We start from the raw sequence: 57,671 nt of genomic DNA, 5'->3' as shown, positions 1-57,671 counted from the left end.
CTGGGTGCTGACGACTATCTTACAAAGCCTTTCAATCCACGTGAGCTGCTGGCGCGTGTGCGTGCCGTTCTACGCAGGGTGTCCAGCCTCCCGCCTCAACGCGGCGAACTTACCGCCAAAACAATCAGGTTCGGAAGCTGGCAATTGGACATGGGACGCCGGGAACTTCAAGGCGCCGATCGTGTGGGTGTCGCACTCAGCACAGCAGAGTTCCGTCTGCTGAAAGCCTTCCTCGCTCATCCCGGACTCGTCCTCAGCCGGGACCAGCTTCTCGATCTTACAGTTGGGCGGGCAGCCGATCCGTTTGATCGCAGCATTGATAATCAGGTTAGCCGCCTGCGAAAGAAAATCGAGCCGGACCCAAAGAACCCATCAATGATAAAAACTCACTGGGGTGGAGGTTACAGTCTTTCATCAGAGGTTGAACTCCTATGATGAACTGGTGGAAAACGAGCCTTGCGGGGCAGTTTATTACCTTCATGCTGATCGCGCTTTTTACTGCGCAGGCAATAAGCTTTGCTATTTTCTGGAGCGACAAGCAGCGCGCATTAAGAGAATCGATCCAGAGCGAGTTCCTCAGCCGTGCAGCGACGCTGGCACAGGTTGTAGATGCCCAACCAACAGATCTTCGCCGCGATGTGCTCCTGGCCAGTGCAACGAGCTATGCCCGCTTTTGGATTTCAGCGGACGAGCCGGTAGATACGAATGCCTGGTTCAAACAGGCGACGGCGCAACTTCAGGAACCATTGCCTAATCTTATCAGCCTGTTTTCCAAGCGCGATGAGGACAAAGATGTGGAAGGCCATTCTCTCGAACGCGAGTGGCGTGGCAAGGAGCTGGCGCGGGCCGCCGGTGGTGTCAGCGCATGGGGTACGCTTCCAGCCGGTTCCTGGCCACTTTCCACGCCTGCCAGGTATTTGCGGTTTTCAAACGATGACGGCATCGGAATGGCTGTCCGGTTGAAAGATGGCACCTGGTTGAATGCGGCATCCTATAAGGCTATCGTACCGGACTTCTGGAAAACGCAAACGTTGCTCTCCATCGTTCTCACAATCACGATTATCGCCGGTATCGGCATATTTATTGCCAATCGTATTGCAAAACCGTTGCGGGCGTTGTCTGTATCGGCAGAAGCCCTGGGGCGGGGTGAAACTATCGCAATATTACCTGAAACGGGGCCTGATGATATTCGCAATATGTGCGCAGCGTTCAACCGTATGCAGCTGAGACTTCGCCGTTTCGTTGAAGACCGAACCCGCATGCTGGCGGCAATCAGCCATGATCTGCGCACACCGCTGACGACGTTACGGCTTCGTGCCGAGTTTGTAGCTGACGAAGAACTGCAACAAAAAATGTTGAGCACCATCGACGAGATTCAGGCAATGACCGAAGCGTCTTTGGTCTTTGCAAAAGGCCAAGCCACTGTAGAGCACACGCGGCCCGTTGATCTGAACGCTTTGGTCGAGAGCCTCTGTTCCGATCTTGTCGAACTGGGACATCGCGTCGAATTCATAGAAGGTATAAAAATCATCTATCGTTGCCGTCCTGATGGTTTACGCAGAGCCGTACGCAATTTGATTGAAAACGCAGTGCGATATGGCGGAGAGGCGTTTGTCCGCTTGCAACTCACGCCTGCGACAGTTGATATTATTGTCAATGATTCAGGCCCGGGCATCCCGCAGGAAGAGATCGAGCAGGTCTTTGCTCCGTTCTACAGGCTTGAAGGATCGCGAAACCGCGAGACTGGCGGAGTCGGACTGGGTTTATCCATTGCACGCGCTATTGTTCGTCATCATGGGGGCGATATCGAACTTTCTGGAAATAATCCAGGGCTGCGCGCCGCCGTTGTCCTTCCAAAGCTGTAATTGAGCAGGGTCAAAATAATATCGGCGAAAATGCAACCTGCAATTTCGCCGGTATTATTTTATATCGTTATTCTGCAGGCAAGCCTGGGTTTCAGATACTGCGATACTCAAGAGGCTTTCGAGTATTGCAGATGACTGCTGAGGCGGGATACACGCCGGGTATCAGATCGCCCTTAACTGGAGTTGGCATCTGTGTTTTGGTGACTGCACCGGTTATGTCTGCATATGATGAGGACTGATTTCCCTAAAGTTCCGACATGGTGAGCGACGTAACCACCATGCTTAAAAAGATTATACCTACCATATATTTGCGTCCGAGATTATCAACGGCGTCGGTACACCTGGCTACATATTCGGGTTCAAGGTCATTGTTGCCGGTTGTCATTGGGTGTCTCCTGCTCAATGAATTAACGCGGACCCATGCCGGTAGCTTGTAAACGCAAGCATTCGGAACCTGGACAGGTCCTCAACTGTCCGATATCCTATAAAATGAATGTCCCAGAGATATGCCGGAATGGCATTCAATTGTAAAAATCTGTCGCAAATTTCTTCCGCGGCACAATTCCAGAACCCACATTCAGACGACTAGCGGAGCAATTTTGCTCCTGCCATGCCCGTCGCTGCACCTGCAATCTTGACCAGGAAATTTCCCATATCTGCATGCCTGCAGGGCATGATGTGCTGCGCATACTCAAAAAGTCCGCACGCAAATATTATTATCGTGGCTACGAAAATCAGACGCTTTGGGTAGGTCAGACTGAATGTAATACCCAGTAGCAGAAAAGCTGCAAATCGTTCGACCTCTGGTCCAAGCCATGTAGCCGGACGCAAGGCGATCGGCCCGACGGTCATCACCATGATCAATATCAGCAAGCACCATGCAGCGGCGTGATGACCTGCCGGGAAATCAATCAGCCTTTTCCACGTCCAGCACACCTGACGGCGAAATTCTTCCACGGAGCAGATCGAAGAGAGCCAACGCATTTCCCTTTAGTCGTCCTTTCCGATCTATCCACGCTTCCGGAGCAATGCTGCCGACAATGTTGGCAATAAGATTTTTGGTGGCCACTGCCATGGCCCTGGAGCGGACCATTGTCCCTTTTCCAGCCAGGTAATATGGGTTGGCGATTTGTGAATAGCCGAGCCTTATCCCGGATGTCCGGCCGCTTTTTACACCAAGATGTATTCCGCGTTGCTTATTCGACTTGACGATACGCCCATGTCTGGCCAGCAGTCGGCTTAAATCGACATCTTCCAGCCAGCAATAGAGAGGAAGGTTCTCATCGAACCAAATGTCATTGTTCCGCAATACGTCAAGGCGCAAGGTCATGTTGCAGCCATATCCATTATAGATATCCTTCAACATATCCGGGCGTGAAGCTGGATCCTTCAAAAGCGCCTGTAAAAGCGTTGTACCTTCTCTTACCTGAATTCCGGGGGTTCCTATTCCATCAACGAGAACGTTGCCAGTTGACATGACGATATCGTCATGTTCAAGAAACAGCTGTTCAACCTCGGCTATATAGTCAGGTGCCATCAAGAAATCGTCATCGAGAAACAACAGAAGGTCGAAGTCGCCCAATGATCTGATGATGTCGTTACGTTGTTTGGCCAGGCCCGCAGGCGATTGCAGCAACATTAACGGGATGTTCATTTCCTCTCCGAAACTTTCCGGTATATCAGATGTCCGGAGGGTGCAGATGACAATCTGATCAGGCAATCGGGTCTGCTTTTCGATCAGAGGCACTGTGGCAGCAAGTATGTTTGCCCGCCCCGTTGATGGTATGCCGACGGCAATTTTGAGCCGTTGATCTGACCTGGACGTCATGCCTTGCTCCATCGGAACGACTTCAAAGAATTCGCAAATCCGGAGAATCGTCCTCCAGAGCCAATCCGGGAGATATCCATCCGGCCGGCCGGCGGAATCGAAGCTCGTGGCGCGGTAGTGCGTGGAGGACGAGGGGTATTGAAAACAACCCCCATTGCCTCCGAATTGACACCGCTGCAACTTGCTATCGCTGCTGCAAGTACATCAAGGGTCACATTTTGCCGGTCACCTACTGTGAGAATTACGCAGTCAACGATAACACTGACTATCCGTGCGTCGGCAGTCGTCGTCAGATCAGGCAAATCGAGAATGATGATATCGTGCTGGTCTCGCAATCTGTCGAGATGGCTCTCCAGCGCCTGAAGATTGAGGTAGCGATATTCCTGACTCGAATTATGCGTTAACTCGTCCACGCCCATCAAGGCAGGCGGTGTAATGACAGAGACGGAAGGATAAGGTTCTTTTATCCTTCCATCATTGAGTTTTCTGACAGTTTGCGCCTTGAGGGGGCCTGGATTGTCCGCCAGGTCGATCCGACGCTTCTGTTCCACAACCACGTCGGATTCGATAGCTTCGCAGGATCGGGTAACCGTGGTGAATAAACGGGTAAGGGTCGGGTTGGCAGCACAGGTATCGATGAGCATCGTTCTCGAACCCGTTGCTGCGTAAAGTTGCGCCAGATTACTGGCGACAGTCGTTTTGCCTTCTCCCGGCAATGCGGACGTAATGCCAACGACTTTTGCGCCTTGCCTGCGCATTATCAAATCCAGTGAAGCCTTCGTGTTACGGACCGCATCTGAAAACAGATGGTTCGGATGATCAAGGACAAAGTTCAGCAATTGATACTGGTCCTGTGGCGCAGCTTTTGAAATCGCTCTTGCCGAAACAAACGGCAATGCCCCCAGGCTGCTCAAACCCAGCTCACGACGCAACCGATTTTCTGTTTTAATCCTTCGGTCACTCACTTCACGAATTGCAGAGTAGCCAAGACCGGCCAAACCACCCAACACAACTGCCAGAGCAATTACCAGAGACCCTTTTGGCCAGGTCTTGCCGAGTGGAGTAGCCGCTGCGGACACCATTCGGGAATCGCCGACAGGGAAAGATTCTTGCTGCAGGGCGCTGATCAGTTGCTGCATCAGACTTTGATACATCTGACGATACGTATTTGCCCGACTTTCAAGCTCACCCAGCTGAACGCGTGCCATGCCCTTGCTTAGACCGGACTGTATGGTTGCCTGTAACTGATCATTTACATACTGCTCCCGACGTTCCGCAGCCTCCACGTTTGATTTATAAACCTGGCCTATCCGCACAAGTTCCTGACGCACCTCGCCTTTAAGACGGTCGATTTCCTGCTGTGCAGCCAGCACAGCCGCACCGTTTTCACCATAACGACCCTTGAGCTCGTCAAATTGGGTCGAGGCCGTATTAAGCCGCTCACGCAGTGCTGTGATCTGCGGATTTCGGAGCGCTTCGTCAACGTAGCCATCAACATAGGTTTCCGATTGGAGGAACTTGTTGATCATTGCAAGTTTCGCTCTTTCGGCCGCAGTGTCAGCCTTGGCCCTGGAGAGCTGGATGTTGGCCTCTGTCAATTGTTGTTCATCAAGTGAAGTTGTACCAGCCTGAGATATTTGGTTCCGATTGCGGAAATCTTCTACTGCACGTGCTGACGCATTGGCTTGCCCGCTGATCTCTGCCAGCCTGCTCTCCAGCCAACCGGCACCACTTTTAGCGGCTGATGATTTGGCATCCAGACCAGCCTTGATGTAAGCCAGAGCAGTTGCATTGGCGACCGCCGCTGCTTTAATCGGGTCTGTAGAATTATAGGCAACATCAAGTACGTAAGATTGTCCTACCCGCCATACTCGCAAACGCTCGAGAAAACCTGCCACCGTCTTGCGCATGACAAATTCCGGATCGACCACCTTGTCATCGTGAGGTCGCCAAAAAGCAAGTCTGGAAATAACGCCGCCGCCGTCCTGAAGCTCAGCATCCTCAGTAAGGGAAAGCTGCTCGATAACACTCTTTGCGATAGCTTCAGACCGGATAATCTCGACCTGGCTTTCAACCTCGCCCGTTTCGATCACGATCGTTCCCGAGACTGCATCTTGCGAAGCGATCCTTGCCTGCTCGGGATCAATGACAATGCGTGCTGTCGCCGTAAAAACCGGCTCGGCGACGAGCAGATAGGCGATGGCGATCAAAACTGCACCCATGATGGAAGCGCCGACAACGCGCCAGTTACGTCGCAAGAACCCGGCAATATCCCGCATACCAATCAAATTGGCATCGCCCTGCGCCTCATCATGCTCTGTGGAGTATTGTTTTTGTCTGACCATATTAATGTCCACAAACTGTTATTGGGTTATTTTGACTTGCGCAGTCGCTGCGCCAGGCGGAGTTGTCAAGGGTTCAGGACTGCCGGTTTCAGAAGCATTTTTCCCTTGATCGCCAGCCGCTGTTCTCTGTGAAAACCTGACGTTGAGGGCAGCTCGTACAACATCGCCCGGCACCAACACTGTATCTTCATTTGCAGCTATTTCGATTGGCTCGGCAGTTGTTGCTCTCGTGATCGTGAATACCAGATCTGGTTCCTGTTTCTCACCTGGCTTCATTTTGCCAGACAATATGGATCCTGCTGCTACAAGCAGCCGCTCGGCTGTATCCTGCCTTATCTTGAGCTGATCCAAAGCCGCTTGCGCTGTCTGAAGTTCCGTAGTGGCAGTCGTCTGGCGCAGGTTGACCAGGTTCTGGGCATCACGGGTGGCCTGACTGATGTTTTGCCGCGCACGCATGATAGCGGTAACCTGATCAAGCCTGTCGGCCTGCAACGTCGTGATAATCCGTTGCAGATCCGATTGGCGAGATGTCGTGGCGATACCTCGCTCCACAAGTGGCTTGACTGTCGCAAGCTCGGCATCCATCAATTTGATCTGTTTGTCCTGGCCTGTAACCTTTTCCTGAAGCACTTCAATCTCGGAGGCGAAGAGTGCACGCAACTCATCAAGGTTGGCAAGTTGCCGTTTCAGGCCATTGGACTGCGTCTCGAAAATAGCCCGTTCTTCGCTGATGATTGCCTCCACGCTGGCGCTGTCAGCCAGCTCGGAAAGGCTTTGGGGAAATTCTACCGTTCCGGTACCGGCGACCTCTGCCTTGAGGCGCGCCAGACGGGCGAGAGTTCGGACCATTTCGCCGTGAACAGACTGAAGTTCTCCAAGATATTGAATTTGCTCGACCGTCCGTGCTTCCTCCCGCGGGCGATACCTGCCACCTCCCAAAGCAACAGCTTGCAAGACCGTGAGACCCGGACGGAACCTGTATTCGCCAGGACGCTCGACGTTTCCGACGAGAAAAATGGGCGGATATTCGACGATCTGCACTGCCACATTCGGCATGGTGACCAAGCCGGTAGCTTTCTGAATTCGCTTTGATATTTCGGCAGCTGCCGATGAAGCATCAAGGGTAGATATTTCCATCGTGCCGATGAGCGGCAGAAGAACCGTTCCGCTGTCCGAGACAACATATTCACCGTTGAGCGCTGTCCACTCACGGTACTCTCCCCGCGATGCAATCCATTCAAGGACGGTCAACCGCAATCTGGTGTAAGGAGCGAGCTTGTAGTCGCCATTGGCGTAGGCCGGCAATGAGAGAATGGCAAGCGAAAGGAACATTGCTGCTATCGCCTTGCAAACGATCCCCTTGATCGTGCACGCTGATTTTGCACCCATTCTTTCCGCCCCACTGCTTATTGTTATGCGCCATTATCGTGGAGCAGCGAATAGGTGACAATTAATCAATCATGGGTTTGTCATAATAAATTCGGCGTATATCAGCCATTTTTTCAGAATATTTTTTTATTTTCCAAGCAGAAAAAGTCTGCTTTCACATTATTACTATACAATCCGCCTCGTGTGATCAACAATGGATCAATATATCTGCAGAACGGCGCGCATAGCTAGTATTGCCCTACCCTTTAAATCCAATTGTTTATTGACCCTACGGGGCCATATTATACCCTTCAATGACTGCACCCAAGCGGGGAATATACCTCGCAGCCGCAGTCATGGGGGGCAATTATGTGTGGAATTGCGGGCTACTTCGCCTCAGAAGGTGCATTTCAGGACGGACATTCGGTACTGGGTCCGATGATCGGCGCAATCGCACATCGCGGTCCTGATGAAAACGGCATCTATGTAGACCGGAATGCCGGTCTGGGGCATATGCGGCTCTCCATTGTTGGACTGGGCGACGGTCAACAGCCGATGACAAGTGCCAGCGGTGACCTTGTCATCAGTTATAATGGTGAAGTGTTCAATTATATCGAGTTACGAGATGATCTGATTGCTCAGGGGCATCATTTCCGCACATCGAGTGACACTGAGGTTATCCTTCATCTTTATGAAGAAATGGGGCCCGATTGCGTCACAAAACTCAATGGCGATTTTGCATTCGCTATATGGGACAAGAAGCGTCGGCGGATGATGCTTGCGCGTGATCGTATGGGAGTGCGGCCATTATTCTATACCTGGCAAAATGGCGTGCTCTTCTTCGCGTCGGAAGCCAAATCTCTGCTGACGGTTCCAGGAATTGAAGCCGAAGTCGATGTATACGCACTTGACCAGCTATTTACCCTTTGGGCTCCTATTTCTCCCCGCACGATCTTCAAGAATATCCTCGAACTGCAACCCGCGCACCTGATGTTGGTCGAGGATCAGAGGTCCCGCACATCGCCCTATTGGCAACTGCAATATCCACAAGGGCAAGGTACAACGCAAAACCGTTCCGAAAATGAGGTTGAGGAAGAGCTTCTGCATCTTCTGACTGACGCTACTCGCATACGGTTACGGGCAGACGTCCCTGTCGGATCATATCTGTCTGGCGGGCTCGACTCTTCCGCAGTGTCAGCAATCGCGGCAAAGATTGTGCCCAATCGACTGCGTACGTTCTCAATCAGATTCGAGTCCGCAGAGCACGATGAGACTGCGTTTCAGATGCAGATGGTTGAGGCGTTGGGCACCAACCATTCGGCACTGACTTGCAGCGGAAGCGACATTTCAAACATCTTTCCCGCGGTTGTGGCACATACCGAGCGCCCGATCCTGCGTACAGCCCCTGCCCCTCTTTATCTCTTGTCACGCCTTGCAAAAAGCGAAGGTTATAAAGTCGTTCTGACCGGCGAAGGCGCTGATGAGATATTTGCAGGCTACGACATTTTCCGCGAGGCGAAGGTTCGCCGCTTTTGTGCAACCCGGCCAAATTCGCGGATACGCCCGCACCTTTTTCGGAGGCTCTATCCTTATCTGACCGGCCTGCAACAGCAATCTCCGGAGTATCTGGCCGCATTCTTCGGTACCGACGTTGATAAGCTCGGTGATCCGCTTCATTCACACCGTCCCAGGTTCCGCGGTACCGCAGCGGCAAAGATGTTTTTCTCTTCCGAACTTCGTGCTGCGTTGAAAGGTTATGACGCGACTGACGATCTCGCATCCGGACTTCCCAAGGATTATGGTCGTTGGCATCCACTGCATCAGGCACAGTATCTGGAAACATCCCTCCTCTTACCGGGATATATACTGAACTGCCAGAGTGACCGTATGGCCATGGCGCATGGGCTGGAGGGGCGGTTTCCATTCCTGGATCATCGTCTTGTTGAATTTGCATCCCGCATTCCGACCGGAATGAAGCTCAAGGGCCTTGCTGAAAAACATATCCTGAAACGCGCTGTCCGCGATCTGGTGCCCGAGACTATTGCAGCAAGACCGAAACAACCTTACCGCGCACCTGATAGCCGTTCGTTCATGGCAGGCGCAATACCGGACTATGTGCAAGAATCCATGAGCGCGAGTGCCGTTTCCGACACAGGTTTATTCAATCCGGTCGCCGTGGAAAAGCTGCTGGCAAAATGCGCACGGGGTAATCCGGCTGGATATCGCGACGACTCTGCGTTCGTGGGAATTCTATCCACGCAACTATGGCATCAAATGTTCAACAGGCAATCACAGCAGCATGCTGTTGCGGCAGAATGAGGAAAAGAAAATGACATCAAACCTAAAAACACAAATCAGGGCATTCATCATCGAAAACTACCTTTTTGGTGACACAAGTCATCCGCTTGATGACGCAACATCGCTCATAGAAAATGACATCATAGATTCAACCGGTGTGCTCGAACTCGTGACCTATCTGGAAGATACATTCCAGATCAGCGTCCATGATTCAGAGATCGTTCCTTCAAATCTCGATTCAATTTCAAGCATAGCAAGCTACGTGGCCAGCAAAACCATTCTTCAGCAATCAGTTGCATAAACTCAGGAAAGAGTGAGCGAGTGATGCGGATCGAGAGTATTCTCCGTCAAACGGCGAAACGGTTGGGCAACAAAACTGTGCTCATCGCCGGAGATAAACGGCTAAGTTATGCCGAACTGGACGATCTTTCAGATCGTTTGGCAGCGTCATTGTGGTCACAAGGTATTACGCGTGGGGATCGTGTTCTGGTCTTCATGAACAATTGCTGGGAAGCGACCGTAGCGATCTATGCGATCCTGAAGGCCGGAGCTGTTTTCAGTCCGATCAATGCCTCTACAAAAGCAGACAAGCTGGCTTACATCGTTGAAAATTGCCGCGCTCGAGCAATTATCACGCAAGAAAAGCTCTCGGCAATCGCGGTAGAAGCCATTGGATTGAACAGGGCCTGTGAACTGGTTGTAGCCAGGGCCGGTGATGAATCCTCCCACCCCGGGACGCATTCTTTTTCCCGGATGCTACAGGTTGCGCCGCCGTCGGTTCTTCATGGAGGCATCGACGTTGATCTTGCGATGCTGATCTATACTTCCGGCTCGACCGGACGGCCCAAGGGCGTGATGATGAGCCACCGCAATATCGAGGCGGCGGCGGCTTCGATCACCACTTATGTGCAGAATGTCGAAGACGACATAATTCTCAATGTATTACCACTCGCGTTCGATTATGGACTCTATCAGCTTTTCATGACAATTCGCAGCGGTGCCACTCTGGTTCTCGAAACATCCTTTGGTTTCCCGCAAGCAATTTTTGATGTGATGCGGCGTGAACATGTAACAGGATTTCCGTTGGTGCCAACCATGGCCGCACTGATATTGCAGATGCGGGACATGGAGCCGGGCTTCCTGCCGGATCTTCGTTATGTCACCAATACAGCAGCTGCGTTGCCGCCCGCCCATATTGCGCGTTTGCGTGAGCTCTTCCCGAATGTTCGACTCTACTCGATGTATGGTCTCACGGAGTGCAAGCGCTGCACCTATCTGCCGCCGGAGCAACTGGAGCATCGACCGGGGTCCGTGGGCATTGCAATCCCCAATACCGAAGCATTTGTCGTTGATGATGAGGGGCGGGCAGTCGAACCTGGTACGGTCGGCGAGCTCGTCATTCGGGGCCCCCACGTCATGCAGGGGTACTGGGAGGATGCCGAGGCGACCGGGCGAATGTTACGACCCGGTCCCAATCCCTGGGAAAAGGTACTTTACACCGGCGACCTTTTTTCGATGGACCGGGAGGGTTATCTCTATTTCGTTGGCCGGAAAGACGACATCATCAAGACGCGTGGCGAGAAGGTCGCCCCCAAGGAAGTCGAAGCCGTCCTGCACGCATGCGAGGGTATCGCCGAGGCTGTCGTGGTCGGCGTCAGCGATCCTGTTTTGGGTCAAGCCATACGGGCAATAGTCGTGCTCAGCAACCCGGCTTTGACCGATCGGGAAATCATTCGCTACTGCGCGAAAAACCTTGAAGACTTCATGGTGCCGAAGTCCGTCGAGTTTCGGGCAAGTCTTCCCAAGACAGACACTGGCAAGGTGAGCCGCAGGTTGGCTGCCGAGCCCCAGGAGAGCTGACATGAACAATCACACAAATCCTGCAATCGCAGAAGCGTCTCAAATATCTCTTGGCATCGATCCAGAGGCTGAAACAAACCGGATCGTAGTGGCTATGCGGGAGCAAGTTCGTCACACTTTGCGACGCCGCGGTCTCGTGCTCGGCCTGTCAGGCGGCGTCGACTCGAGTGTTTGCGCTGCACTTGCCGCACGGGCAGTCGGTGCAGGGAATGTACTTTGCATTTTCATGCCGGAAAATGACTCCGACCCCGACAGTCTGCGATTGGGAAGACTGGTGGCGAATACATTTGGTTTGGAAAGCGTCGTCGAGGACATCGGCCCATCTCTTGAGGCAATGGGATGCTATGAGCGCCGCGACGCTTGCATCAGACAGATAGAGCCCGAGTTCGGATCAGGGTGGGCTTCGAAAATCGTTATAGCCAATGCTCTGGCAACCGAAGGTTACAATATCTCGTCTCTGGTTCTGCAGAGTCCTGATGGAACAATGAAGAAATTGCGCATGCCGAGCTCCGTCTACCTTGGCATTGTCGCCGCGACGAACATGAAACAGCGAACGCGCAAACAGATTGAGTACTATCACGCAGACCGGATGAATTATGCAGTGATCGGCACACCAAACCTGCTGGAATATGATCAAGGTTTTTTCGTCAAGAATGGTGATGGTGCAGCTGATTTAAAGCCCATCGCGCATCTCTATAAATCACAGGTCTATCAACTGGCTGCCTATCTGGGCGTACCTGAAGAGATAACAGCACGTCCACCGACAACGGATACTTACCAGTTGGCTCAGACGCAGGAAGAATTCTACTTTGCGCTCCCCTATCATCAAATGGATCAGTGTCTTTATGGCTTGAACGAGTCATTGTCTGCCACGGTTACCGCAGCTTCGGCGAACCTGACCGAAGATCAGGTGATCCGCGTCTGGCGCGATATCCGCGCAAAACGCAAAGCAACGCGCTACCTTCACCTGGGGCCGCAATTCGTAACGCCCATAGCTGATTTTCACGGCGACTAGCGCAAGAAAGAACCGTGATGACACAGAACGGCTTTCTTGCAGCGTTAGTCATGTCAGCGGTCTTGATCCTGGTCATGCCCGTTGCAAGAGCGGCTGATAAAGCCTTCATCTGGGGGGTGAACGGACATCCACTGGCGTCTTATCACGGTGTCACGATAGAAGAACAGGTAGCTGCTTTGAAGACTCTGGGTATGCAGTCGTATCGTGTCGACGTACAATCCATCGAACAGCTCCCAAGGCTGAAAGAACTTGTGAATCTTGCCGATGCAGGTGGTGTGGAAGTGCTTCCTGTCTTCACGCCGAAGATTGACCTGAACGCTGCCACGATTGACGAGATTTACGCCACTTCCAGGACGCTGGCATATGAAACAGTGATTATGCTGGGCGACCAAATCAAAGTCTGGGAGCTGGGTAACGAGCTTGAAAACTTTGCAATCATTCAGCCATGTGAAATGAGGGATGACGGGACACAATACCCCTGTGACTGGGGTCCGGCAGGCGGGCTATATCCGCTTGATTATTATGGACCCCGCTGGGAAAAGGTTGCGGCGGTGATGCAGGGTCTCGACGCCGGCATGAAACAGGCCGGCGGCGATTATCGTACGGCTATGGGCACCGCCGGGTGGGGTCATATCGGTGCCTTCCAGCGAATGAAGCAAAGTGGCATCGAATGGGACATTTCCGTCTGGCATCTTTATGGCCAGGATCCGGAATGGGCGTTCAAGGCACTGGCGGAATATGGCAAGCCTATCTGGATAACCGAGTTTAATCATCCCAAAGGCAGTATCGAGAGCGAGGCTGCTCAGGCGGAAGGTTTGAAGGGAACGATGGAACTCATTCAGCGTCTGCGAAAACTCTATCCAATCGAAGCAGCGCACATCTACGAGTTGATGGACGAGACGTACTGGGCGCCGGATTTTGAGGCGTATATGGGACTTATCCGGCTTGATAGCGATGGCGAGAATGGTTGGCGCTCCGGCAGACCAAAGGCCGCCTTCAAGGTGGTTCAGGACATTATCCGGCAGGACCAGGTGAAAGAAAGTCAGAGCTTGGGGAGCGCGCAATAAATCATGGCAACCAATGTTTTCGGCGTTTGCGTCATTTTGTTTGGTATTCTGGTCCAGTTTATGCATCGCCGTTATGCCCTGTACGGCATGGTTATTCTGACGCTGTTCGGTGCGGCGGCGGCTGTAACCCTGCCGGCAATGGGTGGGGCTTCCATTCTGGTTGCCAACGCATTCATGGTGTTTTTTGCTTTGCGGATATTGCGTGTTACAGGACTGACGCCAGCAGTCAGCAGTCTGCTTTATCCGAGCACAGGATTCTGGCTTCTGCTCCTGATTATTTATGGCTTGGTGGCAACGGCATTCTTTCCACGATTGATGGCGGGTATTACCGAAACCATGGTCGTCCAGCGGCTGCCCGCAGGCCTTAGCCGAATTGCCCTTAATCCGCTAAGTTTTTCAAGCACGCACATTACGCAGACAGTCTACGCGCTTGGTGGCATTGCATGTTTTGCTGCATCCTTTGCATATTTCCGAACACGAGATGCCTATCAGCATTTCCTGAGTGCCTTTTTCATACTATGTGGCTTGAATGTCCTTTTTGCTTTGGCAGATCTCATCACCTTTGCCACCGGCCCGATTGATTTTCTCGACTTCATCCATACGGCCAATTACTCGTTGATGACCAATGTAGAAATGGGTGGCCTGAAACGCATCTCGGGGACTTTCCCGGAATCGTCCAGCTTCGCCAGCTTTACGCTTATCCTGTTCGCTATCTCGGCAAGCCTCTATCTCGATCATGTCCGGCCGTTTACATCCGGCACATTTGCCCTGGCATTTTTGATTTTGCTGGCCCTTTCGACGTCGGGCACTGCTTATGTCGGACTCATTTTCGTCCTTCTCATGCTAACGGTTCAGTCGATTCTGCCCGTCTTGCATGGCGAAAAGATGCGTAAGCCACTGCTGCTATATGCAGGAGGTCTGAGCCTCATTGCAGTCATACTTCTCGCTGCGGTCCTGTCCCCCACTCTCGTCGATGCAATAGCTTCGTTTCTGGATGAAAGCTTGCTTGGCAAACTTGACAGCGATTCAGGCAGGGAGCGTGGACACTGGAATGAGGTGGCCTGGTCAAACTTCATTGACAGTTACGGTCTGGGTGTCGGCATCGGTGGTGCACGGGCATCAAGTTATCTTTTCGTACTGCTTTCCAATGTCGGCCTGCCCGGCCTCTTGTGCTTTGCCGCTTTCACGCTGTCGACACTGTTTCGTCGATCAGTACTGCGCAATGGAACTGTCGAGCGTCACATTGTACGGGCAATAGGCTCCGGTCTCGGAGCGAGCCTGATTGCAGCGTTTCTTGTCAGCACGGTCTATGATTTGGGGATGCTTTTTTACGTACTGGCGGGGGGGGCAGCCGTCGCTGTCTTTCCCGTTGTTACCTCGCGAATTTCGGCAAACATCAGCAACAAAAATGCCGCCCGGATCGGGCGGCAAATTGCGCCTGCTCCGTGATCAGGACTCTCTGAAGGCTCGGGACATACTGTCGATAACCGGCTTGGCCAAATATTCAAAGAATGTCCGCTCATGCGTTTGAATGAGAATGTCTGCAGGCATACCCGGTGTAGGCGTAAAGCCGTGAACTCGCGCAAGTTCATCGGCCGGTATACTTATCCGGGCTATGTAGATGTCCTGCTTCTGACCCGCTGATGTGTCAGCCATAGAGTCGGCAGACACGTAATCCACACGGCCATTGATGATCGGTGTTGTGCGCTGATTAAGTCCGCTGAGGCGGATATGGGCCTCCTGCCCTTCCTTGACTTCATCAATCTGCATGCGGGGTATCTGTGCTTCGATAATGAGCGGGACACCGGTAGGCAATATTTCAACGATTGGCTTGCCACTTTCAATAACGCCGCCGGCCGTATGATAATATAACCGGATAATTGTTCCTGACACCGGTGCCTTGATCAGGGTACGGTTCAATATGCTTTTGGCCTGACGCGTTTGCTCCCGCACTGTGTCGAGCTCGGCCTCAGCACTTTGAATTTCGTCCAGAGCTGCCTGTTTCTCGGTATCCTTCGTCTGGATGATCTCCTTTTGAAGTTTCTCGATCTGGGCGTTCACTTCCATGACTTCAGCTTCCAGGCGAGCAATATTGCCCTCGCCGTCAGCGACCGCCCGCTCAAGAACACTGACCTCGGACCTCGCCATCAAACCTTTCTTGAAAAGAGAATATTTTGACAAATACTCGGTCTTCAGCAGCTTTACCTGGGTCTGCGTCGCAGCGATTTGAGCTGTTCGGCCGATGCGCCGGAACTCAAGCGCGGAAATATTGCGCTCCATCATTTGCAGTTCGTTGGCATATTTGGCGTGCGCAGCTTCGAAGTTATCGCCTTGACTGTCATTGACCGCGCGTATTTCCGGGTTGCCCATGTTATCGAGAATAATTTTGGGAGGCTGGTATCGTTCCTCGCCTCGAACGACCGCGTGCAGACGAGCCAGGATGGCTTCCAGACGAGCCTGCCGCAAAAACAATTGCTGGGAATTTGCCTTTGCAGCCGTTTCGTCCAGACGGACCAGATCATCGTTCTCGTGGACGCGGTCTCCTTCCCGGACCAGGAGGTCTTTGATGATGCCGCCTTCAAGGTGCTGAACGACCTTGTTTTTGCCGGTGGCAACGAAGCTGCCCGGCGCAATGACAGCGGCTGCAAGCGGCGCGGTTGCAGCCCATGTTCCAAAGCCGCCAAAGCAAACAAAGACCAGGACAATTCCAAACTTGCTGTAGGATTTTATCGATCGCGGCACACCATCGTACCATTCGAGATTGTTCGTAGTGCCGGCGGCAGTCATCCTGTATCTCCCGTCATTTTCTATTCAGCCGCCCGGATTGTAGGAACGGGTTCTTTTGGCCTGCTCTTTTTTGAGAGTGCTTCCATCACGGTTTCACGCGTTCCAAACATGGTCACAGTACCATTGTTCAGAACCATGATCTTGTCGACGCAGCTCAGGAGCGCCGGGCGCTGTGTGATGGTTACAACTGTTATTTTGTGTTTTTTGGCATGGAACAGAGCTTTGGTAAGTGCAACATCGCCCTGCCGGTCAAGATTTGAGTTCGGTTCATCGAGAACAACGAGTGTGGGATTACCAAAGAATGCCCGCGCCAGGGCTATGCGCTGTTTTTGCCCTCCTGAAAGAGGTGCGCCATCTGCGGCAACGACTGTCTCATAGCCTTGCGGAAAAGTTGCAATGAGTTCGTGCACGTCGGCCAATACGGCTGCATCAAAAATGGCTTGGTCACTGACATCTTCGCGCATACGGGCGATATTGGCCTTGATGGTGCCCGGGAAAAGCTGCACATCCTGCGGAAGATAACCGATGTTCTCGCCGAACTGGCGCTGATCCCAATTGCGAAGGTCCATCAGGTCGAGACGTACGCTACCTGAAGTAGGGAGAATGGATCCGACCAGCATCTTGCCCAGTGTGGTTTTACCAGCGCCTGAATTACCGATAACAGCCATGGATTCGCCGGGCATCAAAGTGAATGAAATGCCGTTGAGAATAACTTTCTTATTGGGTGGCGGCACATAAAGGATGCGTTCTACGTCAAGCCGTCCCTGTGGGTCGGGCAGCCGCAAACGTTCGAGGTTCAATGGCGAGTTCTGGAGAAGACTGCGGATACGGCCAAATGCTGATCGGAATTGGATAAAACTGTTCCAGCCCTCGATTGCGCCTTCGATGGGCGCAAGTGCACGTCCGGCAATAATGGAGGCTGCGATCGCCATGCCACCGGTGAGTTGCCCGTCAATCGCAAGATGAGCCCCCCACCCCAGCATCGCAACTTGCGTCAATAGTCGAGAACATTTGGAAACAGTAGCGAAGATGATGTTGCGATCTTGCGCTCTGACCTGTGATTTCAGTGACCCTGCCATGTCACGCCCCCATATACGGACGGCTTCAGGAATCATGGCGAGAGCATTTATGATCTGTGAGTTTCGAGACATGGAGTCGAGATGAAGCATGGCGCGGCTTTGGTAGTTTGTCGCCTCGGCAAATGAAGCCGCAGTTGCCCGCTGATTGATGAAGGCAATGACGATCAGCAGCATGGACGAGACCACAACGATATATCCGAGATGCGGGTGGATCAAAAACACCGCCAACAGGAATATCGGCGCAATCGGCGCATCAAAGAACGACAGCAAGGTGCCTGATGTCAGGAATGACCGCAGTTGCTGCAAATCTCCAAGTACCTGGTAGTCCTTACCATTACCATGCAACGACGCGCGGGCAGCTGCGCTGAGAATTGGGGCTCCAAGTTGCACTGCCACCTCAACCGCTGTCCGCATGAGAATGAACCGCCGGATAGCATCGAGAACCACCTGTACAAAAACAGCACCGACAATAACGATTGTAAGCATCACGAGGGTATCTGATGAGCGGCTCGTAAGGACACGATCGGATATCTGGAAGAGGTAGATTGGAATTGCCAGCACAAGGATATTCAGAAAGACCGTAAATCCCATGGCAATGATCAGATTTCGCCGAACAGCGTTTACGCCATTCTTGAAGCTATCGGCGAAGCTCGCCGTTGCCATGCGTTTGTGAAAACCCCCGCCACTGCCACCATTTCCGGTGACACTGCTATTCCCTGGCCCATTACCGCCGGATTCATTTTTTCTTTGTGATCGGACGTCTCGGTCGCCCTCGATAACCTTGCCGAGGCTATCACCGGGGATAAATGGCAAAGCATTAACGTCACTACGAACAGGCGGCTTGTTCAAGCCAGACTGCGCGGTTGGTTGTTCATCGGCACGGATATTTACGGCAATTGGTTTTTCCGACTGTGCCGTCTCGACGATGATCCTTTCTCCGGCAACTTGCGAAATGGATTTTTCCAACTCTGCAAGCAACGCATCAAATTTGATTCTATCTTGCTCGCGAGCATTCATCGCTCGCCGCGACTGCTGCGAGATAGCTCGCAGATCAGTCTGTTCATCGTATTTCATTGGTCTCACGTCCCCCCGATTTTTTGTTTTTAGGCGAGAGCTGTTTGCATCACATCCACGGAGTGTGTGGTGTCTGAAAGGTGGATTGGCGCGTGATCGGCTGTTTGCGGTTGCATCGCATCGTCATCGAGAAAAGCAACGAGCTCGTTGGCAAGCGGGTGTCCCTGGCCCGTGACGTGCCCAGGTTGATGGCCAATGATTTCTGCCTGGATGAGGATAGAGTCTGAATAGACACCTCCGCCCGCGTAGGAGGTCCCGTTTCCATGACCGCTATCAACAATCGTCGCGATGTTTATCAACGCGTTGGAACCAGTGCTTATATCCCATACCGTGTCGTGCGATGCTGCGCGCAGTGCATCTTCGTAATGCGCCACATAGTCGGAGTCGCCGAGGATATTGGTTTGGCTGATATAGTTGAGATCATAGACGTTGCCCGAGATGTACAACATCTTGAGCCCTGCAATACCCTGAAACGCCTGATCCGAATGAAAACCATCCGGCATTTTAAAGTTGCCACTCGCCAACCCATCCATTGCCTGCTTGTAGTGATCCGGAAGTCCGGTTACCCAATTGTCTGGATCGGCTGTTTTTATCCTGGCCGAGTTCCAGAGAAGATTATCGCTGGTCGATAACTTCCCGCTATATGCACCGGCGCTGCCGGCAGTGGTCAATGTGTCATCGTCAAAAAGCACATTCGTCTGAAAGATCAGATTCCCGCTGTACAGGTGACCACCGACAATGACCAGATCATATGAATTACATAGATTGGCGAAAGATGCGGTGTTCAGCATTCCGTTTGAGCCGGTCGTTATGGTTGTGTACGATCCGCCGGCGGAGAGTACATGTGCGTCATTATCTGAAAGAAAATTGTACTGTGAAATCCAGTTCATCTGCATGAGATCACCGTTCATTATGGTGACCTGCCAATTTTGCGGGAAAACAGGCGTCTCGCCCGTGGCAGCTGGAATCTGCACCTGTCCGGTGTGCGAAATAAAATTTGCGATGTTCATCGCATTGGTTGATGGCGGGCACAACTGCTGTTGGCCGGCAAAACCGTTGCCGAAGCTATCTGAATCGCTATAGGCATTGGTCTGGACAATGGCATTGATATTATAATAATTACCGGAGACCGCAAAATGTGCTCCGGGCGTTCCGGTATTGTTGAGAATTACCTCGTTCACCAGAATGTTCGAGCCAGCCTCTACAGAAACGGTACCTTCGATATCTTTGCCGTTAATGATCGTTGTCCCGTGATGTGTTGCAGCGGAGGGCGTAATTGACGAGTTCGGTTGCGCCGGTTTGTAATCATCAAGCACAGGCACTGCCGAGGCTTTCACGCCGTTTATATAAACCCCTTCCGTCGGAGACGTTATCACTGTCACACCGGGCGCATCGGCCAATGCCTGTTGCGCAGCGCTTATGTTTTGTTCCTGATCGCTGAAAAACCGTGGCATCTCGGACGATACGCCCGGCAACTCATGGGAAAATGCATCAGAGACAAGAAGGGCATCGACGGACAGATCGGCCAGACCGGAGTTGTCGCCCCAATGCAGACCGGCAGCAGAGTGATTACCCATAATTATCAGGTCATTATCCTGCATACGGCTGGTCTGTTGCAGCACCATCGACGTTTCTGCAGTCTCGGGACCGACGAAGGGTGGCTGTTCGACAGATTGACTATGGGATCCGTGGCCTGCGGTCTTTAGCGGGTGGAACTGGTGGTGAGCGTTGTGTTCATGCAGTTGCACATTGACGGGCTCGATGTTCACCGAAGGCAATGCAGCGGTGCCAATTGGTCCCCAGGGCGCAGGATCGTAATTTACATTCGGATCGAATGCGGTGAGCGCCAGCTGCATGTGCGGATTTGTCTGGATTGCCAATATTTCGTTGTGCGAAGGCGGAGCATCCGGTTCAGGTTTGAATTCGCGATACTCCAGGCGCATCTTTATCGCTTCAATCGATGTGTTGAAGTACCCTATGAAGTGCGCAATGGATTCTGAAATCTGATCGCCAAATCCGAGCATTTTTTGATGGCTCCCGCCAATTATGCTTTCTGTATCTGTGTTTGGGAAAATTGGTCTGCGCACAGGGCGCGCAGACCGGTCCGGGAGCGGGCAATCTGCCCGCTACTGCAATCAGACTGCGTCTGTATCGCCGGTTGATGTATGCGTGTAGGAGCCGTTGATAACGGTAGCATCGAAGGCATTCTGCTGCAGGTTTGCACCAAGCACAATTTCCTGAGTGAAAGCTGTCGATGTAAGATTGGCAGCTGCGCTTGCTGCGCTGGATCCCGATATGTCGTCGCCGGCACCGATATCGCCGGAACCACCGCCATGACCACCACCGAAGAAGCTGTGATCTATGCCACCCCAGCCGCCATCGTCGGTACCGATACCATCGCCAGCCGTAGCACCGCCACCCGTCGCGTTCAGCGTTACGCTGCCGCCATTGGCCTGGCTTACGCCTGACAGTGAATCATTGTCGACGAGGTCAACAACCTGATTGAGCGCAAACCCTGTATTGACACCGCCGCCGGTGAATGCACCGTTGAGGACATTGTCAAAATTCACATCATTGCCAGGGTCAAAATTAATGCTGCCGGACTCGGTGATGAAGATATTATCGAAAGTATTGCCGTGCAGATCAAGATCGGCAAAGTCATCATCAGTTGGCAGATATCCATCCAGGCCAACGCCCACGTCTACTTTTACTTCTGTATGCGAAGAATTGTTGTTGGAGTTGTTGTTGGAGTTGAAATTCTCACTGTGGCTCTCATTGAGATTGCCGTTAAAGTTTCCATTGCCGTTCAGATTGAGATTTTCTGAAACTGACGACTGCTCCTGACCCTGGCCTTGCCCCTGGCCCTGATCTTGTCCCTGACCCTGACCCTGACCCTGTCCTTGTCCTTGTCCTTGTCCCTGTCCCTGTAGTTGCAGTGCCAAAGCGGCAGCAAATGCCGAAGCGTCGGCGCTGGCTGACGCTGAAGGATCTACACCGGGATTCTGGTGATGATTGTTGCGGCTATTCATATTGTGTCCTCCGGATATCTGCAAAGAAAGACAAAACCTCTATGCTTTTTAACAAGGTTATGATGTCGATCCGCCAGATGTTAAGTTTTAAAAGCAATAGTATTCCCAAGCATGCGACAGGACATCGCAAGCCATTCAATGTAGAATACTGATACTCGGGTTTTATTTTCCTGGTTTCACTTACACTACCCCCATGAAATCCAGGATGACCTAACGGTATGACGCAAATGATGAGATCGGAAGCTAGCACTTCTGCTTAGCTCGCTGCGTGCAAGAAAAACAACACTCCAGTTTACCAACGTTTTCGTTTCAGGGATTAAGCTAATATTTTGAAGCGCTTTTCTTTGCGTCAATGCAAACTGCTTATGCTGGAATTTTTTCGGCATAAACAATATTATGGATTTCTTTCAATTCAATCAGCGCTGACAGGCGACTTATACCTGCCTTCGTCAATTACCATCCTGACGAATGAGTCTTTCTTTTTACGTCACGACCGCGTCACGCGAAGTTTATTAATCCTTAATCATCCGGGCCGGTAGCGGGGGCTACAGACGCTCTGATTAGCGATCATAAGTAAAACTATACAACTGAAATCAAACAATAGAAAAGAAACCTCGGAAGTAATAATTTCCGACTAAAGGGCGTAGGGGACTATCATGAGTGGAACAATACCACGCAAACTTTCGGATCACATAAACAGCGGTCCAGGAACGACAAATGAAAAGGCATTTAAAAGTTCAATATTTATCTATGCTGAAGCTGGAGTGGTCTTTCAGGGGCTTGTACAGTCATTAGAACGCACATTTACGGATATCGACATCCATCTTTGCAGCAAGTTTACCGAAGCCGAGGCTTATGATGACGACATTCGGCTCGTCCTCATTCATGCGGGCTTCGTTGTCAATTTCAGTGAGTGTGCCACGCAGTGCAGAAGGCGCTTTCCCAACGCTTCCATTACAATGATGATTGATGACAATGTGACAGGGCTCGACGAGCTCGACAGCCTGTTTGACGGCAAAGTAATCCAGGGCCTGCTCCCCTTCAATCTGAAACTGGATATATGGCTTGCTGTCATCTGGCTGCTGCTGAATGGTGGCGAATATTACCCGTCTGCCATGGGTCGTTCGACGGACAGGACACGGGACAATGTCAATGAGAGGCCGCCAACCTATTCTCATCAGAACAATGACAGCGTAATCCGACCGATCAAGACATTGACGATCCGTGAGCAGCAAATTCTGGAGTTACTTTCCGAAGGCCTGCAAAACAAGATTATCGCCGATCGTCTGACATTGTCAGAGCATACTGTCAAGGTCCACGTGCACAATCTTATTCGCAAACTGCGGGTGCATAACCGTACACAGGCCGCTGCGGTATATCGCAATACAAGGGATCAGGAGACCTTTCAGCCCCCTTTTAGAGGTTACAAGGCGCCGATAAGCCACTACACAACCTCGCCGGAAATGGCTCGGGTTATGTAATATCAATGTCGCGGCTGGACGATGTACTCATGCTGGTGGGCAAGCTGAATTATACCTGGACAAATACCGAGAGTTTGTTCATTTATCTGATTGCCCACCTGCTGGACACCAACAAGGAGGCGGCAACCGTCATCTTCTTGACGCTGAACACTACGCGGGCACGGATTGATTTAATCGAACGTCTTGCAAAAATACATTCAACAACGCCCGATACCAAAGCTGCAGTGCTCAAAATTACTGCCCGGATGACACGTGAACAACGCCTGCGGAATAAATACAACCACTGCATATATTCTTTCGATGAATCGGGCCGAACTGCATCGACTCAATTGATGCGGATTGTCGATATGGATGAAAACCTTAAATACGGAAAGGTCGAAGCTCTCGACGACGAGGAAATGTTGCGTATTCAGACAACAATCGACTCAATCGTAGACGTCAACAAGTCCATATGGGCGTTCATGACGGCAAATAATATACGCATCTAGCTGCCTGAATTATCTTCAACGTATTTCACAAGAACTCATCCCCGTTCAAGCGATTCCATCCTTCGCCGGCAAGACCATTAAAGAATGCGTCTCCCTTTGAGAACGCCTCAAGAATGCGCGGGTCACGCGCATGTACGACCGTCGATGAACGCTGAAAGAATATACCGCGGCGTATCATCATGGCCTCCATCAGTTGCGGTTGTGAACGTGCGCGGACCGCAACTGCGCCTATCGAATTCGCATAGTGGAGGAGGCTGTCGACGACAGCGCCTTCGCACCCTTTCGTTGCAACGATTTGCAGGACACGAATGATTTTGCCCCTATCGCCGTGAAAAAGATAAGCGCCAAGTGGAACACCGGAAGGACCTTTTACAACTCTGCTATGCATATTACCATACGATGCCTTGTTTCTGGCGGTCGCGAGAACTCTGCTTAAAGTTGAGGAGCCCCAGTCGGGCCGCAATTCGTAGTCTTTGAGGCAGGATATAATGAGCGGTGCCAGCATATCCATATCAATGCCGGCATCGCTCAGGCCTTGCGGCATTTCGGGGATATCGGTTTTCATAACCAGGTGAGCAAGATTATCAAATGGTCCAAGCAGCGCTTTGCAATATTTCAAAAATTTGAAGCGTTTCGATGCCAGTTCAGCTGCGAATGCGGTGGGACGAAGCACACGGACCCATTCCAGACTATAGCCAGGCAATACTTTGCCCCGTAACTTGCTCCACATGATCCGTGATGTTTCGTTGGCCGTCTCGCTCAAGGACAGATCCTGGGGGCCGGCGAGAAACGCCCGAAGCAGGCGCGCGCCTGCAAGGGGATCCCGGAGATGATCTTCTACCATCAAAGGACCGCAGATTGCCGCCTGCAGCACATGACCTGAGAAAGCCATTTTCAACGGAAGTGCCCCAATGAAACCCGTCAGCACACCATCCTGGCGAATATGTACTTGCGAGATGATGCCCGTATTATTGTCGGGGTCGAGGTAGAGATCCGACAAATAGTCCGCGATTGATGCCGGAATCGTTGCACTTGCAGGTTTGAACATGCGCCAGAACATGGCCGCTACCTCCGGGATATCCCGAGGCATCAGGTTTCGAATTTCACTGGATGCCATGCCGTCCATCGCACGTTCTCCGTCGATCAGTACTTTTTTCTGGCAACCGCTACTCGTGGAACACCAACTGCACTATCGACAAACAAAACTTCATCATACGCACCGCAGCGGGCAATCAGATACGAAACCTGCTGATGCTGCCCCTCGCCAAACTCAAAAGCCAGCGAGCCACCTGCTTTCAATACGTCCGCGGAATCCCGCACAAGTCTTTGGAGGATGGAAATGCCAAACGGGCCACCATCGAAAGCCTCCCGCGGCTCTTCAACGAGCAGATGCCCCAATGTTTCGTGCAACCGCCTGGCGGAAATATATGGAGGATTACACACAACCAGATCGATTTTTCCGTTCACATTTTTTCCGTCAAATGCCGTGAACAAGTCGCCCTGATAAATTTCGACACGGTCCAGGAGTCCCAGTTGCCAGGTATTGTGTCGAGCAGCGCTGACGGTCTCGTCCGTCAAATCCGCGCTCATTATTCTTGCTGAGGGAATTGCACTTGCGATGGCAAGCCCAAGATTACCTGAACCACAGCACATATCGATTACGAGCGGCAAGTCATTGTTCGCCAGAATTTCGATAGCCGTGCGACCCAGAAGCTCTGTTTCTTGGCGCGGCACCAACACACCCGTCGTGATCTCAAGCTCTACTCCAAGAAACATATGGCGCTTCACTTTAGTGGGCGTGGCCTGCTCGTTCTCTATTTTCCCCATAGTCGGCTGCATCGTCGTTCTCATGAGTTTAAAGGTTTGATTTGCTTGGTACTTTCAGCTTCTTCCAGACGAAAGCATTCTTCATTGCGAAAAAGAAAATATACAGCGTTGTGAGTACGCCACTGTAAATCAGGGCACCCACAACAATTTGAAGCCCGAGATCCAACTCCGGCGACAACAAAAATCGTGATACCCACATGATGCCTGCAATCATGGCAATCAGTGCAGGTATTACAATGGCACTATTGGCGCCTGCCTGCTTCCAGTTCACTCCACCATAATAGCTTTGCAGCCATATTGTTATGCATAGCGTAATCATACCTGCCGCTACCTGCCCGACAGCAACACCCATTATGCCAAAAGGTACGGCTCCAAGCAGGAAGCCAACAGCGACCAAAACGTTGCAAAGCGATATCAGCGGAAGCCGCCGCACCTGCCCGGTCAAAGATAAAAGTGGCTCGGTCAACACAGTCGGGCTGTACAACATGTACATAAGGGCAAGCAGAGAGGTCAGCGGAGCTGCCGGATGCCACTGCTCACCCAGCAAGAGCACAACCAGTCTCTCGGAGACGATTGCGAGGCCCACGAAAATCGGGGCGGCCAGTGCGAGCAAGAAAGGTAGCAATAAAGTAGCTTCACCCCCGACGCTTCGCTTGAGCTCGAGAGGGCTTTGATTATCCCGAACTGCTCTTCTGAGGCTGACCCAGGCTATAAGCCGGCTTGGTTCATCCATCATATCGGCAAAAGAGGACCCCAGCCGCTCTGCCACCCGATAATAACCGACGCTTGCTGTTCCGAAGAATATTCCGATGACAAACGTCACGGCATAGGTATGGAAGTATGCAACCATGCGGGTAGCCAGGATGTAGCGCGAAAATGCCGCCAATTCCTTTACGACTGACCATTGCAATCGTGGCCGCGGTAGCCATCGTGTGACAATTATAGCGGAACAGAGATATGTGATCTGCATGAAGAGTTTGCCTGCCGCCAAGGCGAAAATGCCCCATCCGGCGAGCAGTCCAGCCAACGTCACTGCCAGACCCGCACCTTCACCGGTCATCAAAAGAATAGAATGCATTTCGGACCGGCTCTGGCGAACAAGCACGCCCGCATAGACAGCGCTGAACGTTGCGAAGACGACCCATACAGAGAAGATCGACAGAATCTCGGCTGCAAGCTCCATCTCGAAAAGACTTTCCATCGCACCCGAAATGATCAGGCCGATTGCCATTGCCGTCGCGCCGCTGGCAACTGCTATTGTCGCGATCTGATTGAACAACGAGCCGTCTTCACGGCAGCTCATAATGAACTCTCGAGAGCCAGCTTCAGCAATGCGTGTCAGCAAAATGGCTATGGCAAGAATCAACGTATAGACGCCAAACTCTGCAGCTGTCAGCATTCGCGCGGCCAATACAAAAACCACCACCTGCGCCAGTTGAGCACAGATGCGCGAGGCCATAGCCATAAACCCCATTGCGGCGGCTTTTCTCGCTGTGAGCCTCTCGGCAGCTATCTGATTAACCTGTTTCAGAGTGCTATCCCCGGTGTGTTTTTGATTACCCGTTGTCGTCCGCACGACCAGAGTCGTTGCATGTCAAACTCAGCCGGATTTCTCAAAAACGATCATCTCACCAATACCAGATGCCCGGAATGGATTCAGGAACTACCCTGCTAATCAATTGGATTAGGCATTCTGGACGGAGGCGTTCGAAAGTGGAACATTTGATCCACAGCCGTGCAACCATGAGAAATTTGCGCGTTTTAGCGCAAATCCGGGGATCGGTGGGCATGGCGTAAGGGGGCACAATGTTTACAAGGCTTCGTATTGGAATCATTACGGATTCCATGGATCAGCTACAGAATTGGGAAATCAAGCTTATAAGGAGCATTCTGGATCACCGCGAATTTGATCTGAAAGCGATCATCGAGACCGGTGCTGTTGCGACCGGTAAAACTTCATTTGTCGGGAGATTGATCGACAAGGCAGAGCAACGAATATTTGTCAGACACCTGTCTTATCCCGCTCAGCCCTTTGGAACCAAGCAATACCGCCTCCCTGTTCCTGTCCGCCCTGGTGGCAACGGTTTGCTCGCACTGAATATAGACGTAGCAATACGATTGACTGCAAAGGCCCTGCCGCGGGAATGTCTGGATCAGATTGAGTTCGGCGAGTGGTTTCTCGATTTTGTTGACAAGGCGGCCATTGGCCATGACTGGACAGGGTTTTGGGAAGTCAAAGAGCGTGAAGCACTTACAACTGTGCAACTCCGCGTTTGCCTGTGCTCAGAGCCCCGGCCGCTCATCATTTCCGCCGCCCGTTACAATACGAAGTATAGTGCCGCCCTCAACGGTGCGTTTATAAAGGAAAAGTCCGTTCTGCTTCTTCTGCGGGAGTTGCGTAAATTGGCCGAGGCCCGCAAACTCTCTGCAAACACCTCCCTGAAACCTGATATTTCACACGCAGCTCCACGTTCTGTGGATTCGATAGCTTATCTGGCGCGGCTTGGCTGCAACATCGTTGCGAAACTTGCAATACGAACAAGAGCAGCGCTTGGACTCAATGCGAGGAGTTGGGGGGTATATATCGGTGAAGGGAGCATCGAGAACTTTGCTCCGGACAAGGCAACCCCGTTAAAGCTTGCTGAGAGTATGTGGGCAGCAGATCCCTTTCTGTTTCGATGGCACGACAAAGATTATATCTTCTTCGAATGCTTCCCGGATAACAGCAAAAATGCCTGGATTTCTGTCGCATGCCTATCCGGAACCGAAGTCGAATTTCTCGGAACCTGCCTGCGCACAAGTTACCATCTATCCTATCCATTCGTGTTTAATGATGGCACTGACATTTACATGGTTCCCGAAACCCACCAGACGGACCGGGTCGAGATATGGCGCTGCACGCAATTCCCCATGAGATGGGAGCTATATGCAACAGCGCTTGAGGGAAAGAGTCCTGCAGATACCACAATGTTCAAGATTAAAGGGCAATGGTGGCTTCTGACTTCCCTGTCGGATCACCATGCTTATATGGATCACTCCAGTGAACTCTATGCGTTCGCGGTTGACGGGCCTGCACTGAGAACGGTTGTCCCCCACAAACGCAACCCGGTCATTATAGGCAGCGATATTGCAAGAAATGGAGGCCGGGTGCATGTAATAGGTGATCGGGTTTTGCGCCCGTCACAATGTAATGCCCACGGGATTTATGGCTATGGGTTGAACATCCGGGAAATTACGAAACTGGATACCGAAGCTTACACCGAAGAGACTATAAAGCTTGTGAGACCTGATTTTATGACGGGTATTGTAGGGTGTCACCACATAGATACTCTTGGCAACCGATTTGTCATAGATCTGTGCAAGAGCAAATAACTGTAAATTTCCAGGGAGATAGCGCCCGCATTTCAATCAATATTACGCCCATTCCTGCCCGTTAAACGGGCCGCACGAGGTATTAGTTCCAGTTTTAATGACTATTACTAAGGGCACAACATAGCCGTTTAAATAATATTAATTATTGACGCAAAACATTTATACTATAGCTTATTTGTATACAGGGAATCGAATGACAAATAACTATCAAGATAGAATCACTGAATACTGTAGATTCAGCTTATAAAATTCGAATTCCCTGAATAAAAACACTGCTTTGCTTGGGGCTTGCAGTTTGGATCGTAGCGAGTTTGTCGCAGTTCAAAGTATTTCCAGCGCGACGCGTTTGGACAAGCCGTAACTATGGGATGGGTTGGGGTCAGTACTATGTCCTACATAACAGAACCGCTGATAGAACAGCGGACCGAAAAAATGCCGGCAAAAAACCGGGTGTCCTACGATGTAATCAAGAGAACTCTCGACGTTACATTCGCAACGGTCGCGCTGATATTTTTATTCCCGTTGTTGATCTGTATCGTATGTACTTTGGTCGCAACTGACGGGTTCCCCATAGTATACAGGCAACGCAGAATCGGTCTGAACGGCAAGGAATTTACTTGTTTCAAGTTCCGTTCCATGGCGAAAGATGCCGATGCAAGACTGGTTACGCTTCTGGCTCAATGCCCCGAAGCCCTGCGCGAATGGACTGAATCCCAGAAACTGAAAAACGATCCCAGAATCCACCGATTCGGTCGTTTCCTGCGGATTTCAAGCCTGGATGAACTTCCTCAATTCATCAATGTATTGCGCGGGGAGATGAGCATTGTGGGCCCTCGCCCCATCGTAATGGATGAGATCTGCCGTTACGGCGATTCCTATCGATATTACACCGCCATGAAGCCGGGCATAACGGGCCTTTGGCAGGTTAGCGGCCGGAGCGGAACCGGTTACGATGCTCGGGTAAAACTTGACACAGACTACTTCAAGTCACGCTCGGTCTGGGTCGATTTCAAGATTATGATACGTACGGCATCAGTCGTGCTGTTGGCGAAAGGCAGCTGCTGAACAGTGAAACTGATTAGTGAACACAGCGATCGGTGTGATACGGATGCAACTCTTGTCTGGGTTACTCATGCCCCATCTCCTTCAATCATTTTGTCCCTCCAAGACGGTTCATACGCGAATCGCCAATGCACTGTGGGTCGAATATGGCGGAGCGCCGTGGGACATGCCGCCCGACTGGGAGCCTGACAGACAATGGGCATCCACACTGGAGCTGAACCTCATCCCAAATCTTGGACCTATGTCCGTAGCTATTTTGCATGAGTGGCTGGCGGCTGGCGATGATGAGGAATAAGCATCGCCGGAACCTTTCTGGCCAGTTTATATCAAGCGCCAAATGATGAGCCAAAAAACTGCACAAAGAAAGAATGCAGCCCAACGGATAAGATACTTCTCTTCAACGAGGTCAAAAAATGACTTCGAAGGGCGTTCGTTTGACGTCTCGAGGTTTTCAGAAGTATTTTTCATCTATCCCGTAACGGTGGATTGCAAATTGCAAGCTAGCTTTAACCTCGAATTTTGGCCAAAGATAGTCCGGTAGATTTAGCCATTTGCCAAATCAGTTACAACTTTAACCAAGAAGTATGAATAAATAGATATCACGCGTTGCCGGGAAACAAATGGTGCGAGTGCAATTTAAACGGCTCTATGGTCAGATCGCTTGATGAAAAGGATGCATTCCAGAAGCTGGGTTCCACACTGCGATATTGTCCCCGGTTCTTCCGCCAACCAGACAGTCGCCATAAAGCGCGATCAGTTCATTACACCAGCTTTGCGGCGTATTGGCCAATCCCGGAGATAAAGCAAAGGCCGTCTTGCTCATACTCTCCACTCGATCGTTTCGATCAAGTTCTGCAAATGCAGTTGCCAGACTTTCAGCGTTTGGTGCCTCTGCAACGATGCCGCATCCAAGCTCCTGCGCTTCATTTGCTATGAATGCGGACTTGAAAGCAACGATCGGTATTCCGCTTTGAAGGCTTTCGTGGGCAACCAGTCCGAAGGGCTCGGGCAGCCTGCTTGGCATAACAACAAAGCGAGCTTCCTGGAGAAGTTTATCGATCTCGTCGTGTGTCTTCCATCCTTCGCAGATCACTTCCGGATAGCGCTGCAGGAGTTCTTCGCGAAAGGCACCATCCCCGATAACACGCAGCCTGCGTCCCACCATGCGTGCCGCTTCGGCAGCAATGTCGGTACCCTTTTCAAACTCAAGCCTTCCAATGAAGAATATATCGCTGTTATGCTCGGCAGCTATGCGCTTTCTCGCAAACGGCTTGACGGGATTGAGAACAGTCCTGATTCGCTCCGAAGGGATTCCCCCCCGCTCAAGCCATGTATTCATCATGGGATGAATTGAAGCAATCGTACAATTGGAACTGGACATATCCAGCAGCCGCGTACGCAGCCAGGATCGCGCAAAACGCCATAGCTTGTCGGCGTAACGGCGCTTGTCGCAGTTGGAGGCAAGACATTGCCCACTCAAGGGCGTCAAAGGGCAAACCGTGTTTGTATTGAAGTTGGCGTAGCTTCCATTTGGACATACGAGAGTAAAATCGTGAGCAGATATTACCAGCCGGTCGTGTACCGGCCTCAACGCCGAGAATATCGATGGCGACAATATCTGCGCCCACGCGTGGACATGATACACCGTGCCAGGCGTGTCTTTTTCCGAAACGTAGCGCTTGATCGCCTCATGAGCCGCTTTGTTGTAGGCGCCATCCATAATGCGCTTGTAAAGTGGTAGTTTCAGGAGCGGCCGACTTCCCAAACCGGCAATCTCGACATTGTTGCCCTGTAAAGGGAAGCCGGCGCCAGAGTCTCCCGCGAGGAACGTAACGGGTATGCCCGCCTCATGCAGAAGCCTTCCCGACAGCAGGGCCAAGGCCGCTGCACCGCCGCTGGCAACCGCTTCGTCATTTATAATAACAACACGCTCCAGCATAGCAGCCGCCTCTCAGCCTGGACGTACGGAGTTGGTATTTGCCTGTGCGGGAGGCTTCAAGGTCAACACAAGTGCACCGGATCGGCCCCGCGGTTCAGAGGAGGCCTGCGTCTGTGCAATCGTATCGACGGCAAGTTGCGCGCTCCGGCGATCAAGCTCCTTGCGAATGAGTTGTGTAATTTTATCCTTGAAGGTTTCCTTGCTGAAAAAAAGAGAAAGCGCCCGAGTTCGGGAAGGAACAAAACTATCTTCCGTTTTCTCGAATCTCTCAACGCACTCAATGAGAGCTTCAACTGTTTGTTCTTTAAACAGCATGCCGGAAATACCGTCGATCACCGTATCGAGCGCTCCGCCTTTCCCGTAGGCGAGAACCGGCCGGCCACTTGCCATCACTTCGACAGGCACAATGCCAAAATCTTCTTCGCCCGGAAAAATCAGCGCCCTGCACTTTGCCATATGGCTTTTCAACGACGAGAACGGCTGATGATCCAAAAATGTTATTGTTGGTCCTGCCTTGCTCTTCAGGCTTGCCATTTTTTCCCCGGTTCCGATGACAACAAGCTTTTTGTTCATCCTGGTGAATGCTTCAACTGCAAGGTCAACACGCTTGTAGGCAACCAATTGCCCGGCGCAGAGATAGTAGTCTTCAAGTGTCCTGGAAATCGCGAATTCATCGACGGATACCGGCGGGTGGATGACGACAGCGTCCCGCCGATAATATCTTTGTACGCGATTGGCGATATGACGTGAGTTTGCTACGAAGCAGTCGACACGTGCGCTGGTTGAAACATCCCATTGACGAAGCCACGAGGCTATCACCGGCATGAACATCCGCTTCACGAAGCCGGCACTTGCGTGGTAAAAGAAGTAGTGATCCCAGATATACCGCATGGGCGAGTGACAGTAGCAAATGTGCAGTGCATCGGGCTTGGGAATGATACCCTTTGCAGGGCCTGATTCACTGGATATAATCAAATCATAGCTGGTCAGGTCCATGCTCTCGAGTGCCAGCGGCATCAAGGGCAGCAGCATTTGGTAGTGTTTTTTCGAGCCTGGAATTTTTTGCAGGAATGATGTCGTGATCTTGTGATTCTTCAGCCGGCCTTTGATTGCATCCGGATCATAGACCAACGTGAAAATATCGGCATCCGGATAGATTTCGCTGAGCGCTTCAAGAACCTTCTCTCCGCCTCGCATCGATAAAAGCCAGTAATGGACAATAGCTACTTTCACACCCCCCCCTTCGCCCGCGTCATCGCATACGCTCGCGAAAGCGCGTGGCATGCCCGGATCTTGATTATCTGGTTTGGATTCCAGGGGATCGGCAAGGATTCAGTGCTACGCCGAAATTCTACATTCAATTCACTTTAGAATTCCGGCGTAGGTCCCCGCTGACTGCCCGCTTGCTCCCACACACGCTTGATTTTTTTAGTTGTTTTCATGCGTTTAAACTTGCGACCACACAAACGAGGGTAGATTGCTACCCGTTACGCAGGCGTGACTCAAACGGCTTTTTTTATGTTTTCTGTAAAATCAGCGCTAACTAATAAGATTGTACGGAATTTGGCTAAGTTTCGGAATTATATAGTTAAATCTTAAGTTTGAGCCACTGGCTCGTTTCATTAAGTGTCCAGCTGGAAAAATAATTTCCATGCTGGTTCATTTCTTCCGCCGGACGTTGCCCTGTAAGGGTCTCTACCAACAACGTCGCATCATGTCGTTTGATATTACACACATGCGGCTTGAGGCGCTCTGCAACATCAACAATCTCGAGTGAGGCATTGTCAAATATTCGCTGCCAGGTGCGCTCTTTGAAAAAGATAGAATTGGCTGCAGCGCGAACATAAAGCAGTTCTTCCAACGTTATTGTTCCAGCCGCTTTGGCGCGCTCCAATGTAGCATCAATCGTCACCATTGCTTCGCTGAAGGCAATATAGCCGAATTCCGCCGGTGCGTGCACCTGCGCCACCGCTGCATCATCCTCCAGCCCGCCAAATGCATATCTTTCGAAAACCTCGCCTATGCCGATCATCCCGAAGGGATAACATTCAGCAGCGCGCAAAGCACCCATACTGGCCGCACCATAGATGGTTGCGCCTTCCGACAGCGCATACAGGATTTCCTTGTGCCAGACAGCGGCAACATCCTCGAAGCGTCCATCTACAAGCCCGATCTCGCGAAAACCTTGATCAACAGCATGGGTAATGTCACCGCATCTGGCGGGTCCGCGGCAGGTCAATTCGTGCGCAGACAGCAAGACATCTTCTCCACTGCACAGCGGCACGAACTCTGTTCCTGAAAGACTTGGCCCTGCAAAAAGGATTTTCATTGCGTGATCTTATTGCCTAAGCATGGCATTGAGTGCCCTCCCTCCAAAGCGATGTTTGCGAACGCCTGCCGGGCTTTCCAGCTCGTTGACAAGTACGCGGCAGACGGAAAATCCGTACTCTTCTCCGCCGAGAGGAACCGCGATCACGCTTCTTATGCCGCGTTGGCGTAACGGCTCAAGGTAGGTTTCAAGGCTAGCGCGTGCGACTGGCGAAGGTTCCTCGAAATTAAAGTCTCTTCCGGGTTGCGCTTGAATATAGATGGCCAGATCCGGAGCCAGACGTGCCGCATATTCAGAAGGATCGAAATCGTCGCGAGCACCCGAAATATTGGTGATGCGTGTTTGCGCCGCCTCGGTGATTGCGCGCATGGCTGCTATGCGGGGCGAAAGATGACAGCCATATCCAGCTGCAAGATCGAAATGCAGATAGGTACCGTGTTGAGCTGCGGGACTGATGGTCGCCATGAACACGGGTAATGCAATATCAGAGCTCGTATTGAACAGTCTTAGTACAAAGCCTGAATTGGCGATACGTTCAGCGAGCCCATCTATATTGCTGTCAAGAAATACGTGCGGATCGACACAGCGGGCCTGAACACCAGCGTCACGCTGAAAGCGCCACAACTCTGTTGCGTCGCGCTCTATCCGTTCACATAAGCCATGAATAACCGCTTCCAGCAGGCAATTACCGGATGCCAGCCCATCAGTCGATTGACTATAGTGCCAGTCTTTTCTTTGTGACGTGAAGTCTAACGAAACGACCTCGCGCGGAACATAGACCGGAAGTTGTTTGAGAAGATCGAAGCCCTCCAGCCATTCGATGGGCTCGTCATCATTGGGTTCATCAGCACCACGCATCAAAAGCATGCGCCCGTCGAAAATAGCGTGCCCATCATTACCAAGACTGGCTCGTGTAGCGGTAATTGCCGGGATCGGGATATCTTCGGCAATAGCGATTTCAGCAGCTTCCATGACGGCAGAAGCGCGGGCATGAGCAGTTGTGACACCTTTGCCCTGGCTGACGGCAAGCGTGCGGCTATTGGGCCGCACCGCCATCCATACCGGGATACCTATGCGATCCAAGCCAGTCACTTCGGCCATTCGAACAATCCCCAAGCGGGGAAAATGCGGACGCAACCGGCTAACGGTTACGTCCGCATCATGTAGTCTCGTGGATGACGGCTCACTTTTGCCTGCAGCTGAACGAAGTTTCGCTTCGTCCGCTGCAAGCCTTTCGAGAACCGAAATCCGGGTCCGTGAATTCATAAACACTCCAACAGACCGGTTGGCAACATTCGCTCAGTTTACAGCCGACGAGTTGGCAGCAAGTGAACGGTCTAAGGGAACATTTCGCAGATTAAAAAAGTAAGACCTGTCCGAAGGCATACTGCGATGCTCTCGGGTTTCCCCCATCGTGGTCGGGCTTGCAGAGGATAAGCGTTCAGAAGGATCGCTACGGCGATCTGCGGTAGTTTGCAAATTTTCGCCAGAGCCAGTTATAAGTTCAATAAATTCATTGCCAGCAACCCCAAGCGAATGAAGGACATCCAGATCAAGTTGGTCAGCGGTTTGTGTTTCTAAGTTGAGCAGCCAGATTTTACCCGTGTCGGGCTCGTTAACGAGATGAAATTTTGCCATGCGAATAACCTTCTATAAAAGAGAGCTCACATGATCAACTTAGGACGATTCTTTTTATTATCAATAAGCCATAATTACTGAATAGTGTAATTCCACCGTATTTTTACTTCTAATTTGCAGGATCAGTTATGGTCATTTTGGCGTCAGGACCGGACCTGCTATTAGATGAAATAGCAATACTTATACCTTTAATTATAGGGTCTTTGTTTTTCCTTTCTTTATTAATGTATTGATGAAAGGGCGCGTCCTCAGTGAGTATCTCAGCGGTTTTCGCCTCGGTATCGATCAGCCAAAGCTCATTACTGCCAGTCTCACCTATGATAAAGTATTTGGCCATATTTCCCCCTCCCTGTGCAAAACGATTACTGAAATCCTGCCTCACGTAAGGATGTTTCATACATCTGTCGATGCAGAGGTAGTTTTAGGCTCGTACTACCAATCCACTCATTGACAAGAAAATCTGGATTATCTGCCATGGCATATTGCCTATACTCTTTAGCTTTTTCCTGTTCGCCGACCATTGCGTAACATCCAGCCAAGAGACGGGCAGCAGCACGTGGTTTTTGCATGCGCTCTAGGAAACCGATAGCCTCACAATACCGACCTTGATAATGGTATGTCCCTGCGCCAACCCAGAAATAATAATCTGGCGGGAGCGGATTCAGTGCAAGCGCCCGTTGTATTTTATCATGCGCATCTACAAGTTCTCCGGAATGAGTCAGTGCATCAGCATAGTCCGCAAGCAGGTCTGCATGTTGGGGGTTTATCGTTTCGCTTTGCCTGAAGTACTCGATACTTTCATCGAATTTCCCCAGATACATATTTATCGTACCAAGTTCGCGTAAGGGTCGCTCGTCATCCAGATCTACTGGCAATGCCTGGAGTGCCACTTGCTCACCTTCCAGCAGAATATCGCTCTGATTGCGGGCAATAACCAACCATTCTCGTTGCATGGTTCTTGCTATACCGCTGAGGGCGGGAACGAAATCCGGCGATGCGGTTAAAGCATTTTTGAACGACTGTCGTGCCTGACGCAGCTTCGACAAATCGAATTTGTCAATGTCACGCTTGCCCATGAGATACCAGTAGTAGGCATTGGGGTCCTGGTAGAGCCTGTTGTAACGGTCCAGTTCCGACTTTTCGATTGTAGAAACGACAGAAAGAATGATGCGGATGGATAGTTGCCGGTATTGCTGTTCCGGCAATACATAGTCGAACTTTGTTTTTTCCGCCCAGACAATCTCCTGGGTCTCCGTGTCGATGAGTTTCACCGAGAGGAAGCAAAAGCCATCCCGGCGCACAATTTTGCTGTCGACGGCATAGCTGACACCGAATTGGGCTTTGAGATCGTCAAAGCCATCAACCGGAGAGTCGGTTACCACGCGCCTGGACGTGTATGGCGCGACAACCGAGAGCGTTCGCAAACGGCACAGCCCTATTGTGATATCGTCTACCAGCGATGCGGCAAGCTGCTCCATGGGATCAGACGCATTATGAGGAAGATAAAGCACCATGATGCGCGGCAGGCCCGCTTGTTTGGCCTGTTGCAGCTGAGATACTGCGCGTATTGCTTGCGGCGTCTTTATTTCAGTCCGGATGGTAATGGGGTGCGTTGGCTGCGTGGCGATCAGCCCGCGCGTAGTTGCCGGCGAGAGCTTGGGCAGCAGTTGCTGATAAAGCTCGATTGTCTTTTCTTCCGGGTCAACATCAAGATCATCACGGAGTCTTTTTGCGCATTCCCGAAAGGTTCGCTCAACTTTGGTAATCAGGCCGAGCTGCGATGCAGTTTGCATCAGTGCGCGATAACCAACTTCCTGATAGGGATCGATTTCAATCAGTTTACGCGCACATTGCCGCTTTTCATCAATAGTAACGCCAACCGGCTGGTCAATCATGCGAAGCAGCATCGTTGTCAGATCATCACGAAGCTTTACACGCTTGATGTCCAGCCACTCATCAAAATCGGAAGTCTGGGGTTCGTTTTGCTCAAGGAGATCGCCGGCATAGAGCTCTGTCATCGGCAGGAGGGATTCGATATCGCCCTTCTGTTCCAGCTCCATATACTCAAGGAGATCTATACGCAAAAGCTCAGCTTTTACCTGAGACAGGTTCAGGTACACATAGGTTGCATCACCCTGGATAAGGCTTAGTCCATACTGGTCTTGAAATTTTCGGATACGGGCAAGACTTTGCCGCAGATTCATCGAGGCATGAGATTGATCCGTATCTGACCAGAGAATTTGTGAAAGCTTGCCACGTGAAACAGAATGATTTGCGTTCTCAAGCAGGAGATACACAATAATACGAAGAAAATTCGCAGGAACACGGGGCACAAGTTGCCCGCCCAGACTTACAGTTGCCTCTCCAAAAACTGCAATCTTCATTCCGAATAAGCCCCGGATTTATCTAACTGTTTTTTCCCGATATACGATCTGCCACGCCATGCCAGTCACAATTCTACGTCAAGTCCAACCTGTCCATCCATAAAGAGATCAAGGTAGAACTATAATAAATTTGTATTAACATTGCCTTTGAAAAAGACCCGGCCAAGATAGCGGCATACGAAATGTTCCGTTCCTGTTCGTTTTTTATAAGATAATTTCGTTTTAAGTCTCGACTATCCCCAAAATATCGACTTTCCGCAAGGGGCGCGATGTTTTTTTGAAAGAAATATCCAAAAAAAATTGTTGAATATTGGATACATGCATACTGCTTTATACAAAGCCAAGTATTCTCCGGCTACAGAGAATTATTTACACTACTAAAACTCGTCGCAAAAAGATGAAACCTTACCCAAAACACCGTCCACAAAATTGATCTGACCATCAAGAAAGACAATTCGCTTTTCATAAGCTTTTATAACACTTGTCAGGTTCTCTACTCGAGTCTCGTAAGATTCAGGATGGGCAATATCCGCCATCGCCTCCAAGGTCAGTGCAGCATCGGCAGATGCTTCTGCAAAGCGTTTATTGAGTCCCAGTTTCTCCTTTTCCAGTTCGTTCTTGACTGCTGTCAGCGTTGTGACAATACGCCTGAATCTCGAAATGTCCGTTTCGCGGTCCCGTTCCGGACTTCTGATGTTAAATCCGAACATTGGCCTGCTCCCCGTCAATTTGATTTCCACCACATCCGAGTTCTGTCGAGGGTTGGGGCTGGTGACGTTTCTTATCCCCATTGCTAACGATAGATGTCAACGCTTTTCGCAGCGGCTCGTCATAAAAACGCCAGGCCAGCCAGGCGAGAGCCAGGATCGCCATGACGCCGAGGCAGGCGATAATGTGAATATTCCATCCTGCAAGCACGGATTGACCAAGGCCAGACATGATCAAAAGTACCGGAAAATGAAGAACATAAACCGGATAAGACAAATTTCCGAGTAAATACCCGGCGCGCATACCGCTTGTCTCACTAATTCCGAAAATCACAATCGCAGGCAGGCATATACTGACAAGCAGGATGTCTGCCCACGGAAAGCTCTGTGGCAACAAGTCAATCGGTATTGCAAAAACACCGATCAATGCTGCTGCAAGGACAAGGTTTCCCCATTGGCGCGCGTGTCTTCGGATCTGATGCCGTTCACGATAGATGACTACACCAAAGGGAAAGCCAAAACATACCCGGGCCAGACCACCCCAGAACGACTTTGTGTCATATCCAATGTTGAATGTATCATGATAGCTTGCAAACAGAGCCAGAAGGATCAGGCTCACCAACATAATCGTAATCAAGCTGCTGGTCCGCAGCCAAATGCCGGCAATTGCCCATAACAGGTTTATAGATAACTCGAAGAAGAGAGACCAAAGCGGGCCGTTGCCCGGGAAAATATCGTGAGACGATGCCGATGCGCCGACGAAAGATGGGACCAGGGCCAGATTGAGCGCTCCTGACGTCAGCAATACGCCCAATGAATCGACTTTTCCGGGAAACAGCCACCATTTCAGGAGAAGCACCAGCAGACCCGACATAGCGCCAAGCAGTGCCAGCGGGTACAGTCTGATAATGCGTTTTACGATAAATGACCGTAGCGACAAATTAGTTCGAAGAGCTTGTTCATACGCGTGAGCAACAACAAATCCACTGAGTACGAAAAAGAAGTCTACGGCGAGATAGCCCCTGGGAAGAATGGCCGGAATCATACCAAACTGAGACAGATGGAATCCAACGACCGCAAGGGCCGCAATCCCCCTGAGCGCATCAAGCATGTCGTATCGTTGTACGTTCATCGATTTCCCAAATTCCGCCAGAGCCTTGGTAAAACCGGGCTGTGCACAATCAGTTATAGGCCCCGCGCCGTATCTCTGTCGTGTCATCAATTGGAATTAGACGCCTGGGCCGGTTGAAAAGTGCACGTGAAAAATTGCTTTAGGCGAAACTTTTTTGCAGGAAGGAGTATTCGGGAGTGTTGTTCGCCATGGCGCCTGGCTGATACTGTATTGGGCATTTTGCCAATGCAATAATTCATACTTCTGCGGTAATCTTTTCATCCACGAGTTCACCTATTAATCCGCTCAAGACACCTTCCAGTTGCTTGTCAAAATCCTGCCCCAATGCCTCAAGTCCGATCACTTGCCGCATAATTTGTACGCCAGCCACCAGTGATAATAATAATGCAGCCCGTTGCGGAGCATCTTCACCGCTAAGGGACATCTCGACATTCTGCTGATGGTGACCCTCGATGACTTCGCGCGCCATTTGCACGGCTCTGTCGTTCGAGACGGATCGCAACATAATCAGGAATCCATCCAGTGCGGTCGCACCTGGCTGTGTGACCTGCAGCAAAGCTTTGCTGATGCGCTCAACACGATTGGAAGAATGCAGCGTTTCCGGGGTAGCTATAATCGGCTTCCTGTTTGCCTGAGCCAGCACTTCGGCAAACAGCTCTTCCTTTGACCCAAAATAGCGATTAATGAGCATCGCAGTGACGCCCGCACCCTTGGCTATTTCGCGTACCCCTGCGCCGTCATAACCTGAACTGATAAATGCTTTGCGCGCTGACTCCAAAATCGCAGCGCGGGTAGTTCCGGCATCACGACGACGAAAGAATGAGCATTCCGACATCCAAAAAAAACTCCGTAATCTACACCTGTAGACTTTCTCTTATGCTCGATGTATACACTCGTAGACTTTATTTCACAATGCAACGTTTCAAACGAACAAACCAATCGTGGAGCCACTATGACCGAGGCATGTGTCTATTTCGACCACTGGCATTTTTTCAGAACATGGATCTCCGATCCATTCCGGGTCGCGGCGATCGCGCCTTCCAGTCAATCACTTGGCCGGCTCATTACCGGCGAGATCAACATCAGTCATGCACCGGTTCTCGAGCTGGGGCCCGGTACTGGCGTTTTTACGCGGGCACTCCTGGATCGCGGTCTGCAGGAGAGCGATCTCATACTTGTTGAATATGGAGCAGAATTTTCCCGTGTTTTGAACCGGCGCTTCCCGAATGCCTATATCCTTAACCGGGATGCAGCACGCCTGATTGATTTTGAGCTTCCTGTTTCTTCCGGTGTCGGGGCTGTTGTCAGCGGGTTGCCATTACTGTCGATGCCGCCCCGTAAAGTGATGGCAATTCTTCGCAGCGCTTTTTCACATATTCGGGCAGGTAGCAGCTTCTATCAGTTTACCTATGGTCCCCGCTGCCCTGTACCGCGGCCGATTCTTGACAGGCTTGGTTTGAAGGCTATCCGCATTGGTGGAACTGTTCGAAACCTTCCACCGGCCTCGGTCTATCGTATCACAAGACGCCGGAGCACCATCAGCCCCCGCTCCTTTACGCAATCGGTGTGAAAGCACTAGGTGCGAGGAAAAATCATGCTTGAAACGGTTCTTGTAACGGGCGGCACAGGCTTCATCGCACAGTGGTGCATCGTAGAACTCCTGCAACGCGGTTATCGGGTGCGCACAACGTTGCGTGATCTGAAGCGGTCCGATGAGATAAAGGTAGCTATAGAACCACTTGTCGAAAATCTCGACAACCTCTCATTCGTCACGGCAAATCTGCTCGATGATGAGGGATGGAATGATGCGCCTACGTTCTTCATGTTGCATCGCCTTTAAGTAACGGCGCCCCTGCCGACAGGGATTCGTTCATCAAGCCCGCGCGTGACGGTACCTTGCGTGTCTTGAGGTTTGCCGTAGAGGCTTGCGTAAAACGTGTCGTCATGACGTCTGCTGCCGCCGTTGCCCGTCCACCACTCACGTCCCGGCGTGTCAGCGACGAGACTGTCTGGGCAGATCCTGATGACCCTCAATTTGACATCTATCGCATTTCGAAAATTCTTGCTGAACGCGCGGCATGGGAATTCACGAAAGAGCCCGGTGGAGCAACCGAGTTCACTGCTGTGTTGCCCCGGGGCTGTGTTTGGACCAGTTCTGGCACCCTACAATCCGGGCTCGGTCAAGATCATACAGGATCTTCTGGACGGCTCTCCGAAGGCGATGCCCAAACCAGGCTTCTGGATCATCGACGTACGCGACCTGGCTGACATGCACATCTGCGCCATGGTTTCGCCAGACGCTGCTGGTGAGCGCTTCATAGCTGCAGGTGATTTCATGTGGATGGATGAAATTGCAGACATGTTGCGTACCGGCTTGGGTGCCTAAGGCAAGAACGTGCCCACCCGCCGCCTGCCCGGGTTTCTTGTCAAAATACTCCTGCCCTTCTTGCCCACTTCAAGACCGCTTGTTCCTCTTATTGGGCGCAAGTTTCCAGCCTCCACACAAAAGGCTCGCAACGTGCCTGGATTTGAACCGGGGCCAAAAAGCATGCAATTACAGATTATGCGAACAGCTTGATCGTAATGGCCCCAAGTCGATAAACGAGAAAACTCCAATCACCGGAATTTAGAGAATACCATTTCTGTAGTGATTAAAAAATCGCGCCTAGGCTTCCTGTAGTGTGATTTACGGGAATTAGATTATGGGCAAACGTCAGGGGCAGTTAAAACTTGGAGCATTTCTCTATCCAACCGGGCACCATATAGCCGCATGGCGACATCCACAGGCACAGGCAGATGCAGGATCAAATTTTGCTCATTATGCTGAACTTGCCCGTATAGCGGAATCGGCAAAGTTCGATCTGATCTTCGTGGCAGATGGTGTGGGAACACGTGGGACTGATACGGAAGCACTCAGCCGCACTGCCCAACGCTATGTAGCTCAGTTTGAGCCGCTTACACTGCTATCGGCGTTAGCTGCAGTTACAAAGCAGATCGGTTTTGTCGCCACGGCTTCCACAACCTATAACGAGCCGTATCACATCGCACGCAAATTCGCCTCGCTTGATCACATCAGTGGTGGTCGAGCGGGCTGGAACCTTGTGACATCATCCAGCGAGGATGAGGCGCGCAATTTTAATCGCGACTATCATCTGGCCCATGCGGAGCGATACGAGCGTGCCGAGGAATTTGCAGATGTGGTAGTGGGCCTTTGGGATACATGGGAAGAAGATGCTTTCCTTCGAGACAAGGAAAGCGGCATCTTCTATGATCCATCAAAGCAGCACCTGCTCAATCATCGCGGTAAACATTTTAAAGTACGCGGCCCGTTGAATGTCGCCCGCGCTCCACAAGGACATCCTGTCATTGTGCAAGCAGGTTCTTCTGAGCCCGGTCGCGATCTGGCCGCCCGCACTGCCGAGGTAATCTTTACCGCACACCAGAACATCGAAGATGCACGAAGCTTTTACAGCGATGTAAAAGGGCGACTTGCGCGGTATGGCCGCTCTCTCGATGATCTGAAGATCATGCCCGGCATTTTCCCCGTTATCGGAAAAACGCAAGCGGAGGCAGAAGAAAAATTCGAACAGATTCAGGAGCTCATTCACCCCGCTGTTGGTCTCTCCCTTCTTAATGGGATGGCTGGCGATATTGATCTTTCGCAATATCCGCTCGACGGGCCGCTTCCGCAAGTCACTGCAACAAATGGAAGCAAGAGCCGTCAAAAATTGATGGTCGAACTGGCTCGCCGCGAAAATCTGACAATTCGTCAGCTCTATCTGCGCGTTGCCGGTGCACGAGGCCATTGGCAGGTAGTCGGAACTGCATCAACGATCGTTGATCAAATGGAGGAGTGGTTCAACAACGGTGCTGCGGACGGTTTTAATATCATGCCGCCGCATTTGCCCGTCGGGCTGACTGATTTCGTAGAACATATCATCCCTGAGCTCCGCAGGCGCGGTCTGTTCCGCGAAGAGTACGAGGGCAACACATTGCGCAGTCATCTCGGCCTGCGCCAGCCTCGGCATCCAGCCTGGCAGGCCTTCGCAGCGGCTGAATAGAGTTCAGGAACGGGGTAAGATCGTGCCAAACCAAAAACATATACACATAAAGGACGTGACCCGTCGATTTCAGGTCAACGGCAGTACGATAACTGCACTCGACAATGTCAGCCTGGATATAGCCGAGGGTGAATTTGTTACGATCGTCGGCGCGAGTGGTTGTGGAAAATCCACCCTCCTCCGGCTCGGCGCAGGACTCGACACGGGACATGCTGGCAGGATTGAACACGATGGCCGTGCGGTTACCGGCCCGTCACTGGATCGTGGTATCGTTTTTCAGGAACCCAGGCTTTTCCCCTGGTTGACGGTAGAGCGCAATGTCGCGCTTGGGCTGCAAAACTCAAGCTTCGGCAATGCCGAGAAACGCCAACTGGTGGCCGATCAGATAGAACTGGTTGGGTTGACCGGTTTCGAGAAAGCCTATCCGCATCAACTCTCCGGGGGCATGGCGCAACGTGCCGGCATTGCACGAGGCCTGGTTAACCGGCCTGATGTGCTTTTCCTCGATGAGCCGTTCGGCGCGCTTGATGCCATCACAAAGGCGAGGCTTCAGGGTGAACTCCAGGACATCTGGGCCAGGGAGCAGATCACCATGATCCTTGTGACACATGATGTTGATGAAGCCGTCTATCTCGGAGATCGTGTGGTCGTCATGTCTCCGCGCCCAGGTCGCATTCAGGAGATCGCAGCCGTAGACCTGCCACACCCTCGCGAGCGGACATCAAACCAGCTTGCGCATATCCGCAACCATGTTCTCGAAGTTCTCGATAGCACAACAACCAATCCACAAACACGGGTCTTCGCCAAGAAACCACCAATTCAGAAGTGTCCGGCAACAGTTGCACAGCCAGTGTTGCAAGCTGGGTTGCATGTAAAAACTGCCCGTCAGCCACTCTATTCCTCAACGGAGATTTGATATGACTTTTTTCCAACTGACACGGCGAACCGTGATGGCTGTTTTCGCAGCTTCGGTTCTGACGTCGGCGGCGCTGGCAGCCGAGCCTTTGACAATTCACGTTGGCTACGCTGCCATAGGGCTCGATAGTCGCCCCTACTCGGAAGGGACGTCTGCAGCCACTGCCCGTGCCGGTGAATATCTGGAGAAAGAATTTGCCAACGACCCTGACATCAAGATCGAGTGGTTCTTCTTCAAAGGTGCTGGCCCCGCAGTAAATGAGGGCTTTGCCAATGATCAGCTCGACTTTGCCTATCAGGGTGATCTGCCCTCCCTGATCGGCCGGGCCAATGGCTTGAAGACAAAATACCTGCTGGCAAGTGGTGCGCGCAAACCACTGTATCTTGCCGTATCCAAAGACTCCGGCATCACCTCCGTTGCTGACTTGAAGGGCAAGAAAGTAGCATACCAGCGCGGTACGAACGGACATTTGGCAGCAATCAAGATTCTGGAAGCCAACGGGCTGAAGGAGAAAGACTTGCAAGTTACCAATCTTGATAGCGCTGGTACAGTTGCTGCATTGACCAGCCAGGACATTGATGCTGCCTTCGGGGATACCGCTTTGATCAATCTTGCCGCCCAGGGCAATGCCAAAGTGATTTACACCACGAAGGGCGACGATCCCCGTTTTGGGCGCAATGCGGGCATCGTAGGGCGTGAGGCATTCATCAATGAGCATCCTGAAGTAACGCAGCGGGTTGTTGACGCTTTTGTCAAGGCAGCCCAGTGGTCTTCGGACGAACCAAACCGTGCTGCCTTGTTTGAGCTATGGCACAAATCCGGTACAGCCATTCCAATTTTGGAAGACTATTTCAGCAACGACAAACTGGCCTATCGCAACTCGCCATTGATCGACGACCTTCTGGTCTCGCAGTATCAGGAACAGGGTGTGAAAGCAAAGGAGTTCGGCCTTATCCGCCGCGAGGTCAATACCGACGGATGGTTCGAGCCAAAATATCTGAATTCATCCCTCGAAAAGCTGGGGCTTCAGAATTTTTGGCAAGCCTATGACTCAAATGGAAAGCCCCTTGGATCTTGATGACAACGAGCACGATGGCGTGCGATAGCGAATGACAACGATTTCCAACACCATCTCGACCGCTTCGGTTGAAAGCCGAAGCGGTCGACGGTTTGTGACTGCAAGGCGGGTGCGGGCAGCTTTGGTGGCTTTCCTTCTGCCAATCGGTTTGATCGCCACCTGGTGGATTGCATCCGACAGGGGCTGGTTACCCGAACAGATCCTGCCATCACCGGCCTATGTCTATTCTACATTGGTTGAGATGATCGGATCCGGAGAAATCCTTTATCATGCGGGCGTCAGTCTGCGACGTGTAGTAACAGGATTTTTCTTCGGCGCTGTCGTTGGCCTTGCTTTGGGTATGGGTATGGGCCTGTCGCAACGGATCGATGATTATGTTCGCCCTCTCTTTCTTGCTTTTGCCCAAATCCCGACCCTTGGCTGGATTCCCTTGCTGATGCTCATCTTCGGCATTGGTGAAACGCTGAAGATCATCGTGATTGCCAAGGGTGCACTCGTTCCCATGGCAATGAATACGTCTGCAGGCATTCGCTCTGTACCTGCCGATCTTGTCGAAGTAGGGCATGCCTTGCGCTTCACGCGCTGGCAGACCTTGCGACTTATTGTTCTGCCAGGGGCAGCCCCGGCTGTGTTCACCGGGATTCGCTATGGACTTACACACTCATGGACGGCACTTGTCGGAGTCGAGCTCCTCGCTTCGTCCGAGGGGCTCGGCTACCTGCTCGTGTGGGGAAGGCAAATGTTCTGGCTCGATGTGGTGATGGTCGCAATGATCGCCATTGGCCTTATCGGTTTTGCCATGGACAAGGGTCTTGATGTTTCAGAAAATTACCTTCAGCGCTGGAAACATGGAGAGGCAGACTGATGTCAATTCAAACAGTGCTGCAAACCCGCAGGGCAGTGAAGATCCGGCGAGGGCTGACTATTCCCCTGTTGCTGCTCATTGCATGGGAGGTATCAAGCCGTACCGGCATTGTCGATCCTCGATTTCTGCCGTCCTTGGAAAACGTATTCCTGACGGCAAAACGCGAACTTATAGATAATGATCTGATCGGAGAGCTTGGTGTCAGTCTCTTTCGCAACATTGCGGGGTTTCTGATCGGTTCTGTCATCGGGGTTGTTTTTGCAACTTTGCTGGCCCTGTCTCGCATCGCCGACGCTCTGATCACCCCAAGCTTCAACGGCTTGAAACAAATATCGCTTTTGGCGTGGATACCTCTGATCTCGATCTGGTTCGGTTTTGGGGAACAGGCAAAGATTGTGTTCGTTGCTATTGCTGCCTTTGTCCCGGTTGTGCTCAATACGTACGAGGGAATGCGCAATGCGCCACGCGATCTGATCGAGGTCGGGCATGCACTGAAGTTCACACCTTTCCAGCAGATTACGCGAATATTCCTGCCGTCCGCATTGCCGTCCATCGCAACAGGCGTTCATCTGGGCTTGATTTATTCCTGGCTTGCAACGGTCGGGGCAGAGTATTTTCTGGCGATTGGCAGAGGCGTGGGCAGCCTGATCATTGCCGGCCGCGAGCATTTCGATATGGCGCTGGTGATGGTTGGGGTGTTTATTCTTGGCTTGGTGGGCTTTGCGTTGAACAGGCTCGCGGCCACTGCAGAGGCATACCTGTTGCGTTGGCGCGTTACGAGTGAATGAGCAGGCAGTCTGTGCGTTGAGGGATGAAAATGATGTCTAAAGCTACCAAAGACACTGATGAGTCGACAGCGACAGGCAGCCGCGTTACCGAATTGCTTCGTGCACGCTACGGTGCTTCCAACGCTTTTCCCGATGCGCTGGCGGCAACAGATGTAATTGAAGCGCTTCTTTCACATCGCAGTGTGCGTTTTTACCTGCCTCAACCGGTTCCATCCACCACCCTTGAGCTTGCAATAGCTGCGGCGCAATCTGCTTCCAGCTCATCAAACCTTCAGGCATGGAGTGTGGTTGCTGTTGAGGATACAGCACGCAAGGCGCGGATCAACGCAGTGGCCGGCAATCAAAACCAGGTCGAGCAGGCACCACTCCTTCTTGTCTGGCTCGCGGATCTTTCCCGTGCACGTCGTATAGCAACCGCGCGCAGTGAGCCATCGAGCGGGCTGGACTATCTTGAAAGCTTTCTTCTGGCAGTTATCGACGCAACATTGGCAGCACAAAATGCGGTAACAGCCTTTGAATCGCTTGGACTTGGCACCTGTTATATCGGAGCAATCCGCAATGATCCTGCAACAGTCGCCAAGGAACTCAACTTGCCTGATGAGGTATTTCCCGTCTTTGGGCTAACAGTCGGCTACCCGGATCCTGCAATAAAAACCGACATCAAACCACGTTTGCTGCAATCCAATGTCCTGCATAGCGAGCACTATGAACGCGATGCAGAGACTGGAGATCTGCAACGTTATAATGCCGTCCTGCATACCTTTCAAAAAATCCAGCTTATGCCTTCCATCGATTGGACCGAGCAGGTCAGCCGCAGGATTGGTACAAAAGACGCGTTGAAAAACCGCCACGAGCTTTTGTCGGTGGTGAGAAAACTGGGGTTCGGCCTGAAATAATCCGATCCCCTGCGACACCGTCATCTGCTTCTCTTATATTTCTGACGCGCAACGTTTGTACAATTTACGAGTGTATGCGAGTCAATTCACTGTTCACATTTCCGGGAGCGCTTCATTGCGCAATTGACTTTCTGATGAGAAAAATTACAAACCATCCGGTCGGAAATAAATAATCGGGCAATTTTCTTTATGGGCCGCAAGCGTGTTATCGATCAGGAAGAGATTCTGAATGCTGCAGAATTTGTGGTGGTACGTGATGGTGCCGCTCACCTGACACTGGACGCAGTTGCTGAAAAAGCCGGCATCAGCAAAGCCAGCGTGATCTATGACTACAAGACCAAACAGGCATTGATCCAGGCGGTCATCGAACGCCGCGTTGCAAATGACAAAGCCTTTCTTCAGGAATTGACGGACGGTCTTGGTGATATGCCGAGCGCCGTGATGCGCGGACTTCTGCTGGCTTCAGCAAATCCACCGCCGGATGACACCCGCGCCGTTGCAGTAAACCTTTGCTCCGCTTTGGCACAAGATGCACAACTGAGATCCGGCATTCAAAAGGAGCAAGCGACGATAATTGCCCGGATCACGGAAACCTCTACCAGCCCGCGGGGTGCACTGCTTGCTTATCTGGCTCTGGAGGGCCTCAAAATCCTCGAATATCTCGACCTGCACAGCTGGCCCGAGAAAGAGCGGCGCCGCATTTTGCGTGAAATCAACTGGCTTATCGACGTTGAGCCGCAAGCGGGTAAAAAATTGCCCGAGATACAGGCATCCTAGACGTCACCCGAACCACTTCCTTCCCATCGTCATCCTCCCAAGATGAATATCACGGAAACCAACCCATGAACGCGACACGAATTGCCTTTGCCTTGCTTCTCCCTCTGTTTGCCGCCGCCTGCAGCGAGTCGCAAAGCTCAGCCGAAAAGGCCCCGGCCCCACCACCTTCTCCCGTAAGCTTCGTTGCTGTAAAGGCTGAACCGATGGCTGTTACCAACGAACTTCCGGGGCGTATCGCACCCACAAGAATAGCCGAGGTCCGCCCGCGTGTATCCGGTATTGTTGTCGAGCGCGTCTTTGAACAAGGCAGTCTGGTGAATCAGGGAGACATACTCTACCGGATCGATCCTGCGCAATTTCAGGTACAGGTACAGAGCGCCGAAGCGACGCTTTTGAGAGCAAAATCCGTACAATTGCAGTCGCGTCAGCAGGCTGACCGGCAGAATTCACTGAAGTCCGGCAATTTTGCAAGTGCGCAGGCCCTGGACAATGCCATAGCCGCGCTGGCACAGGCCGACGCGGATGTCGCGGGCGCCGAGGCCAACCTTGCTGCAGCAAAACTTAATCTGCAATATGCGGATGTCAGAGCTCCTATCAGGGGGCGTATCGGACGGGCCATGATTACAGAAGGGGCGCTTGTCAGCGCCAACAGCACTGAAAATCTTGCGACCATTCAACAGCTTGATCCAGTCTATGCCGATTTTACCCAATCATCGAATGATCTCATCCGCCTGCGCAAGGCATTGGCTGCGGGAGCAATTGTCAGTGCCGGCGACGGAGCAGCGCGGGTCAATCTGAAACTTGATGGTGGCGATCAATACAAGGAAGCCGGAAGGCTGCTGTTTTCGGAAGCTGCGGTCGACGAAACCACCGGCCAGGTGACATTACGCGGAGAATTTCCCAATCCTGATGGCGATCTTCTGCCTGGCATGTATGTCCGGGTCCAGATCGAGCAAGGCGTTCAGCAAAATGCGATTGCCGTGCCTCAACAGGCTGTCCAACGTGATACCGGCGGCAATGCTCAGGTCTATGTTATTGACGACAATGACACAGCCCGGATCAGGCCAGTGCGCGTCGGCCGGGTTATCGACGATCGCATCATTATTGATGAAGGCATTGCGGCCGGTGACCGGGTTATCGTCGAAGGTTTTCAAAAGATCAGGCCAGGTGCGGACGTGAAACCGTCGGAATGGATCAAGGGCGGCGCGGCTTCGGTTGATAACGCCGGAGCTTCTGCAACGAAACCACGCCAGGGTTAAAGGCCAGTCTCATGCCACAATTTTTCATTGAACGCCCCATCTTTGCATGGGTGGTTGCGATATTCATTATGCTTGCGGGCGTTATCTCGATTCCCTTCCTGCCGATCGCGCAATATCCAAGTGTGGCGCCACCTCAAATCTCGGTCAATACCAGCTATCCGGGCGCCTCGCCGGAGGACATGTACCAAAGTGTGACCAAACCCATCGAGGAAGAGCTCAATGGCGTTGAAAACCTGCTCTACTTTGAATCCACCTCGGACTCTGCGGGCCGGATCACCATCACTGCAACATTCGAACCCGGAACAGAGGTCGGACAGGCATCCGTCGATGTGCAGAATGCTGTCCGCCGCGTCGAGCCACGGCTGCCGCAATCCGTTACGCAACAGGGTATTCGGGTCGACAAGGCAGGCAGCGGCTTTCTTATGATGGTTGCGCTGAGTTCAACAGATGGTTCTGTCAGTGCGGTCGGCCTTGGTGACTACCTCAGCCGCAATGTTCTCAGTGAGCTTAAACGCATTGACGGTGTTGGTAGTGCACAGCTCTTCGCAACACAACGCGCAATGCGTGTCTGGATTGATCCTGACAAGATGGTCGGACTCAATCTGACATCTGACGATGTCACGCGAGCAATCGCAGCCCAGAACGCGCAGGTAGCGGCGGGCCGCATCGGTGCACAGCCAAATCCAGCAAACCAGCAGATATCCGCAACCGTTCTTGTTCGGGGACAGTTGGCATCTGCCGAGGAGTTCGGGGCAATCGTGTTACGCGCAAACCCGGATGGATCTTCTGTGCGTCTGCGCGACATTGCCCGTATCGAAGTCGGAGCGGAGAGCTACACATTTTCCACGCGGCTCAACGGCAAACCAAGCGCTGCTATCGGCGTCCAGCTCTCGCCAACGGGAAATGCATTGGCAACATCGAATGCCGTGCGGGATAAAATGGCAGAGCTGTCACGATATTTCCCGGCAGGGCTCGAATATTCTGTACCATACGACACCTCACCCTTCGTCAAGGTTTCTATCGAGAAAGTTATTCACACGCTGCTTGAGGCCATTGCGCTTGTCTTTGTGGTAATGTTCCTGTTTCTGCAGAACTTCCGCTACACGGTTATCCCGACACTTGTTGTGCCGGTGGCACTGCTCGGCACCTGTGCGGTAATGCTGGCGACAGGTTTTTCCATCAATGTGCTGACCATGTTCGCCATGGTTCTGGCCATTGGTATCCTCGTCGATGATGCCATTGTCGTGGTGGAGAACGTCGAGCGTATCATGGCACATGAGGGCCTGTCGCCAAAGGAAGCAACCAAAAAAGCCATGAAACAGATCAGCGGTGCGATCATAGGCATCACACTGGTTCTGACCGCAGTTTTCGTTCCCATGGCATTTTTCCCGGGTGCAGTTGGCGTCATCTACAGGCAGTTCAGCCTGACAATGGTCGTGTCGATTCTGTTTTCCGGCTTCCTTGCCTTGTCTTTGACACCGGCGTTGTGTGCCACTTTCCTCAAGCCCATTCCCGAAGGCCACCACGAGAAGAAGGGGTTCTTCGGCAAGTTTAACCGTGGATTCGACCGCACGTCCCATAAATACTCGTCAACAGTCGGCTGGTTGATCAAGCGCTCCGGCCGCTTCATGCTCGTCTACGTTGCTTTGCTCATTGGATTAGGATGGTCCTTTATCCAATTGCCGTCAGCGTTCCTGCCAAATGAAGATCAAGGGTTCGTCCTCGTGGATATGCAGACACCCGCCGAAGCAAGCTCCAACCGTACGAGCAGTGTGGTCAGGGATGTCGAGGCAACATTCGAAAAGGAAGCGAGCGTGGACAGGATGGTTATGATCAGCGGCTTCAGCTTCTCCGGTGCTGGTGACAATGCAGGTCTTGCCTTTGTAACTTTGAAAGACTGGAGCGAGCGCAACGCGGAAAACACTGCCGCGGCCATTGCAGGCAGAGCCAATGGTGCGCTGTCACAGATCAAGGATGCCATTTCTTTTGCCCTGTCTCCCCCACCGATCCAGGGACTTGGCACCTCCAACGGTTTCACCTTCCGGTTGCAGGACCGTGGCGGTCAGGGCACCGCTGCTCTGCTGGCCGCGCAAGCCCAGCTTTTGGCCGAGGGCGCAAAAAGCAAGATTGTTACCGGATTGCGTGTCGAGGGCATGCCCGCCGCGGCACAAGTCAATCTTGTAATAGATCGCGAGAAGGCCAACACATTCGGTATTACTTTTGCAGATATCAATTCAACGATCTCGACCAATCTCGGATCATCCTATGTCAATGATTTTCCCAATGCCGGACGCATGCAACGCGTGACGGTTCAAGCGGACAGCGGCAATCGCATGAAGACCGAGGATTTGCTCAAGCTCAATGTGCGCAATGCCAGCGGAGGGATGGTTCCCCTTTCGGCATTTGCCAGCGTTGAGTGGTCGAAAGGTGCAGCGCAACTTGTCGGTTACAACGGGTATCCCGCAGTTCGTATCGGTGGCCAGGCAGCGCCCGGATATTCCTCAGGCGCAGCTATAGCCGAAATGGAAAGGCTTGCTGCCGACCTTCCTCAAGGATTTGGCTACGAGTGGACCGGCCAGTCACTCCAGGAAATCCAGTCCGGTTCGCAGGCACCGTTCCTGATAGCGCTTAGCATCATCTTTGTCTTTCTGTTGCTTGCCGCGCTCTACGAAAGCTGGTCAATTCCGATCTCGGTCATAATGGTCGTTCCACTTGGTGTTATCGGTGCAGTCGCTGCCGTTATGCTCCGTGATATGCCCAATGACGTGTATTTCAAAGTTGGCCTTATTGCCATTATCGGCCTGTCTGCAAAAAACGCGATCCTGATCATCGAGTTTGCGAAGGATCTGCGCGCAGAGGGAAAGTCTCTTATGGAGGCGACTATCGAAGCATCACATCTGCGTTTCCGGCCGATCATCATGACTTCGCTGGCATTCACTCTTGGTGTTGTCCCCCTGGCGATTGCTACAGGTGCCAGTGCGGCCAGCCAGAACGCAATTGGTACAGGGGTTCTCGGTGGCATGATTTCTGCCACGATCCTTGCCATCTTCTTCGTGCCGGTCTTCTTCGTATTTGTGATGAAGCTTTTCGGCACGACCAGGGATCGATCAAGGGCGCAACGACCCGGCCCACTGGCTGAACCCGCCGAATAGCCCTTCCAACCGCTTCGAAAATGGCGCCCACCGGCGCCATTTTCGTTCAAATTGCGGCGATTTCGTACCAGCGTCCATTGAAAGATGACTGTTTTTATCAATTTTCCCTCTATGTTCGTCGATTTTATTGGGTTAAAGGCATGGATGTGTTACCTCAGCGTTGTGCCTCGACGTGTGCACAATCGTCTTCCCACAGTTTTATGCGTGCAATATGATCAGACGTTTCTTCGCCTATTACGCCCCTTACAAGGGTTTGTTTGCGCTGGATTTTTCCTGTGCAATCTTATCAGGACTGCTGGAACTCGGGTTCCCCATGGCAGTGCGCAGTTTCATTGACGTCTTGCTGCCCGGTCAAAACTGGACATTGATCCTTTTGGCGTCTTTCGGCCTGCTTGCCGTCTATTTGTTCAATACCGGTTTGAATGCAGTCGTCGTTTATTGGGGTCACAAGCTAGGCATCAACATTGAAACCGAGATGCGACGTAAAAGCTTTGACCATCTGCAAAAACTTTCATTCCGTTTCTATGACAATCAGAAGACCGGTCACCTTGTCGGCCGTGTGACGAAGGACCTTGAAGAGATAGGCGAGGTTGCCCACCACGGTCCTGAAGATCTCTTCATCGCGGTCATGACATTCATCGGTGCATTCTGGCTGATGGTCTTCGTCAATCCGCTGCTGGCGGTTCTGACACTGATCGTAGTCCCCGTGGTCGTATGGGGTGCCGGTCAATATGGTGGCCGCATGACGAAGAACTGGCAAAGTCTTTATAGCCGCGTTGGCGACTTCAATGTTCGCATTGAGGAGAATGTTGGCGGCATGCGCGTGGTTCAGGCGTTTGCCAATGAAGAGCACGAGCGCTCGCTGTTTGCCCGTGATAACGCACGCTATCGTGAGACCAAGCTTGCCGCCTACTGGATTATGGCTGCCAGCACATCTCTGAATTATATGAGTATGCGACTGATACAGGTCATCGTTATGATCGCCGGGAGCTATCTCGTGATCACAGGACAAATGACGAATGGCGGATTTGTCAGCTTTCTCCTGCTTGTTGCTGTCTTCGTGCGTCCTATCGAAAAAATAAACGCTGTCATCGAGTCCTATCCCAAAGGCATTGCAGGTTTCCGTCGCTACACCGAGCTTCTCGACACGGCTCCTGATATTGCCGATCGTGCAAACGCCCTGGCGGTATCCAACCTCAAGGGTGATATTGCCTATAACAATGTCACATTCGGATATTCGGCAGACCGCGACGCGCTGCGTGACATCAACCTCACGATAAAAGCAGGCGAAACCGTCGCTTTTGTTGGCTCATCGGGCGCCGGAAAAACCACACTCTGCTCTCTGCTGCCACGGTTCTATGAGGTAAATTCCGGAAGTATCAGTCTCGATGGCATCGATATTCGCGATATGACTTTGGCTTCATTGCGTAGCCAGATAGGCGTCGTTCAACAGGATGTTTTCCTGTTCGGCGGGACTATTCGGGAAAACATCGCGTATGGCCGCCTTAATGCGACCGACGGGCAAATCGCCGAAGCTGCCCGCCGGGCTCGACTGGATGAGATGATTTCATTGCTTCCCGCCGGCTACGACACCGTAATCGGAGAGCGCGGCGTCAAGCTCTCGGGCGGTCAAAAGCAACGGCTTGCCATTGCACGCATGTTCCTGAAAAATCCGCCAATCCTCATTCTGGATGAGGCAACTTCAGCCCTGGACACCAAGACCGAGCGAGAAATTCAGGCGTCCTTGACCGAACTTGCCGAAGGGCGGACAACTCTCGTTATCGCTCATAGGCTCGCAACCATTCGTAATGCAGATCGCATCGTTGTCGTTGACGACGCACGCATTCAGGAACAGGGCACCCACAAGCAATTGCTCAAATCAGATCGATTTTATAAGCGGCTTTACGATGCCCAGTTTGGCGAAAACAATCCGTCCACTCTGGCGAGCTAAGGGATTGCGAGCCTGTTATGGAATTCTCCTCCACCATATCGCTGGAAGAACTCGCAACACGAAACCTGAACGAAAAAAATGATTACTGTCTGCTTGCGCCGCGCAAACTGGCAGTACGCATAGATCAGGCAATTTTGACCGCAACTGAATTTGAGCGCATGCAGTTGTTTAAGTTCGAAGCTGATCGTGAACGCTTTCTGGTTGCACATGGCTTGAAGCGGATCGTTCTCGGCAAAATATTCCAGTGTAGTCCGCATGATATCCCACTGGCACCCGGCCCAGGAAACAAACCGTTTGCCCAAGGGGGAAAATGTCATTTCAACTTGTCCCATAGTGGCGATTGGATTGCCATGATCCTCTCGTTCACCACCCAGGTTGGTATCGATGTCGAGCGGCCCAGGCCGACAGAAGAGCTTCCATTTGCTCTCGTTTGTCATCCTGACGATCGTTTTCAGCTCTCACTTGAAACCACAGACCAGAAATTCTACGCGAGCTGGACGCTAAAAGAAGCCATATCAAAATGGGATGGACGCGGTCTGGACAGGCCCTTTAACGAAATTCGCCTCGAAGTTGCTCCTGACAATACTTACCTCGGGCATCATGAGGGGATGACATGGCATGCCAGACATACCGTACTTCATGATGGTGCTCATTTGGCATATGCCAGCGAACAGCTTCTGAAGCCATGCCATATGTTAATCGGCTAATGCTCGCCTATTGCTGCTGGAAAGAAACCGTCGCCATTCTCGTGCGGTGCCTGAAGTCAAGTTTCGCGGCCAGCGGAACCAGCGAAAGCGTCGCAACAAGCCCAACAATCAGGCAGATGCCATAATTCACTCTAAACTTCATATCTTGGTCCACATTAAAACAATGCGGACATTTTCTTCATAAAAGCTGACACAGACCTGAAGCCTCGGATTTCCGGATGGATCTGACCAGCGAATTATTTCCTCCTTCAGCTTCCTGTCAGGAAAGAAGACGACTGCTGCGGCCAATCCGAGCCGCTTTCGTTGCGGCATTTTTGACCTGTGTCGTTCAAGGAAGTCGCCCATGTCAGTCGCACTAAATCATTTCGAAAGCCGTTTGATCCGTCCGCAAATTGGAAGTGTCAGCTTAAGCGTACTGGTTGCGATCTTTCTGATCACAACCGCCAATACCACCTTCTGGACAAAGGCCACCAATCTGATGGACGGTCAGACAGCAGCGCTGATCTATCTGGCATTTGGGCTTATATGTGCGTTCATAGCCCTTTGCGTGTCATTTTCACTGAAGTATCTCATTAAGCCGTTTTTCATTGTTTTGATATTTTTCAGTGCATCTACATCATGGTTCATGGACAGCTATGGTACCATCATCGATGTCAACATGCTGCAAAGTGCAATCGACACTACCAATGCGGAAGCCGGGCATTTAATTACTCCGGCCTACATCTGGCACATGTTTATCTTCGGGCTTATCCCAGCGCTTCTTGTGGGCTGGATGCGGATTAAACACAGGACGTATCTGCAAAAAGTAAAATGGAACATGATCGTCATAATACCTGCGCTTGTTTTTTCCTTGGTCGCGGCGCTCTCTCACGCAAGTACGTATTTGTCGCTTGGGCGGGAACATCGCGACTGGTTTGCAACTTTAAATCCGATCGCGCCCATAGTGAATGTAGTCAAGCTGACGATACGAACGACGAGCAATCACAATATCGTCGTGCAATCGCTTGGAACCGACGCCCGGATTGTTCCCGCTTCGCCAGCCGGTAAACCGCGCGTAACAATCGTGATCGCAGGGGAAACTGCCCGCGCAGAAAGCTTTTCGCTGGGTGGCTATGGGCCAGTCACCAATCCGGAGCTGGCAAAGCAGGATATCACCTATTTTCCGCAAACGAGCAGTTGCGGCACAATCACCGAGGTTTCACTGCCTTGCATGTTCTCCGCTTATACACGCAAGCAGTATACCCATC

The 57,671-nt window shown here is 51.8% G+C and carries 49 protein-coding genes (2 of these 49 cut by a window edge); 28 read left to right on the top strand and 21 right to left on the bottom strand.

Annotated elements, in window-relative coordinates:
* A protein-coding gene (locus tag ABKW30_RS22825) for a response regulator (protein ID WP_348601232.1) crosses the window boundary here: on the top strand, positions 1-435 show its 3' portion. Its footprint begins 285 nt before the window's first position; the window shows 435 of its 720 coding nt (coding positions 286-720); the start codon falls outside the window, past its left edge; the stop codon is at positions 433-435.
* A complete protein-coding gene (locus ABKW30_RS22820; RefSeq protein ID WP_348601231.1) occupies positions 432-1,865 on the top strand; it encodes an ATP-binding protein in 1,434 nt (477 codons plus the stop codon). Before ABKW30_RS22825 ends, ABKW30_RS22820 begins: the two co-directional genes overlap by 4 nt.
* Positions 1,866-2,450: 585 nt before the next feature.
* Here the strand turns inward: ABKW30_RS22820 and ABKW30_RS22815 are convergent.
* The 4 genes from ABKW30_RS22815 to ABKW30_RS22800 are packed head-to-tail and all read right to left on the bottom strand — an operon-like array spanning position 2,451 to position 7,427.
* The gene (locus tag ABKW30_RS22815; protein ID WP_348601230.1) at positions 2,451-2,723 is read right to left on the bottom strand and encodes a hypothetical protein; all 273 of its coding nucleotides are present in this window, start codon (positions 2,721-2,723) and stop codon (positions 2,451-2,453) included.
* 49 nt (positions 2,724-2,772) lie between these two features.
* Positions 2,773-3,693, bottom strand: coding sequence for a glycosyltransferase family 2 protein (locus tag ABKW30_RS22810; protein WP_348601229.1), 921 nt, complete (start codon positions 3,691-3,693; stop codon positions 2,773-2,775).
* A complete protein-coding gene (locus tag ABKW30_RS22805) occupies positions 3,690-6,038 on the bottom strand; it encodes an exopolysaccharide transport family protein (RefSeq protein WP_348601228.1) in 2,349 nt (782 codons plus the stop codon). The genes ABKW30_RS22810 and ABKW30_RS22805 overlap by 4 nt, the downstream gene beginning before the upstream one ends.
* Before the next feature lie 18 nt (positions 6,039-6,056).
* A complete protein-coding gene (locus ABKW30_RS22800) occupies positions 6,057-7,427 on the bottom strand; it encodes a polysaccharide biosynthesis/export family protein (protein ID WP_348601227.1) in 1,371 nt (456 codons plus the stop codon).
* Positions 7,428-7,775: 348 nt separating this feature from the next.
* On the opposite strand from ABKW30_RS22800, the gene asnB reads away from it, so the two are divergent.
* The 6 genes from asnB to ABKW30_RS22770 are packed head-to-tail and all read left to right on the top strand — an operon-like array spanning position 7,776 to position 15,095.
* The gene (asnB, locus tag ABKW30_RS22795; protein ID WP_348601226.1) at positions 7,776-9,725 is read left to right on the top strand and encodes an asparagine synthase (glutamine-hydrolyzing); all 1,950 of its coding nucleotides are present in this window, start codon (positions 7,776-7,778) and stop codon (positions 9,723-9,725) included.
* Between the two features lie 10 nt (positions 9,726-9,735).
* Positions 9,736-10,005 carry an acyl carrier protein gene (locus tag ABKW30_RS22790; RefSeq protein WP_348601225.1) on the top strand — a complete coding sequence of 90 codons (270 nt, stop codon included), beginning with the start codon at positions 9,736-9,738 and terminating at the stop codon, positions 10,003-10,005.
* Between the two features lie 23 nt (positions 10,006-10,028).
* A complete protein-coding gene (locus tag ABKW30_RS22785; RefSeq protein ID WP_348601343.1) occupies positions 10,029-11,564 on the top strand; it encodes an AMP-binding protein in 1,536 nt (511 codons plus the stop codon).
* Between the two features lies 1 nt (position 11,565).
* Positions 11,566-12,579: an NAD(+) synthase gene (gene nadE / locus ABKW30_RS22780; RefSeq protein ID WP_348601224.1), complete on the top strand. Its 1,014-nt coding sequence runs from the start codon at positions 11,566-11,568 to the stop codon at positions 12,577-12,579.
* Positions 12,580-12,596: 17 nt separating this feature from the next.
* Positions 12,597-13,646: a hypothetical protein gene (locus ABKW30_RS22775; protein WP_348601223.1), complete on the top strand. Its 1,050-nt coding sequence runs from the start codon at positions 12,597-12,599 to the stop codon at positions 13,644-13,646.
* A 3-nt stretch (positions 13,647-13,649) separates the two neighbouring features.
* On the top strand, positions 13,650-15,095 hold the full coding sequence (locus ABKW30_RS22770; protein ID WP_348601222.1) for a hypothetical protein: 1,446 nt from the start codon (positions 13,650-13,652) through the stop codon (positions 15,093-15,095).
* On the opposite strand, the gene ABKW30_RS22765 is transcribed toward ABKW30_RS22770, so the two are convergent.
* From ABKW30_RS22765 to ABKW30_RS22750, 4 genes are all read right to left on the bottom strand, one after another.
* Positions 15,096-16,433, bottom strand: a complete 1,338-nt coding sequence (locus ABKW30_RS22765) for an HlyD family type I secretion periplasmic adaptor subunit (RefSeq protein WP_348601221.1) — start codon at positions 16,431-16,433, stop codon at positions 15,096-15,098.
* Between the two features lie 20 nt (positions 16,434-16,453).
* On the bottom strand, positions 16,454-18,586 hold the full coding sequence (locus ABKW30_RS22760; RefSeq protein ID WP_348601220.1) for a type I secretion system permease/ATPase: 2,133 nt from the start codon (positions 18,584-18,586) through the stop codon (positions 16,454-16,456).
* Between the two features lie 29 nt (positions 18,587-18,615).
* Complete coding sequence (locus tag ABKW30_RS22755; RefSeq protein ID WP_348601219.1) at positions 18,616-20,610, bottom strand: hypothetical protein; 1,995 nt, start codon at positions 20,608-20,610, stop codon at positions 18,616-18,618.
* Positions 20,611-20,721: 111 nt separating this feature from the next.
* A complete protein-coding gene (locus tag ABKW30_RS22750) occupies positions 20,722-21,615 on the bottom strand; it encodes a hypothetical protein (protein ID WP_348601218.1) in 894 nt (297 codons plus the stop codon).
* A 656-nt stretch (positions 21,616-22,271) separates the two neighbouring features.
* On the opposite strand from ABKW30_RS22750, the gene ABKW30_RS22745 reads away from it, so the two are divergent.
* Entirely contained in the window at positions 22,272-23,096 is an 825-nt protein-coding gene (locus ABKW30_RS22745; RefSeq protein ID WP_348601217.1) for a response regulator transcription factor, read from the top strand.
* A gap of 5 nt (positions 23,097-23,101) precedes the next feature.
* Positions 23,102-23,584 (top strand): hypothetical protein, encoded by a 483-nt coding sequence (locus ABKW30_RS22740; RefSeq protein ID WP_348601216.1) that lies wholly within the window; start codon positions 23,102-23,104, stop codon positions 23,582-23,584.
* 25 nt (positions 23,585-23,609) lie between these two features.
* Here ABKW30_RS22740 and ABKW30_RS22735 read toward each other — a convergent pair whose 3' ends face one another.
* The 3 genes from ABKW30_RS22735 to ABKW30_RS22725 are packed head-to-tail and all read right to left on the bottom strand — an operon-like array spanning position 23,610 to position 26,870.
* Positions 23,610-24,710 (bottom strand): hypothetical protein, encoded by a 1,101-nt coding sequence (locus ABKW30_RS22735; protein ID WP_348601215.1) that lies wholly within the window; start codon positions 24,708-24,710, stop codon positions 23,610-23,612.
* Positions 24,711-24,727: 17 nt separating this feature from the next.
* A complete protein-coding gene (locus ABKW30_RS22730; RefSeq protein WP_348601214.1) occupies positions 24,728-25,423 on the bottom strand; it encodes a HemK/PrmC family methyltransferase in 696 nt (231 codons plus the stop codon).
* A 16-nt stretch (positions 25,424-25,439) separates the two neighbouring features.
* Entirely contained in the window at positions 25,440-26,870 is a 1,431-nt protein-coding gene (locus tag ABKW30_RS22725; protein ID WP_348601213.1) for an oligosaccharide flippase family protein, read from the bottom strand.
* A 347-nt stretch (positions 26,871-27,217) separates the two neighbouring features.
* Here ABKW30_RS22725 and ABKW30_RS22720 point away from each other — a divergent pair, with 347 nt between their 5' ends.
* From ABKW30_RS22720 to ABKW30_RS22710, 3 genes are all read left to right on the top strand, one after another.
* Positions 27,218-28,783, top strand: a complete 1,566-nt coding sequence (locus ABKW30_RS22720) for a hypothetical protein (RefSeq protein WP_348601212.1) — start codon at positions 27,218-27,220, stop codon at positions 28,781-28,783.
* Between the two features lie 387 nt (positions 28,784-29,170).
* Positions 29,171-29,848 carry a sugar transferase gene (locus ABKW30_RS22715; RefSeq protein ID WP_348601211.1) on the top strand — a complete coding sequence of 226 codons (678 nt, stop codon included), beginning with the start codon at positions 29,171-29,173 and terminating at the stop codon, positions 29,846-29,848.
* A 67-nt stretch (positions 29,849-29,915) separates the two neighbouring features.
* Positions 29,916-30,140 (top strand): hypothetical protein, encoded by a 225-nt coding sequence (locus ABKW30_RS22710; protein ID WP_348601210.1) that lies wholly within the window; start codon positions 29,916-29,918, stop codon positions 30,138-30,140.
* 357 nt (positions 30,141-30,497) lie between these two features.
* Here the strand turns inward: ABKW30_RS22710 and ABKW30_RS22705 are convergent, their stop codons facing one another.
* The 10 genes from ABKW30_RS22705 to ABKW30_RS22660 all read right to left on the bottom strand — a co-directional run bounded on the left by ABKW30_RS22705 (position 30,498) and on the right by ABKW30_RS22660 (position 40,809).
* Positions 30,498-31,784 (bottom strand): glycosyltransferase family 4 protein, encoded by a 1,287-nt coding sequence (locus ABKW30_RS22705; protein ID WP_348601209.1) that lies wholly within the window; start codon positions 31,782-31,784, stop codon positions 30,498-30,500.
* A gap of 12 nt (positions 31,785-31,796) precedes the next feature.
* Positions 31,797-33,017: a glycosyltransferase gene (locus ABKW30_RS22700; protein ID WP_348601342.1), complete on the bottom strand. Its 1,221-nt coding sequence runs from the start codon at positions 33,015-33,017 to the stop codon at positions 31,797-31,799.
* Positions 33,018-33,372: 355 nt separating this feature from the next.
* Positions 33,373-34,113, bottom strand: a complete 741-nt coding sequence (locus ABKW30_RS22695; protein ID WP_348601208.1) for a TfuA-like protein — start codon at positions 34,111-34,113, stop codon at positions 33,373-33,375.
* A 9-nt stretch (positions 34,114-34,122) separates the two neighbouring features.
* Complete coding sequence (locus tag ABKW30_RS22690; protein ID WP_348601207.1) at positions 34,123-35,379, bottom strand: YcaO-like family protein; 1,257 nt, start codon at positions 35,377-35,379, stop codon at positions 34,123-34,125.
* Between the two features lie 33 nt (positions 35,380-35,412).
* The gene (locus ABKW30_RS22685; protein WP_348601206.1) at positions 35,413-35,751 is read right to left on the bottom strand and encodes a hypothetical protein; all 339 of its coding nucleotides are present in this window, start codon (positions 35,749-35,751) and stop codon (positions 35,413-35,415) included.
* Between the two features lie 109 nt (positions 35,752-35,860).
* Complete coding sequence (locus ABKW30_RS22680; protein WP_348601205.1) at positions 35,861-36,088, bottom strand: hypothetical protein; 228 nt, start codon at positions 36,086-36,088, stop codon at positions 35,861-35,863.
* 25 nt (positions 36,089-36,113) lie between these two features.
* Positions 36,114-38,135 (bottom strand): BTAD domain-containing putative transcriptional regulator, encoded by a 2,022-nt coding sequence (locus ABKW30_RS22675; protein ID WP_348601203.1) that lies wholly within the window; start codon positions 38,133-38,135, stop codon positions 36,114-36,116.
* Positions 38,136-38,512: 377 nt separating this feature from the next.
* A complete protein-coding gene (locus ABKW30_RS22670; RefSeq protein WP_348601202.1) occupies positions 38,513-38,845 on the bottom strand; it encodes a hypothetical protein in 333 nt (110 codons plus the stop codon).
* A complete protein-coding gene (locus ABKW30_RS22665; RefSeq protein ID WP_348601201.1) occupies positions 38,832-39,974 on the bottom strand; it encodes an acyltransferase in 1,143 nt (380 codons plus the stop codon). The genes ABKW30_RS22670 and ABKW30_RS22665 overlap by 14 nt, the downstream gene beginning before the upstream one ends.
* A 235-nt stretch (positions 39,975-40,209) precedes the next feature.
* Positions 40,210-40,809 (bottom strand): TetR family transcriptional regulator, encoded by a 600-nt coding sequence (locus ABKW30_RS22660; RefSeq protein ID WP_348601200.1) that lies wholly within the window; start codon positions 40,807-40,809, stop codon positions 40,210-40,212.
* Positions 40,810-40,926: 117 nt separating this feature from the next.
* Here ABKW30_RS22660 and ABKW30_RS22655 point away from each other — a divergent pair, with 117 nt between their 5' ends.
* From ABKW30_RS22655 to ABKW30_RS22585, 15 genes are all read left to right on the top strand, one after another.
* Complete coding sequence (locus ABKW30_RS22655) at positions 40,927-41,544, top strand: SAM-dependent methyltransferase (protein WP_348601199.1); 618 nt, start codon at positions 40,927-40,929, stop codon at positions 41,542-41,544.
* 24 nt (positions 41,545-41,568) lie between these two features.
* A complete protein-coding gene (locus tag ABKW30_RS22650) occupies positions 41,569-41,814 on the top strand; it encodes an NAD-dependent epimerase/dehydratase family protein (RefSeq protein ID WP_348601198.1) in 246 nt (81 codons plus the stop codon).
* Between the two features lie 183 nt (positions 41,815-41,997).
* Positions 41,998-42,360 carry a hypothetical protein gene (locus tag ABKW30_RS22645; RefSeq protein ID WP_348601197.1) on the top strand — a complete coding sequence of 121 codons (363 nt, stop codon included), beginning with the start codon at positions 41,998-42,000 and terminating at the stop codon, positions 42,358-42,360.
* A gap of 316 nt (positions 42,361-42,676) precedes the next feature.
* The gene (locus ABKW30_RS22640; protein ID WP_348601196.1) at positions 42,677-44,035 is read left to right on the top strand and encodes an LLM class flavin-dependent oxidoreductase; all 1,359 of its coding nucleotides are present in this window, start codon (positions 42,677-42,679) and stop codon (positions 44,033-44,035) included.
* Positions 44,036-44,057: 22 nt separating this feature from the next.
* On the top strand, positions 44,058-44,951 hold the full coding sequence (locus ABKW30_RS22635) for an ABC transporter ATP-binding protein (RefSeq protein ID WP_348601195.1): 894 nt from the start codon (positions 44,058-44,060) through the stop codon (positions 44,949-44,951).
* A 34-nt stretch (positions 44,952-44,985) separates the two neighbouring features.
* Positions 44,986-46,029 (top strand): ABC transporter substrate-binding protein, encoded by a 1,044-nt coding sequence (locus ABKW30_RS22630; protein WP_348601341.1) that lies wholly within the window; start codon positions 44,986-44,988, stop codon positions 46,027-46,029.
* A 31-nt stretch (positions 46,030-46,060) separates the two neighbouring features.
* Complete coding sequence (locus ABKW30_RS22625; protein WP_348601194.1) at positions 46,061-46,894, top strand: ABC transporter permease; 834 nt, start codon at positions 46,061-46,063, stop codon at positions 46,892-46,894.
* Positions 46,894-47,682 (top strand): ABC transporter permease, encoded by a 789-nt coding sequence (locus ABKW30_RS22620; RefSeq protein ID WP_348601193.1) that lies wholly within the window; start codon positions 46,894-46,896, stop codon positions 47,680-47,682. Before ABKW30_RS22625 ends, ABKW30_RS22620 begins: the two co-directional genes overlap by 1 nt.
* 29 nt (positions 47,683-47,711) lie before the next feature.
* Positions 47,712-48,578 (top strand): NADPH-dependent oxidoreductase, encoded by an 867-nt coding sequence (locus ABKW30_RS22615; protein WP_348601192.1) that lies wholly within the window; start codon positions 47,712-47,714, stop codon positions 48,576-48,578.
* Between the two features lie 189 nt (positions 48,579-48,767).
* Positions 48,768-49,355 (top strand): TetR/AcrR family transcriptional regulator, encoded by a 588-nt coding sequence (locus ABKW30_RS22610; protein ID WP_348601191.1) that lies wholly within the window; start codon positions 48,768-48,770, stop codon positions 49,353-49,355.
* Between the two features lie 65 nt (positions 49,356-49,420).
* Positions 49,421-50,614, top strand: coding sequence for an efflux RND transporter periplasmic adaptor subunit (locus ABKW30_RS22605; RefSeq protein ID WP_348601190.1), 1,194 nt, complete (start codon positions 49,421-49,423; stop codon positions 50,612-50,614).
* Between the two features lie 11 nt (positions 50,615-50,625).
* On the top strand, positions 50,626-53,766 hold the full coding sequence (locus ABKW30_RS22600; RefSeq protein WP_348601189.1) for an efflux RND transporter permease subunit: 3,141 nt from the start codon (positions 50,626-50,628) through the stop codon (positions 53,764-53,766).
* A 211-nt stretch (positions 53,767-53,977) separates the two neighbouring features.
* Positions 53,978-55,717 (top strand): ABC transporter ATP-binding protein, encoded by a 1,740-nt coding sequence (locus ABKW30_RS22595; RefSeq protein ID WP_348601188.1) that lies wholly within the window; start codon positions 53,978-53,980, stop codon positions 55,715-55,717.
* Positions 55,718-55,734: 17 nt separating this feature from the next.
* Positions 55,735-56,424 carry a 4'-phosphopantetheinyl transferase superfamily protein gene (locus ABKW30_RS22590; protein ID WP_348601187.1) on the top strand — a complete coding sequence of 230 codons (690 nt, stop codon included), beginning with the start codon at positions 55,735-55,737 and terminating at the stop codon, positions 56,422-56,424.
* A gap of 343 nt (positions 56,425-56,767) precedes the next feature.
* Positions 56,768-57,671, top strand: the 5' portion of a protein-coding gene (locus tag ABKW30_RS22585; RefSeq protein WP_348601186.1) for a phosphoethanolamine--lipid A transferase. Its footprint extends 737 nt past the window's final position; 904 of the gene's 1,641 nt are visible here — the first part of the coding sequence; its start codon is at positions 56,768-56,770; its stop codon lies off the right edge, out of view.

The sequence above is a fragment of the Phyllobacterium sp. SB3 genome (assembly GCF_040009165.1).
Lineage (GTDB): Bacteria > Pseudomonadota > Alphaproteobacteria > Rhizobiales > Rhizobiaceae > Phyllobacterium.
This window is presented reverse-complemented; position numbering and strand designations above follow the sequence as displayed.

Bases quoted from the DNA above. Each gene is read 5' to 3' on its own strand.
- ABKW30_RS22820 (WP_348601231.1), top strand. From the start codon at position 432: ATGATGAACTGGTGGAAAACGAGCCTTGCGGGGCAGTTTATTACCTTC.
- ABKW30_RS22815 (WP_348601230.1), bottom strand. From the start codon at position 2,723: ATGGTGATGACCGTCGGGCCGATCGCCTTGCGTCCGGCTACATGGCTT.
- ABKW30_RS22810 (WP_348601229.1), bottom strand. From the start codon at position 3,693: ATGACGTCCAGGTCAGATCAACGGCTCAAAATTGCCGTCGGCATACCA.
- ABKW30_RS22805 (WP_348601228.1), bottom strand. From the start codon at position 6,038: ATGGTCAGACAAAAACAATACTCCACAGAGCATGATGAGGCGCAGGGC.
- ABKW30_RS22800 (WP_348601227.1), bottom strand. From the start codon at position 7,427: ATGGGTGCAAAATCAGCGTGCACGATCAAGGGGATCGTTTGCAAGGCG.
- asnB (WP_348601226.1), top strand. From the start codon at position 7,776: ATGTGTGGAATTGCGGGCTACTTCGCCTCAGAAGGTGCATTTCAGGAC.
- ABKW30_RS22790 (WP_348601225.1), top strand. From the start codon at position 9,736: ATGACATCAAACCTAAAAACACAAATCAGGGCATTCATCATCGAAAAC.
- ABKW30_RS22785 (WP_348601343.1), top strand. From the start codon at position 10,029: ATGCGGATCGAGAGTATTCTCCGTCAAACGGCGAAACGGTTGGGCAAC.
- nadE (WP_348601224.1), top strand. From the start codon at position 11,566: ATGAACAATCACACAAATCCTGCAATCGCAGAAGCGTCTCAAATATCT.
- ABKW30_RS22775 (WP_348601223.1), top strand. From the start codon at position 12,597: ATGACACAGAACGGCTTTCTTGCAGCGTTAGTCATGTCAGCGGTCTTG.
- ABKW30_RS22770 (WP_348601222.1), top strand. From the start codon at position 13,650: ATGGCAACCAATGTTTTCGGCGTTTGCGTCATTTTGTTTGGTATTCTG.
- ABKW30_RS22765 (WP_348601221.1), bottom strand. From the start codon at position 16,433: ATGACTGCCGCCGGCACTACGAACAATCTCGAATGGTACGATGGTGTG.
- ABKW30_RS22760 (WP_348601220.1), bottom strand. From the start codon at position 18,586: ATGAAATACGATGAACAGACTGATCTGCGAGCTATCTCGCAGCAGTCG.
- ABKW30_RS22755 (WP_348601219.1), bottom strand. From the start codon at position 20,610: ATGCTCGGATTTGGCGATCAGATTTCAGAATCCATTGCGCACTTCATA.
- ABKW30_RS22750 (WP_348601218.1), bottom strand. From the start codon at position 21,615: ATGAATAGCCGCAACAATCATCACCAGAATCCCGGTGTAGATCCTTCA.
- ABKW30_RS22745 (WP_348601217.1), top strand. From the start codon at position 22,272: ATGAGTGGAACAATACCACGCAAACTTTCGGATCACATAAACAGCGGT.
- ABKW30_RS22740 (WP_348601216.1), top strand. From the start codon at position 23,102: ATGTCGCGGCTGGACGATGTACTCATGCTGGTGGGCAAGCTGAATTAT.
- ABKW30_RS22735 (WP_348601215.1), bottom strand. From the start codon at position 24,710: ATGGACGGCATGGCATCCAGTGAAATTCGAAACCTGATGCCTCGGGAT.
- ABKW30_RS22730 (WP_348601214.1), bottom strand. From the start codon at position 25,423: ATGCAGCCGACTATGGGGAAAATAGAGAACGAGCAGGCCACGCCCACT.
- ABKW30_RS22725 (WP_348601213.1), bottom strand. From the start codon at position 26,870: ATGGCCTCGCGCATCTGTGCTCAACTGGCGCAGGTGGTGGTTTTTGTA.
- ABKW30_RS22720 (WP_348601212.1), top strand. From the start codon at position 27,218: ATGTTTACAAGGCTTCGTATTGGAATCATTACGGATTCCATGGATCAG.
- ABKW30_RS22715 (WP_348601211.1), top strand. From the start codon at position 29,171: ATGTCCTACATAACAGAACCGCTGATAGAACAGCGGACCGAAAAAATG.
- ABKW30_RS22710 (WP_348601210.1), top strand. From the start codon at position 29,916: ATGCCCCATCTCCTTCAATCATTTTGTCCCTCCAAGACGGTTCATACG.
- ABKW30_RS22705 (WP_348601209.1), bottom strand. From the start codon at position 31,784: ATGCTGGAGCGTGTTGTTATTATAAATGACGAAGCGGTTGCCAGCGGC.
- ABKW30_RS22695 (WP_348601208.1), bottom strand. From the start codon at position 34,113: ATGAAAATCCTTTTTGCAGGGCCAAGTCTTTCAGGAACAGAGTTCGTG.
- ABKW30_RS22690 (WP_348601207.1), bottom strand. From the start codon at position 35,379: ATGAATTCACGGACCCGGATTTCGGTTCTCGAAAGGCTTGCAGCGGAC.
- ABKW30_RS22685 (WP_348601206.1), bottom strand. From the start codon at position 35,751: ATGGCAAAATTTCATCTCGTTAACGAGCCCGACACGGGTAAAATCTGG.
- ABKW30_RS22680 (WP_348601205.1), bottom strand. From the start codon at position 36,088: ATGGCCAAATACTTTATCATAGGTGAGACTGGCAGTAATGAGCTTTGG.
- ABKW30_RS22675 (WP_348601203.1), bottom strand. From the start codon at position 38,135: ATGAAGATTGCAGTTTTTGGAGAGGCAACTGTAAGTCTGGGCGGGCAA.
- ABKW30_RS22670 (WP_348601202.1), bottom strand. From the start codon at position 38,845: ATGTTCGGATTTAACATCAGAAGTCCGGAACGGGACCGCGAAACGGAC.
- ABKW30_RS22665 (WP_348601201.1), bottom strand. From the start codon at position 39,974: ATGAACGTACAACGATACGACATGCTTGATGCGCTCAGGGGGATTGCG.
- ABKW30_RS22660 (WP_348601200.1), bottom strand. From the start codon at position 40,809: ATGTCGGAATGCTCATTCTTTCGTCGTCGTGATGCCGGAACTACCCGC.
- ABKW30_RS22655 (WP_348601199.1), top strand. From the start codon at position 40,927: ATGACCGAGGCATGTGTCTATTTCGACCACTGGCATTTTTTCAGAACA.
- ABKW30_RS22650 (WP_348601198.1), top strand. From the start codon at position 41,569: ATGCTTGAAACGGTTCTTGTAACGGGCGGCACAGGCTTCATCGCACAG.
- ABKW30_RS22645 (WP_348601197.1), top strand. From the start codon at position 41,998: ATGACCCTCAATTTGACATCTATCGCATTTCGAAAATTCTTGCTGAAC.
- ABKW30_RS22640 (WP_348601196.1), top strand. From the start codon at position 42,677: ATGGGCAAACGTCAGGGGCAGTTAAAACTTGGAGCATTTCTCTATCCA.
- ABKW30_RS22630 (WP_348601341.1), top strand. From the start codon at position 44,986: ATGGCTGTTTTCGCAGCTTCGGTTCTGACGTCGGCGGCGCTGGCAGCC.
- ABKW30_RS22625 (WP_348601194.1), top strand. From the start codon at position 46,061: ATGACAACGATTTCCAACACCATCTCGACCGCTTCGGTTGAAAGCCGA.
- ABKW30_RS22620 (WP_348601193.1), top strand. From the start codon at position 46,894: ATGTCAATTCAAACAGTGCTGCAAACCCGCAGGGCAGTGAAGATCCGG.
- ABKW30_RS22615 (WP_348601192.1), top strand. From the start codon at position 47,712: ATGATGTCTAAAGCTACCAAAGACACTGATGAGTCGACAGCGACAGGC.
- ABKW30_RS22610 (WP_348601191.1), top strand. From the start codon at position 48,768: ATGGGCCGCAAGCGTGTTATCGATCAGGAAGAGATTCTGAATGCTGCA.
- ABKW30_RS22605 (WP_348601190.1), top strand. From the start codon at position 49,421: ATGAACGCGACACGAATTGCCTTTGCCTTGCTTCTCCCTCTGTTTGCC.
- ABKW30_RS22600 (WP_348601189.1), top strand. From the start codon at position 50,626: ATGCCACAATTTTTCATTGAACGCCCCATCTTTGCATGGGTGGTTGCG.
- ABKW30_RS22595 (WP_348601188.1), top strand. From the start codon at position 53,978: ATGATCAGACGTTTCTTCGCCTATTACGCCCCTTACAAGGGTTTGTTT.
- ABKW30_RS22590 (WP_348601187.1), top strand. From the start codon at position 55,735: ATGGAATTCTCCTCCACCATATCGCTGGAAGAACTCGCAACACGAAAC.